Source organism: Actinocorallia sp. API 0066, assembly GCF_020991275.1.
Lineage (GTDB): Bacteria > Actinomycetota > Actinomycetes > Streptosporangiales > Streptosporangiaceae > Actinocorallia.
The window spans coordinates 1-57,385 of the sequence record NZ_JAJLQY010000011.1 but is presented as its reverse complement, the minus strand read 5'-3'; the positions used below and the strand labels follow the sequence as shown (position 1 = coordinate 57,385).

53 protein-coding genes and 2 tRNA genes (1 of these 55 cut by a window edge) are annotated in these 57,385 nt (G+C 70.1%); 18 read left to right on the top strand and 37 right to left on the bottom strand.

Annotation, left to right across the window (positions count from 1 at the left end):
* The 3 genes in view from LO762_RS25280 to LO762_RS25270 are tightly spaced (each overlapping or abutting the next) and all read right to left on the bottom strand, a layout consistent with a single transcriptional unit that may run on beyond the window.
* Positions 1-277 carry the 5' end (the start) of an aminodeoxychorismate/anthranilate synthase component II gene (locus LO762_RS25280; RefSeq protein ID WP_230618511.1) on the bottom strand. 320 nt of this gene lie to the left of the window's left edge, so 277 of the gene's 597 nt are visible here — the first part of the coding sequence; its start codon is at positions 275-277; the stop codon falls past the left edge of the window.
* Entirely contained in the window at positions 274-444 is a 171-nt protein-coding gene (locus LO762_RS25275) for a hypothetical protein (RefSeq protein WP_230618510.1), read from the bottom strand. The genes LO762_RS25280 and LO762_RS25275 overlap by 4 nt, the downstream gene beginning before the upstream one ends.
* Complete coding sequence (locus LO762_RS25270; RefSeq protein ID WP_230618509.1) at positions 444-1,088, bottom strand: class E sortase; 645 nt, start codon at positions 1,086-1,088, stop codon at positions 444-446. The genes LO762_RS25275 and LO762_RS25270 overlap by 1 nt, the downstream gene beginning before the upstream one ends.
* A 120-nt stretch (positions 1,089-1,208) precedes the next feature.
* Between LO762_RS25270 and LO762_RS25265 the strand changes: the two genes are divergently transcribed.
* Complete coding sequence (locus LO762_RS25265) at positions 1,209-1,472, top strand: cell division protein CrgA (RefSeq protein ID WP_230618732.1); 264 nt, start codon at positions 1,209-1,211, stop codon at positions 1,470-1,472.
* Positions 1,473-1,817: 345 nt separating this feature from the next.
* Here the strand turns inward: LO762_RS25265 and LO762_RS33695 are convergent, their stop codons facing one another.
* Both LO762_RS33695 and LO762_RS25255 read right to left on the bottom strand, forming a co-directional pair.
* On the bottom strand, positions 1,818-2,666 hold the full coding sequence (locus LO762_RS33695) for a rhomboid family intramembrane serine protease (protein ID WP_230618508.1): 849 nt from the start codon (positions 2,664-2,666) through the stop codon (positions 1,818-1,820).
* Positions 2,667-2,679: 13 nt separating this feature from the next.
* Positions 2,680-3,207 carry a peptidylprolyl isomerase gene (locus LO762_RS25255; protein ID WP_230618507.1) on the bottom strand — a complete coding sequence of 176 codons (528 nt, stop codon included), beginning with the start codon at positions 3,205-3,207 and terminating at the stop codon, positions 2,680-2,682.
* Between the two features lie 287 nt (positions 3,208-3,494).
* Between LO762_RS25255 and LO762_RS25250 the strand changes: the two genes are divergently transcribed.
* Positions 3,495-3,920 carry a hypothetical protein gene (locus LO762_RS25250; RefSeq protein WP_230618506.1) on the top strand — a complete coding sequence of 142 codons (426 nt, stop codon included), beginning with the start codon at positions 3,495-3,497 and terminating at the stop codon, positions 3,918-3,920.
* A 68-nt stretch (positions 3,921-3,988) separates the two neighbouring features.
* The gene (locus LO762_RS25245) at positions 3,989-4,723 is read left to right on the top strand and encodes an acyltransferase (protein WP_230618505.1); all 735 of its coding nucleotides are present in this window, start codon (positions 3,989-3,991) and stop codon (positions 4,721-4,723) included.
* 23 nt (positions 4,724-4,746) lie between these two features.
* On the opposite strand, the gene LO762_RS25240 is transcribed toward LO762_RS25245, so the two are convergent.
* The 13 genes from LO762_RS25240 to LO762_RS33195 form a co-directional block, all read right to left on the bottom strand.
* On the bottom strand, positions 4,747-7,221 hold the full coding sequence (locus tag LO762_RS25240) for a trypsin-like peptidase domain-containing protein (protein WP_308104532.1): 2,475 nt from the start codon (positions 7,219-7,221) through the stop codon (positions 4,747-4,749).
* A 65-nt stretch (positions 7,222-7,286) separates the two neighbouring features.
* Positions 7,287-7,541: a CU044_2847 family protein gene (locus LO762_RS33970; RefSeq protein WP_374201595.1), complete on the bottom strand. Its 255-nt coding sequence runs from the start codon at positions 7,539-7,541 to the stop codon at positions 7,287-7,289.
* 39 nt (positions 7,542-7,580) lie between these two features.
* Positions 7,581-8,372, bottom strand: a complete 792-nt coding sequence (locus tag LO762_RS25235; protein WP_230618504.1) for a polysaccharide deacetylase family protein — start codon at positions 8,370-8,372, stop codon at positions 7,581-7,583.
* 128 nt (positions 8,373-8,500) lie between these two features.
* The gene (locus tag LO762_RS25230; RefSeq protein ID WP_230618503.1) at positions 8,501-10,039 is read right to left on the bottom strand and encodes a DEAD/DEAH box helicase; all 1,539 of its coding nucleotides are present in this window, start codon (positions 10,037-10,039) and stop codon (positions 8,501-8,503) included.
* A 269-nt stretch (positions 10,040-10,308) separates the two neighbouring features.
* On the bottom strand, positions 10,309-12,063 hold the full coding sequence (locus tag LO762_RS25225) for a choice-of-anchor M domain-containing protein (protein WP_230618502.1): 1,755 nt from the start codon (positions 12,061-12,063) through the stop codon (positions 10,309-10,311).
* Between the two features lie 319 nt (positions 12,064-12,382).
* Positions 12,383-12,455, bottom strand: a tRNA-Ala gene (locus tag LO762_RS25220).
* A 93-nt stretch (positions 12,456-12,548) separates the two neighbouring features.
* Entirely contained in the window at positions 12,549-12,665 is a 117-nt protein-coding gene (locus LO762_RS25215) for a DLW-39 family protein (protein ID WP_230618501.1), read from the bottom strand.
* Positions 12,666-12,835: 170 nt separating this feature from the next.
* Positions 12,836-13,489 (bottom strand): TetR/AcrR family transcriptional regulator, encoded by a 654-nt coding sequence (locus tag LO762_RS25210; RefSeq protein WP_230618500.1) that lies wholly within the window; start codon positions 13,487-13,489, stop codon positions 12,836-12,838.
* 23 nt (positions 13,490-13,512) lie between these two features.
* Positions 13,513-13,962 carry a hypothetical protein gene (locus LO762_RS25205; RefSeq protein WP_230618499.1) on the bottom strand — a complete coding sequence of 150 codons (450 nt, stop codon included), beginning with the start codon at positions 13,960-13,962 and terminating at the stop codon, positions 13,513-13,515.
* 108 nt (positions 13,963-14,070) lie between these two features.
* Complete coding sequence (locus tag LO762_RS25200; protein WP_230618498.1) at positions 14,071-14,757, bottom strand: Crp/Fnr family transcriptional regulator; 687 nt, start codon at positions 14,755-14,757, stop codon at positions 14,071-14,073.
* Entirely contained in the window at positions 14,757-15,398 is a 642-nt protein-coding gene (locus tag LO762_RS25195; protein WP_230618497.1) for a hypothetical protein, read from the bottom strand. Before LO762_RS25195 ends, LO762_RS25200 begins: the two co-directional genes overlap by 1 nt.
* Complete coding sequence (locus LO762_RS25190; RefSeq protein ID WP_230618496.1) at positions 15,395-16,015, bottom strand: hypothetical protein; 621 nt, start codon at positions 16,013-16,015, stop codon at positions 15,395-15,397. The genes LO762_RS25195 and LO762_RS25190 overlap by 4 nt, the downstream gene beginning before the upstream one ends.
* A gap of 28 nt (positions 16,016-16,043) precedes the next feature.
* Positions 16,044-18,722 (bottom strand): CHAT domain-containing protein, encoded by a 2,679-nt coding sequence (locus tag LO762_RS33195; protein WP_304523704.1) that lies wholly within the window; start codon positions 18,720-18,722, stop codon positions 16,044-16,046.
* 126 nt (positions 18,723-18,848) lie between these two features.
* Between LO762_RS33195 and LO762_RS25175 the strand changes: the two genes are divergently transcribed.
* Both LO762_RS25175 and LO762_RS25170 read left to right on the top strand, forming a co-directional pair.
* On the top strand, positions 18,849-19,985 hold the full coding sequence (locus LO762_RS25175; RefSeq protein WP_230618495.1) for a type III PLP-dependent enzyme: 1,137 nt from the start codon (positions 18,849-18,851) through the stop codon (positions 19,983-19,985).
* An 88-nt stretch (positions 19,986-20,073) separates the two neighbouring features.
* The gene (locus LO762_RS25170) at positions 20,074-20,865 is read left to right on the top strand and encodes a hypothetical protein (protein WP_230618494.1); all 792 of its coding nucleotides are present in this window, start codon (positions 20,074-20,076) and stop codon (positions 20,863-20,865) included.
* Here LO762_RS25170 and LO762_RS25165 read toward each other — a convergent pair.
* The 10 genes from LO762_RS25165 to dnaA form a co-directional block, all read right to left on the bottom strand.
* Complete coding sequence (locus tag LO762_RS25165) at positions 20,848-21,468, bottom strand: TetR/AcrR family transcriptional regulator (protein WP_230618493.1); 621 nt, start codon at positions 21,466-21,468, stop codon at positions 20,848-20,850. The genes LO762_RS25170 and LO762_RS25165 overlap by 18 nt on opposite strands.
* 171 nt (positions 21,469-21,639) lie before the next feature.
* A tRNA-Ile gene (locus LO762_RS25160) sits at positions 21,640-21,713 on the bottom strand.
* A 75-nt stretch (positions 21,714-21,788) separates the two neighbouring features.
* Positions 21,789-22,631, bottom strand: a complete 843-nt coding sequence (locus LO762_RS33690) for a DUF3566 domain-containing protein (RefSeq protein WP_230618492.1) — start codon at positions 22,629-22,631, stop codon at positions 21,789-21,791.
* Positions 22,628-25,138, bottom strand: a complete 2,511-nt coding sequence (gyrA, locus tag LO762_RS25150; RefSeq protein WP_308104528.1) for a DNA gyrase subunit A — start codon at positions 25,136-25,138, stop codon at positions 22,628-22,630. Before gyrA ends, LO762_RS33690 begins: the two co-directional genes overlap by 4 nt.
* Positions 25,139-25,188: 50 nt before the next feature.
* A complete protein-coding gene (gene gyrB / locus LO762_RS25145) occupies positions 25,189-27,171 on the bottom strand; it encodes a DNA topoisomerase (ATP-hydrolyzing) subunit B (protein ID WP_230618491.1) in 1,983 nt (660 codons plus the stop codon).
* Between the two features lie 253 nt (positions 27,172-27,424).
* Positions 27,425-27,904 (bottom strand): DUF721 domain-containing protein, encoded by a 480-nt coding sequence (locus LO762_RS33685; RefSeq protein WP_230618490.1) that lies wholly within the window; start codon positions 27,902-27,904, stop codon positions 27,425-27,427.
* On the bottom strand, positions 27,894-29,048 hold the full coding sequence (gene recF, locus LO762_RS25135) for a DNA replication/repair protein RecF (RefSeq protein ID WP_230618489.1): 1,155 nt from the start codon (positions 29,046-29,048) through the stop codon (positions 27,894-27,896). The genes LO762_RS33685 and recF overlap by 11 nt, the downstream gene beginning before the upstream one ends.
* 133 nt (positions 29,049-29,181) lie before the next feature.
* On the bottom strand, positions 29,182-30,057 hold the full coding sequence (gene gnd, locus LO762_RS25130; RefSeq protein ID WP_230618488.1) for a phosphogluconate dehydrogenase (NAD(+)-dependent, decarboxylating): 876 nt from the start codon (positions 30,055-30,057) through the stop codon (positions 29,182-29,184).
* A gap of 202 nt (positions 30,058-30,259) precedes the next feature.
* Positions 30,260-31,390, bottom strand: coding sequence for a DNA polymerase III subunit beta (dnaN, locus tag LO762_RS25125; RefSeq protein ID WP_230618487.1), 1,131 nt, complete (start codon positions 31,388-31,390; stop codon positions 30,260-30,262).
* Positions 31,391-32,214: 824 nt separating this feature from the next.
* Positions 32,215-33,951, bottom strand: a complete 1,737-nt coding sequence (gene dnaA, locus LO762_RS25120; RefSeq protein ID WP_230618486.1) for a chromosomal replication initiator protein DnaA — start codon at positions 33,949-33,951, stop codon at positions 32,215-32,217.
* A gap of 375 nt (positions 33,952-34,326) precedes the next feature.
* Here dnaA and rpmH point away from each other — a divergent pair, with 375 nt between their 5' ends.
* The 8 genes from rpmH (at position 34,327) to LO762_RS25080 (ending at position 39,741) form a co-directional block, all read left to right on the top strand.
* Complete coding sequence (gene rpmH, locus LO762_RS25115) at positions 34,327-34,464, top strand: 50S ribosomal protein L34 (protein ID WP_106396750.1); 138 nt, start codon at positions 34,327-34,329, stop codon at positions 34,462-34,464.
* Between the two features lie 32 nt (positions 34,465-34,496).
* Complete coding sequence (rnpA, locus tag LO762_RS25110) at positions 34,497-34,838, top strand: ribonuclease P protein component (protein WP_374201594.1); 342 nt, start codon at positions 34,497-34,499, stop codon at positions 34,836-34,838.
* Positions 34,839-35,141 carry a membrane protein insertion efficiency factor YidD gene (yidD, locus tag LO762_RS25105; RefSeq protein WP_230618484.1) on the top strand — a complete coding sequence of 101 codons (303 nt, stop codon included), beginning with the start codon at positions 34,839-34,841 and terminating at the stop codon, positions 35,139-35,141.
* Entirely contained in the window at positions 35,138-36,121 is a 984-nt protein-coding gene (yidC, locus tag LO762_RS25100) for a membrane protein insertase YidC (RefSeq protein ID WP_230618483.1), read from the top strand. Before yidD ends, yidC begins: the two co-directional genes overlap by 4 nt.
* 256 nt (positions 36,122-36,377) lie before the next feature.
* On the top strand, positions 36,378-36,860 hold the full coding sequence (locus LO762_RS25095) for a R3H domain-containing nucleic acid-binding protein (RefSeq protein WP_230618482.1): 483 nt from the start codon (positions 36,378-36,380) through the stop codon (positions 36,858-36,860).
* Positions 36,861-36,987: 127 nt separating this feature from the next.
* Entirely contained in the window at positions 36,988-37,683 is a 696-nt protein-coding gene (gene rsmG / locus LO762_RS25090) for a 16S rRNA (guanine(527)-N(7))-methyltransferase RsmG (protein WP_230618481.1), read from the top strand.
* Positions 37,684-37,799: 116 nt separating this feature from the next.
* Positions 37,800-38,708, top strand: a complete 909-nt coding sequence (locus LO762_RS25085; RefSeq protein ID WP_304523703.1) for a ParA family protein — start codon at positions 37,800-37,802, stop codon at positions 38,706-38,708.
* A 31-nt stretch (positions 38,709-38,739) separates the two neighbouring features.
* Positions 38,740-39,741, top strand: coding sequence for a ParB/RepB/Spo0J family partition protein (locus LO762_RS25080; RefSeq protein WP_230618480.1), 1,002 nt, complete (start codon positions 38,740-38,742; stop codon positions 39,739-39,741).
* 236 nt (positions 39,742-39,977) lie between these two features.
* On the opposite strand, the gene LO762_RS25075 is transcribed toward LO762_RS25080, so the two are convergent.
* Entirely contained in the window at positions 39,978-40,898 is a 921-nt protein-coding gene (locus LO762_RS25075; protein WP_230618479.1) for a D-alanine--D-alanine ligase, read from the bottom strand.
* Between the two features lie 1,415 nt (positions 40,899-42,313).
* On the bottom strand, positions 42,314-43,549 hold the full coding sequence (locus tag LO762_RS25070) for a PLP-dependent aminotransferase family protein (RefSeq protein WP_230618478.1): 1,236 nt from the start codon (positions 43,547-43,549) through the stop codon (positions 42,314-42,316).
* Positions 43,550-43,719: 170 nt separating this feature from the next.
* Between LO762_RS25070 and LO762_RS25065 the strand changes: the two genes are divergently transcribed.
* Positions 43,720-44,337, top strand: coding sequence for a GNAT family N-acetyltransferase (locus LO762_RS25065; protein ID WP_230618477.1), 618 nt, complete (start codon positions 43,720-43,722; stop codon positions 44,335-44,337).
* A 135-nt stretch (positions 44,338-44,472) separates the two neighbouring features.
* Positions 44,473-45,588, top strand: a complete 1,116-nt coding sequence (locus LO762_RS25060; protein WP_230618476.1) for a DNRLRE domain-containing protein — start codon at positions 44,473-44,475, stop codon at positions 45,586-45,588.
* 145 nt (positions 45,589-45,733) lie between these two features.
* Here the strand turns inward: LO762_RS25060 and trxA are convergent, their stop codons facing one another.
* Both trxA and trxB read right to left on the bottom strand, forming a co-directional pair.
* Positions 45,734-46,048, bottom strand: coding sequence for a thioredoxin (gene trxA / locus LO762_RS25055; RefSeq protein ID WP_230618475.1), 315 nt, complete (start codon positions 46,046-46,048; stop codon positions 45,734-45,736).
* Positions 46,049-46,051: 3 nt separating this feature from the next.
* Positions 46,052-46,987 (bottom strand): thioredoxin-disulfide reductase, encoded by a 936-nt coding sequence (gene trxB / locus LO762_RS25050; protein WP_230618474.1) that lies wholly within the window; start codon positions 46,985-46,987, stop codon positions 46,052-46,054.
* Between the two features lie 125 nt (positions 46,988-47,112).
* Here trxB and LO762_RS25045 point away from each other — a divergent pair, with 125 nt between their 5' ends.
* A complete protein-coding gene (locus tag LO762_RS25045) occupies positions 47,113-47,673 on the top strand; it encodes a dienelactone hydrolase family protein (RefSeq protein WP_230618473.1) in 561 nt (186 codons plus the stop codon).
* A gap of 116 nt (positions 47,674-47,789) precedes the next feature.
* Here LO762_RS25045 and LO762_RS25040 read toward each other — a convergent pair whose 3' ends face one another.
* The 5 genes from LO762_RS25040 to LO762_RS25020 all read right to left on the bottom strand — a co-directional run bounded on the left by LO762_RS25040 (position 47,790) and on the right by LO762_RS25020 (position 54,596).
* Complete coding sequence (locus LO762_RS25040) at positions 47,790-48,476, bottom strand: hypothetical protein (protein ID WP_230618472.1); 687 nt, start codon at positions 48,474-48,476, stop codon at positions 47,790-47,792.
* Positions 48,473-49,156, bottom strand: coding sequence for an RNA polymerase sigma factor SigM (sigM, locus tag LO762_RS25035; RefSeq protein WP_230618471.1), 684 nt, complete (start codon positions 49,154-49,156; stop codon positions 48,473-48,475). The genes LO762_RS25040 and sigM overlap by 4 nt, the downstream gene beginning before the upstream one ends.
* Positions 49,153-50,691, bottom strand: a complete 1,539-nt coding sequence (locus LO762_RS25030; RefSeq protein ID WP_230618470.1) for a protein kinase family protein — start codon at positions 50,689-50,691, stop codon at positions 49,153-49,155. The genes sigM and LO762_RS25030 overlap by 4 nt, the downstream gene beginning before the upstream one ends.
* A gap of 100 nt (positions 50,692-50,791) precedes the next feature.
* Entirely contained in the window at positions 50,792-52,492 is a 1,701-nt protein-coding gene (gene murJ / locus LO762_RS25025) for a murein biosynthesis integral membrane protein MurJ (protein ID WP_230618469.1), read from the bottom strand.
* A complete protein-coding gene (locus tag LO762_RS25020; protein ID WP_308104520.1) occupies positions 52,467-54,596 on the bottom strand; it encodes a DUF6049 family protein in 2,130 nt (709 codons plus the stop codon). The genes murJ and LO762_RS25020 overlap by 26 nt, the downstream gene beginning before the upstream one ends.
* A gap of 106 nt (positions 54,597-54,702) precedes the next feature.
* Here LO762_RS25020 and LO762_RS25015 point away from each other — a divergent pair, with 106 nt between their 5' ends.
* A complete protein-coding gene (locus tag LO762_RS25015; RefSeq protein ID WP_230618467.1) occupies positions 54,703-56,130 on the top strand; it encodes a CCA tRNA nucleotidyltransferase in 1,428 nt (475 codons plus the stop codon).
* A gap of 85 nt (positions 56,131-56,215) precedes the next feature.
* On the top strand, positions 56,216-57,385 hold a 1,170-nt coding region (locus tag LO762_RS25010; protein ID WP_230618466.1), incomplete at its 3' end, for a serine/threonine-protein kinase.

Sequence of the window (57,385 nt, the reverse complement as noted above, 5' to 3'; positions counted from 1 at the left end):
CATGCGCGAGGGCCTGCATGCCGAGGCAGACCCCGAGGACGGGCCGCCGGGTCGTCTCGGCCGCGCGCAGCAGGTCGAGGCAGACCCCGGTGTCGGCGGGGTGGCCGGGGCCCGGGCTGATGAGGATTCCGTCCACGGTGTCGGCGAGGCCGGGCGGGGTCTCCGCGCGCTCCCGCACCACACAGTCCGCGCCGAGCTCCAGGAGCACCTGGACGAGGTTGTAGACGAAGCTGTCGCGGTTGTCCACAACGAGCACGCGGGGCGGTCCGGCTTTCACGGCGCGCCCTCGTGGAGGGTGCTCTTGTCGAACGCGAGCTGGGTCTCCAGCCAGGGGAAGACCCAGAACCAGAGGGCGGCGACCGCGACCAGCACAAGCCCGAGCGCGACGGCCGCCTTGGCCGCCGGGTGCCGGACGGGCAGGCGCCGCCAGATCCACAGGTACATCAGGCGTCCTTCCGCTGCTCGACGACCCTGGGCAGCTTCTCGGCGAGCTTCCCGAAGACGATGAGCCGCTGCGCCGCCGAGTACTTCGGATGGCACGTCGTCAGCGTGATCAGCCGCTCCCTGGGCTTGCGGCCCGGCTTCATCGGGACGGGCTCGGCGACGTCCACCCGGTCCGGCGTCACGATCTTGAGGCTCGTCACCTCGTAGACGTACTGGGTGTCCCGGGTGTCGATAAGGATCTCGTCACCCTTGCGCAGCTCGCCCACCCGGTTGAACGGCGCCGAGTACGTGGTGCGGTGCCCGGACACGACGAAGTTGCCGAGACCGCCGGGCGGGGCCGTCTCCGGGTAGTGGCCCGGGCCGCGCCGCAGGTCGGCGACGCTGACGCCCTCCACGATGACGAACCGGTACTTCTTCCCGAACTTCGGGATCCGGATCATCGCGACGCCGTCACCCAGCCTCACCTTCTCGGTGGTGACCTTCGGGGGTTCGGCCCACGCCTCGGTGAGTTCGCGGTGCAGGTCGTCCTGCGCGCCCCGGGTGTACTGCCCGGTGCCCCACAGCGTGTAACAGGCGAACAGGATCACCGCGACGCCGAAGGTGAGGAACAGCTCCCCGAGCCCCTTGATCAGACCGCGGATCATGCCCGTCAACCTACCAGCGCCCGAGGCCGGGGCTCGGGCGCTGTATGCACCGTCGGCGGGCGACTAGACTTTGCCGCACTGGATTCTGTGCGGTACGCCGACCGTGTACCGCTGGAGGAGATACCCGTGGCCAAGTCCAAGACCCGTAAGAAGGCCGTCTACACCCCGCCCGTGCGGGCTGAGAAGGCCGCCGTCTCACCCCGGTGGCTCGTGCCCGTGATGCTCGGCGCCTGGCTGATCGGCCTGGGCTGGATCGCCACCTACTACGTGGCGGCGAGCACCGGTTCCACCGTCCCGCTCATCTCCGACCTGGGCAACTGGAACCTGGGCATCGGCTTCGCCCTGATCATCGTGGGCGTCGTCCTCTCCACAAAGTGGCGCTGACCCCTACCCACTCCCCTCCTTCCCCAATCCACGACTTTATCCACACCCCTGTGGATAACCCCCAGTCCTGTGGATAACTTCCGCGAACCCTGTGGATAACCACTCCATAGGGTCTCTTCGCATGCCCACCGGCTGGCCATCGGAAGAGGTCTTCGGCTGGCCCGCGAAGGGAAGCCCGCCTCGGGGGCGGGAGAGCACGGGCCGTCAAAAAGCAGCGCCAGCGGGCACTGCGGGAAAGAAGCGCGCGCGAGGACCGCCGTCGGCGCTCTCGGCCTCCCCGCGACGGGCACCACGGCTTCCCCGCGGACCTGAGCGGCGGTGTCGGCGGCCCGGCCCGGCGAGGGGTCAGGGGAAGGTGTTGGTTCGGGTGAGGATGGCGAGGAGGAAGAAGGCGAGGAGGGCGGCGGTGTAGGTGGCCTGGATGAGGGTTTGGTGGGCTCGGGGGGCGTAGACGAAGACGGCGGCGGTGACGGCGCCCGTGATGAGGCCGCCCAGGTGGCCCTGCCAGCTGATGTTCAGGCCCGGCAGGAACGTGAAGACGAGGTTCAGGACGATGATGAAGGCGATCGGGCGGATGTCGAGGTTCAGCCGCCGCGAGAGGACGAAGATCGCGCCGAACAGGCCGTAGATCGCGCCCGAGGCACCGGCCGTAAGCGAGTTCACCGGCGAGGCCCAGTAGACGAGGACCGCGCCACCCAGCGCGCTCAACCCGTACAGGGCGGCGAACCGCAGCCGCCCCAGCCACAGTTCGAGCGGCGTGCCGACCACCCACAGCGCCCACATGTTCAGCACCAGATGGGCGATGCCGTAGTGCAGGAACGCCGACGTGATCAGCCGGTAGTACTCGCCGTTGACGGCGACGCCCGGCGGCCACATGCCGAACTCGTTCTTGATCCGGCCGCCGTCGTCCGTGCCGTACTCCAGCAGGAACAGCGCGACGTTCACGCCGATCAGGATCATCGTGAGCAGCGGGCGCGTCGCGACCTGGCCGCCGAACCTGCCGGTGGCCTGCCGGACGTCGCGGTTGCCCTCGCGGACACACTCGGGGCACTGGAACCCGACGGCGGCCTCGACCATGCACTCGGGGCAGATCGACCGGTCGCAGCGGGTGCAGCGGACATACGTCTCCCGACCGGGGTGCCGGTAGCAGGTCGGCACCCCGGTGTGGTCGGGAGCGGGAGGAACGTCGGTCACGTCAGGACAACGGTCAGCGGCGCTCGATCGTCACCGACTGCAGCACAACGTCCTGAAGCGGACGGTCGCCGGGGCCGGTGGGGATCTTGCCGAGCTGGTCCACCACGTCCTGGCCCTCGACCACCTCGCCGAACAGGGTGTGGCCGGTGTTCAGCCACGGCGTCGGCACCGTGGTGATGAAGAACTGGGAGCCGTTGGTGCCACGGCCGCCGCGCTTGCCCGCGTTGGCCATCGCCAGCAGGTAGGGGCGGTCGAAGCTGTTCTGCGCGTGGATCTCGTCGTCGAACGTGTAGCCGGGGCCGCCGACGCCCTGGCCCAGCGGGTCGCCGCCCTGGATCATGAAGTTGTCGATGATCCGGTGGAAGACCGTGCCGTTGTACAGCGGGGTCTTGGACTTGACGCCCGTCTCCGGGTGCGTCCACTCGCGGGTGCCCTCGGCCAGCTCCACGAAGTTGGCGACCGTGTTCGGCGCGAGCTCGGGGAACAGCCGGATGACGATCTTGCCCTGGCTGGTGTTGAACGTGGCGAGCGTCTCCGCCATTGGGGTGCCTCCGTTGTCGGTTTTTTGGCTCACTCGTCATCCTGCCACGATCACGCGCCGCTCGCGGACGGGCCTGTGGACAACTCGCGTCCGGGGCGTCACCAGGTGTGATGTCGGATGGGCGGGGAATGCAGGGGTTCAGGACTTCAGTCATCGGGGGAGGAAGCGTGTCCATTCGTTTCTCTGTTCGCAGGATTCCCAAGGAGGTCAGCCGGTCGCATCGCCTCATGGGGTACGGCTCGTCGGCCATGTCGCACGCGCGCCACGGAGTCGGGTGGATGTCTCCCATGTACGGGCGCACCCGGCGTATCACCTCCGGCGGGATGCGGGCCACGCGCGGCTGGACCGCTCCGCAGATCCACAGGTCGGCCGACTTCTTCGACGTCGCGGTGGCGCCGCGGATCAGCTCGGCGCTGCACGGCACGGCGAAGTTCATCGAGCCGCCACGGCGCCGTCGCGGCCGCGGGCTGGTCGTCGGCGGGGTCGCGATCATCGGCCTGTGCTGCGCGGCCGCCGGGATGGCCGTGGCACGCCGCCGCGGCCGGCTGAACGAGCTGCTCGAACCGGAGATCGGCGTGAGCGAGCGCGAGTACGTCGAGGAGCGCACCACCTCGGGCACCTACACGCCCGCGACGGGCTACAGCTCCTCCTACGGCGGCGGCGTCGGACGGGGCAGCGGCACCGGCCACAGCCGCGGCATCGGACACGACTGACCTGAGGTTTCCGGCTACCCGCCCTACCGGCGGGTAGCCACTTTGCCCCATACCGGTACCTTTACCCCATGTTGATGGATGGGGTCCGCAAACTCGCCGCGCGCGCGGTGCACCGCGGCTACGCCTTGGCCCGCCGACTCGGCGAGATCACCCCCGCCACCCCCGGCGGCAAGCGCTTCCACCACCTGGGCGAAGGCGTCTGCATCGCCTTCCCCCAAGGCGCCATCTTCGGCGACCCCTGGATCTCCATAGGCGGCCACACCCTGGTCGGCACCCACGTCTCCATTTCCGCAGGTTTCGTCCCCGGCCTGGACCTAGGCCCCGACGTCATCGTCCAAATCGGCCGAGGCTGCTCCATCGGCCGCGGAAGCCACATAGTCGGCCACCAGTCCATCCAGATCGGCGACGACGTCTTCACCGGCCCCTACGTCTACATCACCGACCAAAACCACACCTACGCCGAGTTGGACGCCCCCATCGGCCGCCAATGGCCCGAAAACTCCCCGGTCGTCATCGGCGACGGCTGCTGGCTGGGCACCCAGTCCGTAATCCTCCCCGGCACCAGGTTGGGCAAGAACGTGGCAGTAGCCGCCGGCGCGGTCGTCCGAGGCGAGTTCCCCGACAACTGCGTAATCGGCGGCATCCCCGCCAAAATCCTCCGCCACCACAACGCCCAGGATGGCTGGATCCCCCCTCTCAAACCCCGCCCGGTCCCCACCGCCAAAGACCTGGCCCTGTTGTCCCTAGCCGGCCTAGACGGCCTCCAAGAACTCCAAAACCAAATGCGAAAAGACCCCGCCTAGCCTCCCGGCCCGGCTCCCAAAGCTCAGGCCAGATCCTCCCGAAGCTTCCGATAAGGCCCACTCACCCCATACCGCCACCACTCCTCAGGCGAGAGGTTGACGACCAACCTCCCCAACGCCTCCCGAACAAGCTCCTCCCGCTCAACCTTCCACACCCGCGCCGTCCGATCGAAGCTGGCCGTCGCCACCCGCGACCCATCCCCACTGAACACCACCGACCGCACCAGACCTTCGTGATCAAGACGCGCCACCTGCTTACCACTTGCCACACCCCACACCCGCGCCGTCCCATCGAAGCTGGCCGTCGCCACCCGCAACCCATCCCCACTGAACACCACCGACCGCACCGAACCGTCGTGGGCGAGGGGCGGGGTCAGGGGGCGGGCCGATCGGCGGAGGGCTTGGCGGAGGGCTTGGTCGCCGTCGAAGGTGGGGAAGCTCTGGAGAGAGAGGATGCCGAGGGCCAGGGAGTGGCGGACGCCATGGGGGCCCGAGGTGAGGGCGTAGCGGCTTTGGTGGGCGAGGCGGAGGGCCTGGGACTGGCGGGTGTAGCGGTCGCGTTCGGCTTTTTCGGTTTCGGCGTGGGTTCGGCTGAGGGTGATGAACTCGGTGAGGCTTTCCAGGTCCTCGGGGTGGGTTTCCAGCATGGTGAGGGCGCGGGTGAGGAGGGGGCCTCGGAGGAGGAGGTCGGGATCGCGGGCGTGGGCGAGCCACTGTTGGCGGGCGGCGACGGTGATGACCTGCCAGGCGCGGAAATCCTTGCCCTTGGTGAGCCAGCCTTGGAGGCGGGGCCAGCCGCGGAGAAGGGCTTCGTGCGCGAGTTCCACGACGAGCACGGGCTCTTGAGGGCTGTGGATGGGGCTCTCGGTGTGCGCGTCGTTCTGGACGGTGACGGACAGGAGGCGCAGGTCGCGGAGGCGTTCGACGGTCGGCCAGTCGGCGGCGCGCAGGTCCTCGCGGCGGACGTGGCGGGCGACGTCGGGCCGGTCCGGCTGGACGAGCCGGGTGAAGATCCGGTGGGCGGCGGCCTGCTGGGCAGACGATAGGGCGTGGTACTGGGCTTCGGCGTAATCCGAGAGCGCTCCGGTGACGCGGCCTAGGGAGTTGTAAGCGGTGAGCGTCAGGGTTTGGCCTCGTTGGAGTTCCCAGAGGCGGGTCAGGGTGAACTCCAGAAGGGGGAGTTCGCCGGGGTGGCCCTGGAACTCCTCACGGATGAGGTCGGCTAGGCCGTCGTCGAAGTGGATGGGGCGGCGGCCGTCGGCGAGGAGGGCGGGTTCGGTGATGGCGCGGGTGATCTCCTCGGGGGTCATCGCGCGGAGGTGGTGCCAGTGCTTCGTGTAGGCGCCGAGGGGGTCTTCGGCGTCGGCGAAGAGGTGGAAGAAGTCGCTGCGGAAGCTCGCGGCGACCCTGACGGCGCCGGAGGGCGAGCGGAGCAGGCCGTTGAGAAGGGCGATCAGTTCGGCGCGCTGGTCGGGGGCGCACTCGGTGAAGAGCTGCTCGAACTGGTCGATGATCACGAGGAGGCGGGCGGTGTCCGTCGCGGTGCAGACGTAGGAGGCCGCCTGGGGAAGGCCGCCTTCGTGTAGGAGGCCGCGCCAGCCGGTCAGCTCGTTCAGCGGGTCGGGGCCGCGCGAACCGGCAGCCTTGGCGAGGGCGCCCGCGAGGCGCGTCATCGGGTCGTCGCCGGGACGGAACGCGGCGACGGCGAGCGGCGCCCGCGCACGCAAGGCCGGGACGAGCCCCGCCGCGACAACCGAGGACTTGCCTACGCCCGAACTACCGCCGACGAGTATCAGCGGCTCGTCATCGACGGCTCCGGCCAGCTCCGCCACGAAGCGTTCCCTACCGAAGAAGTACGGTGCGTCCGCTTCCGTGAACGCGGCGAGCGCCCGGTACGGGTTCGGCGGAGGGCGGTAGAGGACGTCCGACCAGGCCGCGACCAGGGCGTCGGCGCCGATGACGTACACGTCCACCGCCTCGTCGGCCTTCGGGATGGCCTGCACGATGCCGACGACCTGTCCGGTGTCCTGCGCCCAGACGGGGCCGCCGCTGTAGCCGGGGCCGACCCGGAAGACGCCGCGCAGGTCGCCGTCCACCTGGAGGCGGGCGGCGTCGTAGGAGCCCATCAGCGTGCCCGCGATGTTGCCGGGACGGGACGCGCGGCCGTCGGCGTTCGGCCCCCAGGCGCCGACCCTGCGCTCGCCGTCCGGCGTCTCGCCCGTGGACGCGAGGGTGGCGGGCTCGACACCGTCCGGGAGGTCCTCTTCCAGGCGGAGGCCCGCGACGTCACGCGGTTCGAAGGGCGCGCCCTCCTTCGGCGTCCAGACGACGACCTCCGCTGCCCGCGTCACGCGCTGACCCTCCGGCCCCGCGAAGGGGAACTCCACCTGCACCCACTGCCCTACGGGGCTCTCGACCGCCCGCCGGCCTCGTCCCAGGGCGGTGTTCACCACGTGCGCGCAGGTGAGGAGTTCTCTCTCCCCTCCTACGAAGCCCACTCCTACCGGGCGGCGGCGGTCGTCGAGGACGCGGAGGAGGTAGCGGTCAGGACGGGTCGTCGGGCTCAGCGTCGTCTCCCTCCTCCGGTTCCGGCTCGGCCGGGCCGCCGTTCCAGGTGACGGTGGCCTTGAGGGCCGCCTTCGGCCTTGCCCTTAGTGAAGATGACGCCGGTCTCGCCGCCGAACTTCAGGCCGAACTCGACGGTGATGGCGTCGGGGCCCGGGTGGAGCTGCGTAGGCGCGTCACGATCGTGGAGAGGGCGGGCTGGAGGATCGGCGGCAAGGCGGGCTTCCGGGGGGATTGGACCGTGGTGATCCAAAATGGCCCGGCTTGGCGGGGTGTGGCTGGGGGAATGCGGTTAGTCGCCGGTGTACTTGTGGCCGGGTTTGAGGTTGCCGCCGAGGACGTCGGTGACGGTTGCTAGGGTGAGGCCCTTTTTCTTGGCGGCGGCGAGGATCTTGGGGACGGCGTTGACGGTGGTGGGGTGGATGTCGTGCATGAGGATGATGGCGCCCGGGTGGAGGCCGTGGATGGCGCGGCGGGCTACTACGGAGGCGGTGCGGTCGCGCCAGTCGTCGGTGTCGACGCTCCAGATGATCTCGGACATGCCTCGGTCGCGGGCCTCCTTGGCTACGCGCGGGCTTGTGGCGCCGTAAGGGGGACGGAACAAGGTCGGCTTGAACCCTAGGATGCGTTCGATGATCTTGGAGGTGCCGTCGATCTCGCGGCGGAGGCGGGCCGTCGACTGGGTCGTCAACTGGACGTGGTGCATCGTGTGGTTGCCGACCTCGTGCCCGTCCTCGGCGGCCCGCAGCACAAAATGCGGGTATCTGGCCGCTTCCGGGCCGACCACGAAGAACGTCGCCTTCGCCCCGGCGGCGGCGAGCATGTCCAGGAGACGGCCGGTGTCCGGCCCCGGCCCGTCGTCGAAGGTCAGCGCCACACACTTGTGCTTCGTGCAGTCCGTGACGGGCCGGACAAAATCCTCAAGCGGGGGCCGGGAGGGCTCGGCCGTCGGCGGCACCGTGGGCACCGGCGCGACCTCGGCCGACTCGGCGGTGCCGACCGCGCGCGGGATCGACCCCCCGGCGAGCAGGAGCATCGCCACCGCCAGCCCCACGACGGTCGACGGCCTCTCGCCCAGACGCACAGATCCCCCGGAATACCTCCACGGCCACCAAGAACCCTAGGAGTGTAGAACCGCTTCCCCCCAAGCGGGGATACACCCGCAAAAAGGAGTGAAATGGCCGGAATCCCCGCAGGGATTCCGGCCATCTGTCAGGCGTTGGTGGCGCGGCGCGACCTGGGTCCGCCGCCGCCGCCGTGGCGGTTCGCCCGGTACGGACGGTCACCCCTGGGGGCCGCGTCACGCTCCCCGTAAGGGCGGCCGTACTCACGCTGCTCGAAGGAGCGCTGACCGTCCTCACGCCGAGGGCGGCCGTTGCCTTCACCACCGCCCGCGTTGCCCGTGCCGCCGCCTTCGCCGTCACGGTAGCGGCGCGGGCCACCACCGCTCCGCCTCGGACGTCCGCCGCCACCGCCGAACTGGCGGCCGCGCGACGGGCGCTTCTCCTGCTCGGGGATCACCGGCTCGGGAATCGGCACGCCCGAAGGCTGCCGCGCGCCCGTCAGCTTCACCAGGGCCTGGTCCATCGACGTCACCTTGAGGCGCTCGGCATTGATGCCCGCCCTACGCATCATCGACGTCGTCGCACGCACCTGGTGTGAGAGGACCATCGTGACGACGGTGCCCTTCTCCCCCGCGCGGGCCGTCCGCCCGGCGCGGTGCATGTAGTCCTTGTGGTCGGCCGGAGGGTCGACGTGCAGGACGAGGCTCACGTCGTCCACGTGGATGCCGCGCGCAGCCACGTCGGTGGCCACGAGCACGCTGATGCGGCCCTCCCGGAACTCGGCGAGGGTGCGGGTGCGGAGGTTCTGCGACTTGCCGCCGTGCAGGCCCGCCGCCCGGACGCCCACCGCAGCCAACTGCTTGGCTATCCGGTCGACTCCGTGCTTCGTGCGGGCGAACAGGATCGTCTTGCCCTCGCGGTTGGCGATCTCTGCGGTGATCGTGTTCTTCTCCTTCGGCGGCACGAGGAGCAGGTGGTGCTCCATCGTGTCGACCGGCTCGTCGATCTCGCTGAGCGCGTGCGTCACCGGGTCGGAGAGGTACTTGTGGACCAGGACGTCGACCTCGCGGTCGAGCGTCGCGGAGAACAGCATGCGCTGCCCGCCCGGCCGGACCTGGTCGAGGATGTCGGTCACATCGGGCAGGAAGCCCATGTCGGCCATGTGGTCGGCCTCGTCCAGGACGGCGATGCGCACGTCCGACAGGTCGCAGGCGCCCTGCCGCATGAGGTCCTTGAGCCGGCCCGGCGTCGCCACCAGGACCTCGACGCCACGGCGCAGCGCGTCGATCTGGCGGGGCATCGACGTCTGGCCGATGACGGTCTTCATCCGCAGCCCGACGGCCCGGCCGAGCGGCTCCAGGTTCGTCTGGACCTGCTGGGCCAGCTCGCGGGTCGGCACCAGGATCAGGCCAAGCGGCTTCTTCGGGCGGGCCTGCTGGTGCGCCAGGAGCGTCAGCAGGGGCAGGCCGAAGCCGAGGGTCTTGCCGGAGCCCGTCTTGCCCCGGCCGAGGATGTCACGGCCGCCCAGGGCGTCCGGGATCGAGGCGGCCTGGATCGGGAACGGGTGGGTGATGCCGCCGCGAGCCAGCGACTCGACGAGGGCGGAGGGGAGTCCCAGTTCCGCGAAGGAGGGCAGGATCTCCTCCTCCGAGGCAGCGTGGGACAGGGCAGTGGAGACGTCTGACACGTACAGCCTTCCGAGAGGGGGGCACGTCTCGGGAGGCCCTCGGTGCCACCGCGGCACGGCTTAAGGAGAGGGTCGCTGCAAGGACGAGCCCGGCGGCCGAGGCAACGGCGCGCCGACATGGGTGCGGTCTCACGCCACGAAAGTGCGGCCTTATGCCCGTGTTTTCCGTGGCGACAGCCCAGCATACCTGGCCCCGCCGTGGGACCGGACGGCCGGACCCCCCGCGTCGCCGGGGCTGAAAGGGTTTCGCGTTTGGTTCGGACGCTGGGTCAGAAGAGGCCGAACCGGCGGTTTGCCCCCACAAGAAGAACGGCGCCAGAAGTGACCAGCATCACACCCACGCTGGCGTAGAGCAGGACGGGCGCTCCCGTGTCGGCAAGGCTGCCGCCACCCTTCGCCTCACACTTGGGGAGATCGACTGAATCGTAGGCGCCTACCGCGAACGTCAGCACGCCGGTGTCCTTACCGTTGGACGTCGTCTCGTGCGTGAACGTCAACCGGTAGACGCCCTCCTTGGTGAACGCCCAGGTGGCGTGACCATGCTCACCCGAAGACAGGGCCTTGCTATCACCGGCGCCGTCGAGGAGCACTCTCGGCGTCCCGTCTGCGGAGATCTCGAAGAGGGCGGCCTTACCCGGGCCGTCTACCTTGTCGAGCTTCCACGTCCCCGCTGTGCCCTCCGCCAGCCAGCCCACGGACGGGATGCCCGCCTGCGCGGCCTGCGGCAGCTCCCAGACGGGCGTGCCCGCCTCGCCCAGGAACGCCTGGCCCGCCGGAAGCGCCAGCTTCGCGGCCGCGGGCACCTTGACGACGACGGTGCCGAGATCGTGCCACGTCGCCCCCTCCTTCAGGGCGGACTCCGCCTTCCCGTCCTTGAGCCGGACGGCGTAGTCAAGATCGCCCTCGGTGAGGATCCTGCACTCGGTCTCGCCGTCCGTGTCGTCGTCGGTCGGGGTCGGGGTCGGCGTTGGGGTGACGCTCGTGGTGGGCGTCGGAGTAGGGGTCGGGGTGACGCCGCCTCCGGAGCCGACGGGGACGGTGTAAGAGAGCGCGGTCGCCTGCGAGGTCGCGTAGTCGTTGGTGAACTTCGGGTGGAACACGGCGTTCAGGGTGTGCTGCCCCTCGGCCAGCACGTACTCGCCCTTCGCCTGCCCACCTACGACCTCGACGGACGCCAAGGAGGTCGTCCCGTCCAGGAACTCCACCCACCCACGCGGCGACCCCACGGCCGTCACGGTGGCCGTCAGAGCGGTCTGCCCCGCTGTGGCCCCGGCTGCCGCCGCCAGCGTCGTCGTGGTGGTGGTCGCGGTGCCTGCTGGCGCGGTGGAGCCCACATGGAACGTGTGCGTGACCGGCGCCGACTTCACCGCCTTCCCGTCAGCGGTGGTACCGCTCACGGTGAACGTAAGCCGATACCGTCCGGGCGCGCTGAAAGCCCAGTTGAAGTCCTCGTGCCCGGCCACCCCCGCCTGCATCTCGTACTTACGGCCCGCGGGCGCCGGATCGGACGACAACACCCTGTCGGTCGCCTTGGCCGCCTCCGCCTCGGGCGTCGTGGTGGCCGCCCCCTTGAACACCTCGACGCCGCCGCCCTGCGGCAGATCCACATCCGTCAACTCGATCGCCACGGCACCCTGGACGGCCCCGACCTCCGCCACCGAGAACCCCAGCACGGGCGTCCCCGCCGTAGCCCCGGAGGCCGCCACATACCAGTCGCCGACCTTGAGCAACTCCCCGTCCACCTGGTCCACGATCTTGACCGCCACACCACCAACGTGGAAGTCCCTGGCCCCAGGCGCGAACACCGCGCCCCCGGCAGGCACCGAGGCGACCTCAAGGACGTCCCCCACGACCTTGGGCACCAACACGTCAACATGCCCGGCCCCAACAAGCTCCACCGCCACCGGCGCCTGAGGCGGCGCCGCCCCGACCCCACCCCCAGGCAGCCCAACCGCCACCACGAGCGCCACTCCGCCGAGCACCCCGAGTCCCCTGCGCACCGTCCACCCCCACGGCCGTCTCACCACCGAAGCCAAGCCCCACCCTAAGGACCCGGTTCACCCGACTACCGCCCGAACTCTCCCATCCCCCCACCCCGTTTTCCCACCCCCACCCGCCCAACCCCCACCCTTCGTTACCAGACAGAGATTCTCCCCAATCAGACCAACCCCACCACTTGCCCGCAAGGCAAGCGCTGTAAGGCGCAAGGCCCGCGAAGGGCGAGGGGGGATGGGCGGGATCTTCGCGGCGAAAGAGGGGGCCGCTGGGACGGCGTCGGCGCCGGTCAGGCCCTCAGGGATGGATCGGGGGCGCTTCCGGGCTGTGGGAGCGGCCCTTCGAGGGTGGAGCCATGGGGAATCGAACCCCAGACCTCTTGCATGCAAGGCAAGTGCTCTACCAATTGAGCTATGGCCCCTTGGGGGATCAGGGTACCTGGGGTGGGGTGGGGGTGGGAACTTGGTTGTGGGGCGGCGCCGCGGTGTGGCGCGGCGCCGGGGCCCCGGGTGTGTTACTCGGCCGAGGTGGCCTCGGTCCAGAGGTCGAGCTCGGCGCGGTCCTGCTGGAGGCGCTTCCAGATGGCGAAACCACCGAGCGCGAGGACGGCGAGCACGAGAAGCTTCTTCATGGCGAGGACCCCTTCACCTTCGACAGTGGGCAGAACTCAAACCTAGCAACGGCTCGCACGGTAGCGAACCTGTCCTTGGTCACCGGTGGCGTCACCTTTTCGCCGGGACACCGCTCCCTTCACCCTGGGGCGACGGGCCGGAGCTGACGTACGGCTTCCTCCCCCCGATCCTAGATCGTCCCCTCGTCAAGCGCCTTCCCCAGCCTGTGGAAAAGTCGGTCGGCCAGCTCCGCCAGGCGCCCGGCCAGGTCAGCCCCGGTGACGCCCTCCGCGATCAGACGGGCGCCCGCCTCGTGGACGGTCCGCAGGACGCCCGCCGTCGTCACCGCCGCCACACGGACGTCCGGATCACGCGCCCTGAGCCCGGACGCCTCCGCGAACAGGACGGAGAGGAGATCCTCCAACTCCTGCACGAACTCGCGTACCCGTCCCTGCAAGGCGGGGGAGTGGGCTACGACCTCGCGGAACGCCGTCAGGTTCGCGTCACCGAAGCCGGTGAGGGGATCCCCCTCCCCGAGCATGCGTAGGTACTCCGCGCGCAACGCCGCCAGGGGACGGACGCCCTCCGGACGCTCCCGCACGGCAAAGGCGACCCTCTCCAGGAGATCGGGGAACCTGTCAAGGAACAGGTCCTCCTTACGCGGGAAGTAGTTGAACACCGTCTTGGCCGAGACGTTCGCGGCGGCGGCCACCTCGACGACCGTCACCTCGTCGAAGCCGCGCTCCAGGAACAGCCCCGTGGCCACGTCGGAGATCAACTGCCTGGTCTCGCTCTTCTTGCGTTCGCGCAGGCCGGGTTCGCGCGGGCAGGGTTCACGTCGCACGGGATCACCCTAGGAGGCGGGGGTCACGGGACGGTCCACTCCAGCGGGTGCGCGCTCACCGCCCCGATCCCCCGCACCTGGAGCGGGCGGAACCGGGCGACGGGCAGGACGGGCCGCTCCAGGGCGCTCAGATCCTCGAAGAGCCGCTGGGAGATCACGACCGAGTACGGGCTCTCGAACCGGGCCCCGCCGAGCGTCCGGACGGTCCTGAGCGCCGGGCCGTCGAACCTGCCCTCGGTGAGCGCCGCGAGGCCCTCGTGCAGGGCGAGGACGAGCGGCGGCAGCGGTTCGGCGGCCATCGCCGCGCACACGGTCGCGACCATCTCGCCGAGGATGCCCGGCTCGTCGACGCCGGGTGGGAGGACGCCGGTGCGTAGGCCCGGCTCCTCAGGGTCGTTCCACAGGGCACGGTCGAAGGGCGGCCGGTCGAGCAGCCCGTGCAGGGGGCCGTCAGCCGCGAGTGCCAGGGTCATCCGTCTTATCCCGCCCACCGGTTGGCTCATCCGACGATCGTGCCGCCCACGCGCCGCGCGGAATCCCTCGTGGCAGGGGTTTCCCCGGTCACTCACGCCAGATGGCGGTCACTCCCGCCAGACGGCGGCGAGCCCGTCCATGTCGACTACGACGACCTTGTGCCAGCGGGTCCTGATCAGCCCGGCGATCCTGAACTCGCGTAGGTGGCGTTCGGTGGTGGCCTCCCGGGCGCCCGCGAGGCTGCCTATCTCCGATTGGGTGAACAGCTCGATCATGCGCCCTTCGTCGGTGGGGACGCCGTGTTCGTCGGCGAGTTCCCACAGCATGTTGGCGAGGCGCTTGCGTGCGTCCCAGGTACGCAACTCGGCTCTGCGGGCGACATTGCTGCGCGTCTTGGCCAGCACGCTGACGACGAGCGGCTCGTAGACGCTCGTGTTCTCGGTGACGAACCCCTTGAAGGCCGTCCTACCGATGCGCAGGGCGACGACCGTGGTGACCGCCGTGACGGTCGCCGTCCTCGGGGAGTCGTCCAGGACGGCGAACTCGCCGATGAGGTCGCCGCGCGAGCGTGTCGTCAGCGTGGTCTCCTCCCCTTCCGCGTTGTTCACGGTGACGAGGACGACGCCGTCCAGCAGGACGTACAGCTCGTCGTTCTTAGTGTCGCCCTGGGTGACGAGGTTGGTCCGGTGCGGGAACTCGATCTCCGTGCCGAGTCTCAGCAGGGCGGTCCGCTCCTCGTCGGTAAGGGCGGCCATGAGGCTTTTGGGCGGCCAGGAGCCGGTGCGGCGCGTCATCAGAGGAGTCCTCCCGGCTTCTGCACGTCGCCTCCGGGAGGCCGCTTACGGGGAGGCTCGGGCTCACCGGAGGAGCCGGACGGAAGGCTGAGCCATCCCCATCCGCGGAACTCCTTGAGCGTGACGGCGACGCTCCTGAACGACCAGGAGGGATCGCCTTCGAAGGCGGGGCCCAGGACGTCGCTGTAGAACTGGGCGGCCACGATGACGACGTAAGGCTCGTCGGAGTCATCGAGCGCCTTGCGTGCGGCGTCGGAGTCGCGCAGGCGGCAGGCGTTGACGGGGCTGTTCCCGGTGAAGCCGCCGGGGCCCGTTCCCACGGCGCCCGCGTCGACGCCGATCCGGACCCGCACCCGGTGCTCGTCCCTGAGGGGCGCGTTCGCGCGGCGCAGGGCGGCGGTCAGCTCGTTCAGCAGGACGCGTAGGACGGCGCCCTCATCGATGCCCGGAGGCAGCACGGTGAGTTCGGCGTCGCCCTGGGGCTGGCGTCCGCACTCCGCCGCGCGGTCGCCCAGCGTCGCGCCGAGGGCGGTGTCGATGGCCTCGAAGAGAAGCCGTTGAACGCGGAGGTGCCCGTCTGGCCCGGCCTTCCCAAAACCCTTGATGTCGGTGGCGACGCTGACCCGGTGGATTCTGCTCATTGCGCGGCGGGTCCGACGATGAAGCGCCCGGCCTTCAGGTCGAGGGCGAAGGGGAGCGGCTCGGGCTGGTGGATCTTCAGGGGGTGTCCGGGGACGCCGAGGTCGTCGAGCAGCGCGGCGACGTTGATCTCTCCGCGCAGTTCGCCGAGGTCGGGCGGGGTCTGGATGACGGCGCGGGCGACCCTGCTGCCCTCGGTCAGCTTGCCTTGTTCCGACGCCCGGAGCAGCCACTTGAAGCGCGCCTGACCGAGTCCGAAAAGGAGGAGTTTCTCCCCTTCTGGAATTGCCGGCTCCGGTTCATTCATCGGGAGGACGCCGAGCTGGAGCGCGGTGACCTCAAGTTCTGTCAGTGCCACCTCATATCGTGCTTCGAGGTAGCGGAACCCCCGCGACGCCTCTTCGAGGTCGAACGGGAAACGCACGGACACGTAGTTCCAGGCGTCGAGATCGACCTTGGCGAGGAAGGAAGGGGGCAGGTCGGTATGAGCGAGCGGGGCGATCATGGGTTTGCCGATGGCCACGCCCGCCGCACGGGCGAAACGGGTTCCGGCATGGTTCAGGAGGGGTTCGCGGTGCCCGAGGGGAAGGCGGGCCACGACCTCAAAGGCGGGAGCCATACGTCCATGGTGTCACGATTGACACCATTCAGTCAGGCAATCCAAAAAGGACAAAAGACGACCAGCCGCGCGGATCTCCGTGATCTAGTTCGAGCTGTGCGGCGCGCAGTGCCGCCGCGGGCGTCTTACCGTTTGCGAGGTGTGTTGTGAATTGTCGGAGAACACGGAGTGTGTCCCGTTCGCCGATGCGCCAGAGCGTCATGAGCACGCAGCCCGCGCCCGCCAACAGGAACGAACGCGCCAGCCCGACAACGCCGTCCGCGCCGATCCGGCCCGTGCCCGTCTTACAGGCCGCGAGCACAACGACGTCAGCGGGCAGCTCCATGCCCATCACCTCGCCCGCGGTCAGCCGCTCCCCGGCCAACGCGAGAAAGGAGTCCATCGGCCGCTCGCCGTCCACCTTGGCGTGCGTGGCGAAGCACAGCACGCGCGGCGGCCGCTCGGCGACCCCGGCGAGCGCCTCCCGCGTCGCCTCGGCCCCCACGGCCAGCACCGCCCCACCCGGAAACCCGTCGGCCACGCTCGTGGAGAACGCCTTCCTGAGCAACGGCAACGCCGGAAGCCCCTCCGGCATCGGCTCCGGCGCCACCAACCCCCACAACCCCACCCCGACCCGCCCGACATCCGGCCCCGGCCCGGAGACGCCGGGCACCCGCGCCAGGGCAGCAGGCTCGTCGCCCTGGCTGGGCGCCTGGTCGGGGGCGGGGGCGCGGCGGGTGAGGTCGGCGACGAGGGCGGCCGCGGGGAGCACCGAGGTCGGATGGCGCTCGACGACGCGTTCGCCGTCGGACGTCAGCAGGGCGGCGAAGGGGACACGCAGGAGGGCGCCGTGCGGGACGACGAGCAGGGGCTCGCCCTCGGGCGGCAGCCAGGGCACCGGGTCCCAGAACGTCTCGGCCAGGGTGCGCAGCAGCGCCTGGAGTTCGGGAACCTGGTCGGGGCCCAGGTCGTCGGGGTCCATCAGCGCGTCGAGCCGGGCCAGGTCGGCGGCGAGCCGGTCCTGGTCCAGGGGGCGTTCGGCCGCGCGGATCTCGCCGTCGGGCAGCACGGTGAAGACGAGCAGCCGGTCGCCGTGCAGGAAGTACTCGACCACGGTCCTGCCGCGCAGCGTCCGGCGCAGCCGCAGCGGCGAGAGCAGCCGGGCGGCGCGGCGGTCGTCGGCGAACAGGTCGGCGAGCGCCCGCGCCCGGCCCGACTCGACCGCCGCGTACGCCTCGTCCGTCGCGCCCGCGTCGTGCAGCGCGAGCGCGAGGGCGGCGTGCGCGGGCACCAGGTGGTCGAGCGAGGCGACGCGCTCCCAGTCCCGCTCCAGCCTCGCCCGCCACCACTCCATGTGCCGGGTGAACGCCAGCAGCGCCTCGGCCGAAGCCTCCCGCCGCCGCCGCGTGTACCCGTCGAGGTCGAGCCGTGCCATCCGCTCCCGCAGCACCCGCATCCGCTCCGCCGCCCCCACCAGCGTCACCGCCACCTCGGCGACGGCCCGCGCCAACCCCGCCACGTCCTCCCCCACCCCCGCGAGCCCCGCCACCCACTCCCGCTCCCGCCCCTCAACCCCCTCGTCCAACACCAACAGCCCCAGTCTCCCCTCACACACCCACTCCGGCACCACCCCCTCATCCACCTTCAACACCTCAACCACCACCCCCCGCAAAACCCCTTCAACCCACCCGAACACTGCCACCCCCTCCCGGTCCCCACCAAAGGGAAGGCGCGAAGAGCCGACCAGCCAGGGAGAGTCGTGCTGGTTTCCAGGTGGTGGGGGGGTTTGGGGGGTTGGGGGGTGGGGGGAGTTGGGTTGGGTGAGGAGGGTGGTGGCGGATTTGAGGGTGTCGAGGGCGGGGGTGAGGAGGGGGCGGAGGGGTGGGGCGGATTCGGCGAGGGTGGAGAGGAGGGTGAGGTCGAAGGAGAGGAGGTTGAGGGCTTCGGTTCGGGTTCGGGTCCAGGGGGTGGCCAGGGTGGTGGGGGAGGTGAGGCGGCGGTGGATCTCGGCGGCGTTCCGCAGGTAGCGGACGAGGGTGGGGTTGGCGACGCCGGGCGGGTGGGCCAGGGCGCAGGCCGCCTGGACACCGACGATCGTGGCCAGTGAGACGAGGGCGGAGCTCGGGTCCTCGGCGTCCTCGGCGGCGCGCCAGTACAGGGACGCGGCCTCGTCCAGCAGGGTGAGCGCCTCGTCCCAGCGGCGGGCGAGAGCCAGGCGCTCGCCGCGCCAGCGCAGGTCCAGGCGGTACTTCTCCTCGGCCGAGATCGGCATGTCGTCAACGGTGGCGGCGGAGACGTACGGCCCCGCGCCCGAGAACGCCTCGGGCAGGACGAGCGCCGTGTAGGTCCCCGGGTTGCCTTCCGCATCGGTGCCGCGCAGCCGGAGCGTGCCCTCCACAAGGCCCCCGTGGACCCGCAGCTCGGCGCGGCCCTCGACCCCCCGCACCGCGACGTGCACCCGCTCGCCCAGGACGTCCAGCCACCGCCACCAGTGCGGGGGCTGGACCGGGACGTGCCAGGCGTCGAGCCGCAGCGTCACCCCGCCGTCCAGCCCGTGCTCGACCGTCGCGCACTCGTCGCCCGCCGCCGTCCACACCAGCCCGGTGCCGTCGGCCCCCGCCGCGTGCACCCCGAACCGCCCGTCCTCCGCCACCCACACCTCCACCGGCAGCGGCTCCCCCTCGGCCCCGTCCTCCACCAACACCCCGGACCCCTCAAGCAGCCACATTCCGGCCCCTTCCTCTTCTCTCTCCTCCTATCGCCCCCACCCCCGGCCCGTTTCCCTTCGATGAGGGAATCACCGCCCTCCGGCGCCGTGGGGGATGATCGGGGGAGTCGGCAGGGAGGGGCGGGCATGCGGGTGGACGCGGTGGTGGGGGAGCTGGCGGAAAGGGAGCTTCCGGCGTATGTGTACGACGTGTCGGGCATGGGGAAGTATGCGGCGCGCGTGGTCGGGGTGTTGGGGGGCGCCGTCGAGGTGTTCTACGCGGCGAAGGCGAATCCGGACAGCGCCGTCGTCAGGGCGGTGGGGGAGCGCGTCGCCGGTGTTGAGGTGGCCAGCGGGGGCGAGCTGCGGCACGTGCGCGACGCCCTGCCCGAGGCGCGGATCGCGTTCGGCGGCCCCGGCAAGACCGACGCGGAGCTGCGGCTCGCGCTGGCGCTCGGCGTCGAGCGGCTGCACGTGGAAAGCCCGCACGAGCTGCGCCGCCTCGCCGCCATCACCGAGGCGGAAGAGCGGACGGCCGACGTCCTCCTCCGCGTCAACCTGGCGGGCGAGCGGCAGGGCGCGGCCCTGGCCATGAGCGGCCCGTTCGGTATGGACCCCGACCTCATCACCACCTGCCTACCGATCCTCGCGGACGCACCCCGCCTACGCCTGCGCGGAGTACACGCCCATCTGGCGTCCGGCCTGGACGCGCACACGATCACCGCCCAGCAGAAGGAGATCCTGGACTGGGCCCGCCCCTGGCTTGCCGCCGCGCGCGTGCCACGTCCGGAGATCAACCTCGGCGGAGGCATGTCCGTCAACTACGCCGACCCGGAAGACCGCTTCGACTGGACGTCCTACGGCGCCGCCGTCTCGGCCCTCGCCCTCCCCGACGAGACGCTCCGGATCGAGCCGGGCCGCGCGATGACCGTCCACCACGGCTGGTACGTCACCGACGTCCTGGACGTCAAGCGCGCGCACGGCAGGGCCTACGCCGTCCTGCGCGGCGGCACCCACCACTTCCGCACGCCCGTCACCAAGAACCACGACCAGCCTTTCCACGTCGTCCCGGGCCCCCGCCCGCACGAGCCTTCCGTCACAGCGGAGCCCGTCACCCTTGTCGGCCAGCTGTGCACTCCCAAGGACGTCTTCGCAAGGCACGTCCCGGTAGACCACATCGCCGTAGGGGACCGCGTCGTCTTCGCCATGGCGGGCGCCTACGCCTGGAACATCTCCCACCATTCCTTCCTCATGCACCCCGAACCGACCTTCCACTACCTCTAGCCAACAAACGCGCACGGCGCCCATGATCGGACGATCATGGCAGGATCGAGGCACACGGAACCGGTACGTACTGGGCGAGGTGGTTGTGATGGGGCGGTGGCGGCAGTGGCTGGGGCGGTGCGCGGTGGTGTGCGTCGCCGGATTCGCGCTGATGCTGGTCCTCGGGCGGCTCGCGGAGCCCGACGACGCGCCCGCCGCCGTCAAGGTGCTGTCCCTGGTCGTGGGCTGGGTGTGGGCCCTGAGCGTGCTCGCTCTGCCGGTGCTGGCGTACCTCGGCTACCGCGAGGGCAAGCAGGAGCAGCGGCACAACGAGGGGCAGTTGACCGTGGCGCACCAGCACGGCCTCTCCGAGGGACGGAAGCTGACGGCGACCCTGCTCGCGGGCGGCCAACCCGTCCCGCTGACGGTCTGGGGCCTCGTCCTGGAGCCCGGTGAGGTCGCCCATCTCGACCTCAAGGCCAACTACGCCCGCTACTACAGCCAGAACACGACTTATCAGCATGTGGTGGGCCTGTTCGTCGGCCATCCGGGGTTCGTCGCGGCGGGCGTCGCGCTGACGGAGTTCGGCAACTCGGCGCGCCGCAGGCAGGCCGAGTTCGAGGCGATGGAGCGCTGGCGCGACCAGCAGTTCACCCGCGTCATCGCCACCGACCGCCGCCTCATCTGCCAGGTCTTCGGCAAGTGGCTCAGCTTCTACTACAGCGCCGCGACGGCCTTCTACCCCGAGCCCGCAGGCGCGTCCCTCGTCTTCGAGTTCTCCGACACCAGCCCCATGGTCCTCTTCGGCCCCGAGGTCCCCCTCCTCGTCGCCTACACCACGGCCCGGGTCCACGGCCCTGAGTCCCTCCGCACCCACCCCGCGCTAGCGCCCCTCCGCTGACGGTTCCGGCGCGGCCCACGTCGTCAGCTCCAGGTACTGGTGCACATGCCTGCGGGCGCGCCGCACCGAGGCCGGCGACCGGGCCGACATGACCTCGCCGTCCGGGCCGACGACGCCGCCCACGACAAAACAGTCGATGAACCAGGCGATCATCCAGTTGGTGAGTTCCACGTCCACTCCCGGCCTGAACGCGGGAGCCGTCAGGTCGTTGGTCCGCGCCAGGAACGGAGCCATGATCTGCTCCACCTCCCCGACGTCCGCCGCGTCCGACATCGAACGCTGCATCCAGATGGAGGCGGCCCCGGGGTTCTCCAACGAGCTTTCGAAATACCTGTCGTAGAGGGCCGTCATTCCTCGGACATCGGGGGTGAACCCAGCGGCGAACGATTCGAGTTCCGCGAGGGCACGGTCGATCTCCGCCCGGAATATGCGCAGGTACAGCGCCCGCTTTCCCCCGGTCACCGACTGGACGACCGACTCGCTGATCCCCGTCGCCTCGGCGATCATCCGAAGATCGGTGCTGTCGTAACCGAGTTCGGCGAAGAGCCGGAGCGCGACGGCCCCGATCCGCTGCTCCGCTGCCTCGTCTGGCCCCGTGGACATGCCGCCACCCCGAACCTGATCCGGACCCCTCTCACCACTTCATACTCTCCGCTTCCGGCGCCGCGCCAAGCCATGGAAACGGCATGAATGGGCGATGGTTCCCCTGCGGAAAGCGGAAGAGGCCGTGTTCCCGTGACGGGGACACAGCCTCTGACCTGCGAATGAACCGGGTGGGCGTACCAGGACTTGAACCTGGGGCCTCGTCCTTATCAGGGACGCGCTCTAACCGACTGAGCTATACGCCCGTGGCGTTGCCTTGAGGGGTTCTCTCGGCGACGAGAAGTGAGATTACCCCATCGTGGCGGGCAACGCGAACTGGGTTACTCGGCCTCCTTGAGGGTGACCTCGACCCCGCCGACGAAGTCCGCGGCGAGGTTGTAGATGACCGAGCCGACCGTGGCGAGGGCCGTGATGAGCAGCACGTTCAGCGCGCCGATGAGCGCCGTGTAGCCCAGGATGCGGCCCGCCGAGAACCAACTGCCGGCGTCCGTGCCGCCGGTGCCGGGGCTGCGCGTCGTCTCGTTGATCGCCTCGGTGATCGAGTCGAACACGCCGAGCCCCGCGAGGATCATGTACAGCACGGTGACCGCGACAAAAAGAACAACGAAGCACACGAGCGACATGACGAAGCTGAACTTCATCACCGACCACGGCTCGAACCGCGAGACCTGCAGGTGGGCCCGGCGCGGGTTCTTGCCGCCCTCGCCGCCCTCCCCGCCACCACCGCCGTGCGACGACTGCGCGGCGCTCCGCAGCCGGGCGCTGAGGGCCTGCGCGGCCGAGGCGGCGGCCGACGCCACCGGACGGTCCGTCGCGGGCTGTCCGGCCGGAACCGAGGGCGGCGCGGCGGGCGGGGCGGGCGGCGCGGCCGGGCTGAACGAGGGCGCGGCGGGCCGGTCGGCGAACACCGAGTTCGACGGCTCGGCCGCGGCCGCCCACGGCGGGTCCACGACGGTCTCGCCGGCGTCCACCTCGCCGTTGGCCGTCGCCTTGTCGGGCCTGCCGGCCGCCGCTTCGGCGACCGTGGCCCTGGCGTCGTCCTTGACGAGGTCCACCTGCGTGTCGTTGGCGGAGGACTTCACGGGGTCCGCCGGTGACGCCCCCGCCGAGCCGCCATCGGGCGGCCCCGCGGCCTTGTTCTCGTTCTTAGAGGTCGTGCTCACGGGCTCTCATTTCCCTCGTCCCCCGGCTCGGCTTCCGTGGAGTCCACGATCGACTCTACGTTCCTCGCGATGGCGACCACGACATCGCCCTCGGCGAGGTTGACCAGCCGGACCCCCATCGTCTGGCGGCCGGACTGCTTGATCTCCCCCGCGCTGGTGCGGATCACACCACCACTGGAGGTCATAGCAAATACCTCGTCTTCCGGCCGGACCATGAGGGCCCCGACCAGCCTGCCGCGAGTTTGCACGATCTTAGCGGTCAGCACACCCTTGCCTCCGCGCCCCTGGACGGGGTACTGGTCGGACGGGGTCCGCTTGGCGTAGCCGCCCTCGGTGGCGACGAGCACCTCTTCGTCGCCGCCCTCCCGGATGACGTGGAGGTCGAGCACCTCCGTCTCCTCCTCGAAGCGCATCCCGATGACGCCCCGGGTGTCGCGGCCCATCGGCCGCAACTGGTCGTCGTCGGCCTTGAAGCGGATGGCCTGCGCGGCGGTGGAGACCATGAGGAGGTCGTCCTCGGGGGAGGCGAGACGGGCCGCGATGACCTCGTCGTCGTCCTTGAGGTCGATGGCGATGAGCCCGGCCGCGCGCGGAGAGTCGTAGGCCGACAGCGCGGTCTTCTTCACCATGCCGCCCTTGGTGGCGATGACGAGGTAGGGGGCCACCTCGTAGTCGCGCAGGTCCATCACCTGGGCGATGGACTCGTCGGGCTGGAAGGCCAGGAGGTTGGCGACGTGCTGGCCGCGCGCGTCACGGCCGCTGTCGGGCAGCTCGTAAGCCTTCGCCCGGTAGACGCGCCCCTTGTTGGTGAAGAACAGGATCCAGTTGTGGGTGGACGTCACGAAGAAGTGCTCGACGATGTCGTCCTGCTTGAGCTGGGCGCCGCGCACGCCCTTGCCGCCGCGCCGCTGCGCCCGGTAGTGGTCGGTCTTCGTCCGCTTGGCGTAGCCCGCGCGGGTGATGGTGACGACGACGTCCTCCTCGGCGATGAGGTCCTCGATGGACACGTCGCCGTCGAACGGGATGAGGGCGGTGCGCCGCTCGTCGCCGAACTTCTCGACGATGGCGGCGAGCTCGTCGGCGACGATCGAGCGCTGCCGCTCGGGCGAGGCGAGGATGTCGTTGTGATCGGCGATCTCCGCCATCAGCGACTCGTACTCGTCGATGATGGCCTGCCGCTCCAGGGCGGCGAGCTTGCGTAGCTGCATGTCCAGGATGGCGCGGGCCTGGAGCTGGTCGATCTCCAGCAGCGCCATCAGGCCCTGCTCGGCGGCGGACGCGGACGCGGACCCCCGGATGAGCGCGATGACCTCGTCGATCCGGTCGAGCGCCTTGAGCAGGCCGCGCAGGATGTGGGCGCGCTCCTCGGCCTTGCGCAGCAGGAAGCGGGTGCGCCGGACGATGACCTCGATCTGGTGCGCCACCCAGGAGCGCACGAACTGGTCGAGGCGGAGCGTGCGCGGCACCCCGTCGACCAGGGCGAGCATGTTCGCGCCGAAGGTCTCCTGGAGCTGCGTGTGCTTGTACAGGTTGTTGAGGACGACCTTGGCGACGGCGTCGCGCTTCAGCACGATGACGAGGCGCTGGCCGGTGCGGCCGGACGTCTCGTCCTTGACGTCGGCGATGCCGGTCAGCTTGCCCTCGCGGACGAGCTCGGCGATCTTCAGCGCCAGGTTGTCCGGGTTGACCTGGTACGGCAGTGACGTGACGACGAGGCACGTCCGGCCCTGGATCTCCTCGACCTCGACCTCGGCCCGCATCGTGATGGAGCCGCGCCCAGTCCGGTAGGCGTCCTCGATGCCGCGACGGCCGACGATCAGCGCGCCGGTGGGGAAGTCCGGGCCCTTGATCCGCTCGATCAGCGCCTCAAGGAGTTCCTCGTCGGAGGCGCCGTAGTTCTCCAGGTACCACTTGACGCCGTCGGACACCTCGCGCAGGTTGTGCGGCGGGATGTTCGTCGCCATGCCGACCGCGATGCCCGCCGACCCGTTGACGAGCAGGTTCGGGAACCGGGACGGCAGCACGTCCGGCTCCTGCTGCTTGCCGTCGTAGTTCGGAGAGAAGTCGACGGTCTCCTTGTCGATGTCGCGCAGCAGCTCCATCGCCAGGGAGGCCATCCGGCACTCGGTGTACCGCATGGCGGCGGCCGGGTCGTTGCCGGGGGAGCCGAAGTTGCCCTGCCCGTCGACCATCGGGTAGCGCATCGACCAGGTCTGCGCGAGCCGCACGAGCGCGTCGTAGATGGAGGCGTCGCCGTGCGGGTGGTAGGAGCCCATGACGTCGCCGACGACGCGGGCGCACTTGAAGTAGCCGCGGTCGGGGCGGTAGCCGCCGTCGTACATGGCGTACAGGACGCGCCGGTGCACCGGCTTGAGGCCGTCGCGGACATCGGGCAGCGCCCGGCCGACGATGACCGACATCGCGTAGTCGAGATAGCTGCGGGCCATCTCGTCCTGGATGTCGACAGGCGCGATCCTGTCGTGGCCCTCGCTGGTCACCTCGGTCACTGAAGAACCTCTTCTACTGCGTCGTGAAGATAAGGAAGGGCGGGCAGGGCTCAGATGTCCAGGAAGCGGACGTCCTTGGCGTTCCGCTGGATGAACGACCTGCGCGCCTCGACGTCCTCGCCCATGAGGACCGAGAACAGGTCGTCGGCCTGGGCGGCGTCGTCCAGGGTGACCTGGAGGAGGAGGCGCCGGGCGGGGTCCATGGTGGTGGACCACAGCTCGTCGGCGTTCATCTCGCCGAGGCCCTTGAAGCGCTGGACGCCGTCGTGCGAGCGCGGGTCCCGGCGCCCGGCGGCGATGCCCTGCTCGATGGCCTGGTCCCGCTCGCGGTCGGAGTAGACGTAGTCGTACTCCGTGCCGGTCCTGTTCCACTTGAGCTTGTACAGCGGGGGCTGCGCCAGGTAGACGTGCCCGGCCTCCACGAGGGGCTTCATGAAGCGGAACAGCAGGGTGAGCAGGAGGGTCCTGATGTGCTGGCCGTCGACGTCGGCGTCGGCCATGATGATGATCTTGTGATACCGGAGCTTGGTGATGTCGAACTCGTCGTGGATGCCGGAGCCCAGCGCCGTGATCATGGCCTGGACCTCGGCGTTCTTCAGGACCTTGTCGATCCGCGCCTTCTCCACGTTGAGGATCTTGCCCCGGATCGGGAGGATCGCCTGGAAGCGCGGGTCGCGGCCGCCCTTGGCGGAGCCGCCCGCCGAGTCGCCCTCGACGATGTAGATCTCGGACTCCGCCGGGTCGGCCGACTGGCAGTCGCTCAGCTTGCCCGGCAGGGACGTCGTCTCCAGGAGGCTCTTGCGCCGGGTGAGGTCGCGGGCCTGCCTTGCGGCGATCCGGGCGCGCGCTGCCTGCGACGCCTTGTTGATGATCTCCTTGGCCTCGCCGGGGTTGGCGTCGAACCAGTCCTTCAGGAAGTCGTTGCAGGTCTTCTGGACGAACGACTTGGCTTCGGTGTTGCCGAGCTTGGTCTTGGTCTGCCCCTCGAACTGCGGGTCCGCCAGCTTGATCGAGATGATCGCGGTGAGGCCCTCGCGGACGTCCTCGCCGGTGAGGTTGTCGTCCTTGTCCTTGAGCAGCTTCTGGTCGCGCGCGTAGCGGTTGACGATGCTCGTCAGCGCGGCCCGGAAGCCCTCCTCGTGGGTGCCGCCCTCGGCCGTGTTGATCGTGTTGGCGAAGCTGTAGATCGACTCGGTGTAGGCGCCGTTCCACTGCATCGCGACCTCGACGGCGATGCCTTCGCCCTCGGCCTCGAAGTCGATGATGGTGTTGTGGACGGCGTCCTTCTTGGCGTTGATGTGCCGGACGAAGTCGGAGATGCCGCCCTCGTAGTGATACGTCACATGGAAGGGGTCGCCGGCGTCCGTCTCGTGGCCCTCGCGCTCGTCGATCAGGGTGATCGACAGGCCCTTGTTCAGGAACGCCATCTCCTGGAAACGGCGGCTGAGGGTCTCGAAGCTGTACTCGGTGGTCTCGAAGATCGACTCGTCGGCCCAGAAGGTGACGGTCGTGCCCGTCTCCTCTGTCTCCTCGTCCTTGCTGAGGGGTGCCAGCGGCGCGCCCAGCTCGTACTGCTGGCGCCAGTGGTAGCCCTCGCGCTGGACGTCCACCTCAAGGCGGGTCGAGAGCGCGTTCACCACGGCCGCGCCGACGCCGTGCAGACCGCCGGACACCGCGTAGGACTGGCTGTCGAACTTGCCGCCCGCGTGCAGCGTGGTCAGCACCAGCTGCACCGCGGGGACCTGCTCGACCGGGTGCAGCCCGACCGGGATGCCACGGCCCCGGTCCCGAACGCTGACGCCCCCGTCAGCGCGCAGGGTGACGACGATGGTGTCGTTGTGCCCCGCGAGCGCCTCGTCCACCGCGTTGTCCACGATCTCGGAGACAAGGTGGTGCAGGCCCCGTTCACCGGTGGACCCGATGTACATGCCGGGCCTCTTGCGTACCGCTTCCAGACCTTCGAGGACCGTGATGGAACTAGCGTCGTACGACAAAGGGAAGCCTCCTGCCGGGGACACCCACCGCTTGCGCATGCCCCGTAACACGCGGTTTTGGATGAATCACAGATGGCGCTGCCGTCCTGTCCGATACGGAGCGCCATGCTCACGGTGCAGTGTCCTGAACCCGCAGTAAGTCTACAGGGTCAGGGCCGCAAAAGTGGCCTTGACGGTGGCTGAGGTCGAGTCTGGGGCACGAACGGGCCCGAACTGACATCCCCCTACGCACCCCCGGCCGTACTGGCGCGTATGAGCCGCTTGACAAACGCGCCGTCGCCGTCCAGCGGACTTATCGGACACGCCACTGGCCGGCGGGGCGCTGCGTCTGTGGACCGACCACACGGACCCGGGTGACGGTCCCGTCGCCCAGTTCCTCGTTGAGCCGCCGCACCAACTGCGCCGCAAGCAGCCGGACCTGCTGGGCCCACGCGGGCGAGTCGCACGCGACCGTCAGCTCGCCGTTCTCGAACGCCTCGGGGCGGGTGTGCTCGGCCAGCCGGGGGCCGACGACGCGCGGCCAGTTGCCGAAGACCCCTCCGACGGCCGCCTTCTCCTCCCAGCCACGCTCCGAAAGCAGCTTCTTGATCCCCGCGCCGAAAGGCTGCGGGCCGCCTCCACGGCTCGGATCCCGGACGGGCTTGGCCCCGCCCGTCTTACGGCGGCGCTGGCCCGGCACCGACTGCCGCTTGGCGGCGTCCGCGCGGGCCTGGGCGAGGGCCTCGCGGGCGAGTTCGATGCCGGTCTTCGGCTTCGGCTCCTCACCGGACACGGGTGACCTCCCCTGACGCGACGGAGTAGGTGGCGCCTGTCAGCTCCACAGGCACGTCCTCTTGTACGGCCGCGGTGATGAGGACCTGCTCTGCGGGCGCGACCATCTCGGCGAGCCTTCGACGGCGTCCGGAGTCCAGTTCGGCGAAGACGTCGTCGAGGATGAGGACGGGGTCGTCCCCGTCGGCGCGGAGCAGCTCGTAGGCGGCCAGGCGCAGGGCGAGCGCGAACGACCACGACTCGCCGTGGCTGGCGTACCCGCGCGCGGGGAAGTCGCCGAGCTTGAGCAGCAGCTCGTCCCTGTGCGGCCCGACCAGCGTTGTCCCCCGGTACAGCTCCTGGCGCCGCACCTCTTCCAGGCCCGCCAGCAGATACGTCACGAGTTCTCCACGGCCTGTGGAGAACTCCGGCGCGCCGGCCTCGGCCAGCTCCGCGGGCGTGTCGCGGGAGAAGCGGTACTCCAGGCCCGCCACCCCGCCACCCGGCGCGAGCTCCCCGTACGCCTTGGCGACGAGCGGGGTGAGCCCGGCGACGAGGTCGAGCCGGCCCGCGAGCAACTCCGCCCCGGCCTGCGCCAGATGGGTGTCCCAGACCTCCAGCGTCGCCGCGAGGTCGGGGGTGAGGCCGCGGCGCTGCTGGGCCGCCGTCTTCAGGAGGGCGTTGCGTTGCTTCAGGACCCTGTCGTAGTCGGCGCGGACACCCGCGAAGCGCGGGGCGCGCGCGACGAGCAGGTCGTCGAGGAAGCGGCGGCGCTCGGCCGGGTCGCCCTTCACCAGGGAGAGGTCCTCGGGCGCGAACAGGACGGTGCGCAGCATCCCCAGGATCTCGCGCGGCCTGGGGACGGGCGCGCGGTTCAGCCGGGCCCGGTTGGCGCGGCCCGGGTTGATCTCCAGCTCGATGAACGCCTCGCGCACGTCCCGGACCACCCGCGCGCGCACGATGGCGCGGGCCGCTCCCTGCCGGATGAGCGGCGCGTCGGTGGCGACGCGGTGGCTGCCGTGCGTGGCGACGTACCCGACGGCCTCCACGAGGTTCGTCTTGCCCTGCCCGTTCGGGCCGACGAACGCGCTGACGCCCGCGTCGAGAGGTACCTCCGCGACGGCGTAGGACCTGAAGTCCGCGAGGGTCAGATGGGCGACGTGCACAGCCAAGAGTCTAGGGCGACCTGGACATGCTCACCCTGGGGACGACAAGGCCGGTCTGTCCACAGGGCTGTGGATGAAGCGCGCGCGCTGTCGGGGCCGGGAGGGCGGCCCCGTCCACAGGGCTGTGGAGAACCTAGTCCTTGACGATCGCGTGCCCGCCGAACTGGTTGCGCAACGCGGCGACGACCTTCATCGCGGGGGAGTCGTCCTGCCGGGACGCGAACCGCGCGTACAGCGACGCGGTGATCGCCGGGAGCGGGACGGCGTGGTCCACCGCCGCCTGGATGGTCCAGCGGCCCTCGCCGGAGTCGGCGGCGTAGCCCCTGATGTGCTCCAGGTTCGGGTCCTCCTCCAGCGCCCGGTTCAACAGGTCGAGCAGCCAGGACCGGATGACGGTCCCCTCCTGCCAGCTCTTGAACGTCGCGGGCACGTCGGTGACGATCCCGGACGCCTTGATCAGCTCGTAGCCCTCGGCGAAGGACTGCATCATGCCGTACTCGATGCCGTTGTGGACCATCTTGACGAAGTGGCCCGCTCCGACGCCGCCGCTGTGCACGAACCCGTAGTCGCCCTCGGGCTTCAACGTGTCGAAGACCGGCTGCGCCTTGGCCACGTCCTCGTCGGTGCCCCCGACCATGAGCGCGTAGCCGTTCTCCAGCCCCCAGACGCCGCCGGAGACGCCGCAGTCGACAAAGCCGATGCCCTTCTCCTTCAGCTCGGCCGCGTGCCGCTGGTCGTCGACGTAGTGGGAGTTGCCACCGTCCACCACGAGGTCGCCGGGGGAGAGCAGGTCGGCGAGCAGCTCGATCGTCGTCTGGGTCGGGCCGCCGGCCGGGACCATCACCCAGACCACGCGCGGCGCCGGGAGCCGTCCGACGAGTTCCGCCAGCGAGCCGACGTCGCTCAGCGCGGGGTCGCGGTCGTAGCCGACGACGGTGTGGCCGCCGCGGCGCAACCGCTCGGCCATGTTGCCGCCCATCTTGCCCAGACCGATGAGTCCGAGTTCCATGCCACTCCTTAGGACAGAGCCCTCACCGTGGAGAACCTGAAAGCCGTCCCCCTCGTGAGGGAACGTGTGGAAACAGTCGCCAAGGCTAGTGCTCAGCTTCCCCCACAACCCGGTCCTTACCCGGAGAAACCGAACACCCACTTGTCCACAGGTTTCTCCACAGGTTCGAGCTGCCTGTGGACAAGTGGGTTTTCCACAGGCGTCAGCCGGACAGCCGGACCGGCATGATCAGGTAGCGATAAGTGGGGATCTCGTCGCCCGTCGGCTTGCCTGTGAGGACGGCCGGCTTGGTCGGCGTGGTGAACGACAGGCGGGCCGTGTCCGACCCGATGTGCGACAGGCCGTCCAGGACGTACTGGTGGTTGAACGCGATGTTGATGTCCTCGCCCTCCAGAACGGCCTCCAGGGCCTCGACGGCCTGGGCCTCATCCCCGGTCCCGGCCTCCAGGACGACCTCTCCCTGGCTGAACTGGAGCCGCACAGGGGTGTTCCGCTCGGCCACCAGGGACACGCGCTTGAGCGCGTCGACGAACTGGGAGGTCTGAACCTCCGCATATCCGGCATATTCGGCGGGGAACAGCGAGCGGTACTTCACGAAGTCGCCGTCGAGCAGGCGGGACGTGGTCTTGCGGCCACCGCCCTCGAAGCCGATCATGCCCTCGCCCTGGCCGTCGGCGCCCGTCCCGAGGGAGATCTTGACCTCCGCGCCCGAGGTCAGCGACTTGGCGGTGTCCGCCAGCGTCTTCGCCGGGATGAGCGCGAGGCCGGTGCGGTCGGGGGTGTCCGGGGTCCACTTGAACTCGCGGACGGCCAGCCGGTAGCGGTCGGTGGACGCCAGCGTCACGGTGTCGCCGTCGATCTCGACCCGCACGCCGGTGAGCATCGGGATCGTGTCGTCACGGCCCGCGGCGACCGCGACCTGGGCGACGGCGGCGGCGAACTCGTCGCTGCCGACCACGCCCGCGACGGGCGGGAGCTGCGGCAGCGAGGGGTAGTCCTCCACCGGCATCGTCTGGAGGGTGAATTTCGCCGACCCGCAGTGCAGCATCACCTTCGCGCCGTCGGTGGTGACGTCCACAGGGTGGGGAGGGAGCGCGCGGCAGATGTCGGCGAGCAGCTTGCCGCTCACGAGGGCCGTGCCGGGCTCCTGGCCGCCGATGGAGACCGAGACCTCGGCGGAGGTCTCGTAGTCGAACGCGGAGAGCGTCAGGCTCTCCTCGGTGGCCTCCAGGCGCATCCCGGCGAGCACCGGCACGGGGGGCCGGGCCGGGAGCGTCCGGGCCGTCCAGGCGACGGCTTCGGCGAGGGCGTCACGGTCGATGCGGAACCTCACGGGGACCCGCCTCCTTGATCGTTGAGGGTTTGACGCGGAGCGCTCGGGGCACAAGATCCCCAAGGCACCAGACTCTTGCTTTTCCAGGTTCTGTGTGGAGAGACAAAGTGTCGCAGTAGTAGTAGGGCCTGTGGATACTGGGGATAACCCATCCCGCCCCAGCTCAGCGCCGCTTTTTTGTCCACAGTCGGCTGTGGACGCAGCCTGTGGACAACTCGGCCCCCTGTGGACGACGAAAAGTTGTCCACACTCCGTCCACAGGCACACCCCCACTTCTCCACAGGTTCTCCACAGGTTCGTCCACAGGGCTTAATGCGAGTCACGGCAAATCGTGACATACGCGTATGACATTGTGCGGTCGGCGGCTGTGGATAACCGGGCTGGAACATCGGTAATTCACAGGGGCCGTCGTCTTTTCCACAGGTTATCCACGGCTCCGTCCACAGGCTTCGTGAATGCTCATACGGGTTGTCCACAGGCCGTCCACAGGTATGACAGGTTATCCACACCTCATCCACAGCGTCGTCCACAGGTTCATCCACAGATCGTTGCTCATGCACAGAGTCGCGGCGGGCCTGAAACCGTTCTTGATCACTCCGCCCCGACGCGACCCGGCGCCCCGGCCGTCGGGACGCGCGCGGACGCCCGGCCACGGGGAGCGGTGTGTGTTCTGTCGGTGGCCCGGTGTTCACTCAACGGTGGGGCCCGCGTCGCCGGGGCGTGCTTGCCTGGGGCCCGGAGCGTGCCCTGGCCGGGCGGGCTTCGTCGAGAGCGCCCCGCGGGGCGTGTTCGCTCGGGCCAGGGAGGCGTGCTTGCGGTGCGGGTTAGTGGGAGCCGCGGTTGTGCTGCTTGATGCGGGAGGTGAGCTCGTCCACCTGGTTGTAGATCGAGCGGCGCTCGGCCATCAGCGAGCGGATCTTGCGGTCGGCGTGCATCACCGTCGTGTGGTCGCGGCCGCCGAACTGCAGGCCGATCTTCGGCAGGCTCATGTCGGTGAGCTCACGGCACAGGTACATCGCGATCTGCCGGGCCGTCACCAGCACCCGGGAGCGGGACGCGCCGCACAGGTCGTCGATCTCGATCCCGAAGTACGTCGCGGTCTGCGCCATGATCAGCGAGATGGTGATCTCGGGGTTGTCGCTGTTCGGGATGAGGTCCTTCAGCACGATCTCGGCCAGCCGCAGATCGACCGACTGGCGGTTCAGGCTGGCGAAGGCCGTCACCCGGATGAGCGCGCCCTCCAGCTCCCGGATGTTGGTCGAGATCTTGGTGGCGATGAACTCCAGCACGTCCGGCGGCGCCGCGAGACCCTCCTGGACGGCCTTCTTGCGCAGGATCGCGATCCGCGTCTCCAGCTCGGGGGGCTGCACGTCGGTGATCAGACCCCACTCGAACCGGTTGCGCAGGCGGTCCTCCAGCGTGACGAGCTGGCGCGGCGTCCGGTCGGAGGAGATCACGATCTGCTTGTTGGCGTTGTGGAGGGTGTTGAACGTGTGGAAGAACTCCTCCTGCGTCTGCTCCTTGCCCTCCAGGAACTGGATGTCGTCGACGAGCAGGATGTCCACCTCGCGGTAGCGGCGGCGGAAGCCCTCGGCCTTGCCGTCGCGGATCGCGTTGATGAAGTTGTTGGTGAACTCCTCCGACGACACGTACAGCACCCGCGCGCCCTCGAACAGGCTCCGCGCGTAGTGGCCGATGGCGTGCAGCAGGTGGGTCTTGCCGAGCCCGGAGCCGCCGTAGATGAACAGCGGGTTGTACGCCTTGGCCGGAGACTCGGCGACGGCCACGGCGGCGGCCTGGGCGAACCGGTTGCTCGCGCCCGTCACGAACGTCTCGAAGGTGTACTTCGGGTTGAGCCGGGCCGCCTCGATCGTCCCCTTGACGGGTGTCGCCGACCCGCCCTGCTGCCAGGGCGCGGGCGTCGGCGTGGAGTCGGAGGCGGGCTCGACGGGCGGCGGCGCGAAGTTCGGCGTGGTGAACGGCTCGGGCTGCGCCCCGCCGAAGGTGTGCCCGGAGAGATGGGATGGCGGCACCGGCGGCGCGGGCGGCTCCTGTGGATAACTCACGGAAGCCGTGCTGAAGAGGCCCTCGGCCTGTGGATAACCTTGTGGATCTTCGACCGGGGGAGCGGACCGCTCCGGCTCGGGCCTCGGCTCGTCGTACCTGGGCGGCTCGGCGGGTAGCGGCTGCGCGAACGCGGGGGGCTGATGCTGCGGCGGCGTCGGGGCGGGCGGCGCGGGGAGCGGCTGCTGCGGCGGCGCGGCGGCGTAGCCGGGCGGGCGGGCCGCGGACGGCGCGGGCTGCCGGGAGATGTCGGGCTGGACGGTCAACACGACCCGGATCGGCTGGCCGAGCTCCTGCGACAGGGTGGTCTCGATGAGGGAGGTGACGCGCTGTTCGAGCGTTTTTTTGGCGAAGTCGTTCGGGACGGCGAGCAGCGCCATCCCGTCGAAGATCCCGATCGGCCGGGTGACGCCCAGCCAGGCCCGCTGGTGGGCGGGGACCTCGGGGAGCGCGTCCACGGAACGGTTCCACAGGGCTTCGAGGTCCTGTCCGTCCATGGCGTCGCCTCCCCCCGGAATCCCTACGCTTGGCTCCCCGTGACCGGCGTCCGCACGCGGGCTCTTCGCTGAGCTCAGGGGGACCTTCTCGGAACGGGCGCCCCTACTCTCTCACGATTCATCCACAGGTTTGTCCACATGCTGTGTATAACTTGCCTCGGCCCAGGTCAGCGGCGGTGTGGCGGCCCTTCCGTGACGTTCCGTTTGACCGGGCGGGGCGGCAGAAAGTAACGTTCTAAGGTCGAGTCGCATCGATGGTGGTGACGCGTGCCCGATCGCCAGGCCGGGCCCCCGCTGCGAGGGACCAGACGTGCCCGCGATGCGACCCCGCCGAACGTCACTGCGACGTCCACGTCAGAGCAGCAGGAGCCAGTTGTGAGCAAGCGTACTTTCCAGCCGAACAACCGTCGTCGCCACAAGAAGCACGGCTTCCGGCTCCGCATGCGCACCCGCGCCGGGCAGGCGATCCTCGCCGCGCGGCGGCGCAAGGGCCGTGCCCGCGTCGCGGTCTGACGCGAGTCCCCGTGCTGCCGTCCGGTCACCGGATGCGGCGGCGCCACGAGTTCACGCTGGCCGTCCGGCGCGGTAACCGCGCCGGGCGGCCGCATCTCGTTGCGCACCTTCTCCCCGGCCCCGTCGCGGACGGGGAGGGGAACTCCCGGGTGGGCTTCATCGTCTCCAAAGCGGTGGGCAACTCGGTCGTGCGCAACCGGGTGGAGCGGCGGCTCCGGCACCTCGTCCGCGACCGCCTCTACCTCCTGCCTCCGGGTAGCCTGCTTGTGGTGCGGGCGAACCCGAAGGCGGCGTCCGCGCCCTCCACGGACCTGGCCAGGGATCTGGACCAGGCCCTGGACAGGTTGCTGAGACAGTCGGCCAAGGGGCGGTGAATGAGCGAGAGACCGGGTCCGGTCGCGTGGGTGCTCATCGCGCTCGTCCGCGGCTACCGCAAGGTGATCAGTCCCCTGCTTCCCCCGACCTGCCGGTTCGCGCCGTCCTGTAGCGCGTACGGGCTTGAGGCGCTCCAGGTGCACGGGGCGCTGCACGGGACATGGCTGATCGTCAGACGGATCGGCCGTTGCCATCCGTTTCATCCCGGCGGGTACGATCCGGTCCCTGCACCCCGCGCGGGCCGTGGCACCACCGCCGACCCGCCCCCAGAGCCGTCAGATTCGCTAGGAGCAGACCGGTGACGCTTGATCCGCTGTACCGGGCCGTGGCGTGGATCCTCGTCCAGATCCACTCCGGCCTGAGCCACATCGTCGACCCGCACAGCGGGTGGGCGTGGGGTGGCTCGATCGTGCTGCTCACCGTGTTGATGCGGATCCTCATCTTCCCGTTGTTCGTCAAGCAGATCCAGTCGTCCCGCAAGATGCAGGCGCTGAACCCGCAGATGACGGCGCTGCGCAAGAAGTACAAGAACGACAAGCAGCGGCTCAACCAGGAGATGATGAAGCTCTACCAGGAGAACGGGGCCAACCCGATCTCCGGGTGTCTGCCGCTGCTGGTGCAGTTCCCGATCTTCATCTCGCTGTTCCAGGTGCTGAACAAGATCGCGAACGCCAAGGAGGGCCAGGGCAGCCACGGCATCTCGCCCGAGCTCGTCAAGAGCGCCAAGGAAGCCAACATCTTTGGCGCGCACATCTCCGACAGCTTCATCGGCGCGTGGGGGGCGGACCCCAAGTCGATCACCGCGCTGGTCGTGTGCGCGCTGTTCGTCATCGTCTCCTCGACGACGACATTCCTGACCATGCGGTCGTCCATGAAGCGGCAGCCCGCGATGGACCCGGACAACCCGATGGCCACCGCGCAGAAGATGATGGTCTGGCTCGCGCCGGTCTTCGGCCTCTTCGGCCTCGGCTTCCCGCTCGGTGTGCTGATCTACTGGGTCACGTCCAACACCTGGACCCTCGCCCAGTCGCACTACATCTACAGCAGGTACCCGATGCCGCTCGGCGACGCCGACGGCAAGAACGGCTCGGGCTCGGGCTCCGGCACCGGCGGCAAGGACGGCGACTCCGGCACCGCGAAGAAGAAGGACGCGCCCGGCGGCCTGCTGAAGAAGCGCAGGGCCGAGGAGGCGGCGGCCGCCGCCGAGATCCGCAAGGAGCCGGGGGTGCGTAAGCAGCCGGTCCGGCAATCACGCAGCAAACGCTCGGGATCCAAGCGTTAGGGCTCTGATCATAGGGAGGCCGGGTGGTGGCGACCACCCGGCCTTTTGTTGTCTTAGGTGCTGGATGCCCCGGTTCGTCAAGGTGGGTCTTGGGGTGCGGCGGCAGCGGGGCGGTCGCAGGCGGTGCGCGGCAACCTGTATCGTCTCTGGGAGGTTGTAGGCACGCGCAGGCTTCGGGGTGGAAACGGCACGGGCTGGAAAGCACGGGTCGGACGGCGCCGAACGTGCGCGCATCGAGCAGGTGAGGAGGCAGCGGGTGGCGGAGACCGCGGCAGCGCCCGATATCGAGGCGCTGGAGCAGGAGGGCGACATCGCGGCCGACTACATCGAGGGCCTGCTCGACATCGCCGACTACGACGGCGACATCGACCTCGACGTCGAGGGCGAGCGCGCCCTGGTGTCGGTCGTCGGCAGCGACCTCGACGAGCTCGTCGGCAAACGCGGTGAGGTGCTGGAGGCGCTGCAGGAGCTCACCCGGCTCGCGGTGCACCGGCAGACCGGCAACCGCACCCGCCTCATGCTCGACGTCGGCGGCTACCGCGAACGCCGCCGCGCCGAACTGACCAAGCTCGGCCAGGAGGTCTCCGAGGAGGTCAAGCGCACGGGCAAGCCCAAGCCGCTGGCCCCGATGACCCCGTTCGAACGCAAGATCGTGCACGACGCGATCGCCGCCGCGGGCCTGCGCAGCGAGTCCGAGGGCGAGGAGCCGGAACGCTACGTGGTGGCCTACGCCTCCTGAGCGCGGCACATCGGTGAGGACCTCGAACCGTCGCACGGTTCGGGGTCCTTCTTGCATCTCGCGCCGGGGCTGTGGTGGCGCGGCGGTGCCGCGCATGTGGAACCATCGTGGACTGTGGGGAAGAACGATGACTGACCAGCCGCCCGAGCCCGTCCCGCCCGTCGCGCACGAGGTGTTCGGCGCCGCCCTTCCCCTCGCCGAACGCTACGTCGAACTGCTCGCCACGGCCGGTGTCGAACGCGGGCTGATCGGGCCGCGCGAGGTCGGCCGACTGTGGGAACGGCACGTGATCAACTGCGCGGTGCTCGGCGAGGCGGTGCCGCCGGGCGCGTCCGTGGTGGACATCGGCTCCGGCGCGGGGCTGCCCGGCCTGGTCCTCGCGATCGTCCGGCCCGACCTTGACGTCACCCTGCTGGAACCCCTGCTGCGCCGGACGACGTTCCTCAACGAGGCGGTCGCCGAGCTCGGGCTGAAGAACGTGGCCGTCCGGCGGGGGAGGGCCGAGGAGGTCGTCCGGGAGTTCGCCGTGGACGTCGTGACGGCCCGCGCCGTCGCCCCGCTCGACCGGCTCGCCCGCTGGGGGCTGCCCCTGCTGCGGCCCGGCGGCGAGCTGCTCGCCCTCAAGGGAGAGCGCGCGGGGCAGGAATTGGCAGAGGCTGAGGCGGTTTTGGGCAAGATGGGTGTGCGGACGGCTGAACTCCTGCTGGTCGGTCAAGGTAAGGTCGATCCGCCGACCACGCTCGTTCGGCTCGTCGCCGAACGGCCTCCCGAGCGCGGAGGCAGGAAGAGCAAGCAGCGGAAGGGTCACCGGTCCCGCCCATGACTGAGCCCTCTTCGACGAAGGAGACCGCGGTGGAGCCGTCATCAGGTCACGCGTTCAGCATGCAGGGGACGGCCGAGACGGCTTCCGTCGAGCCGCGTTTGGAGACCGAGGCACCCATGGATTCACGTGAAACATTCGTGCCGGCGCCGAGCCCTCCCGGAGACACGCCCGTCGCGCGCGCCGCCGCGGTGGCCCGCGAGGTGATGGCCAAGCGCGGCGACCGCGAGTGGCCCCGGCCCGCCAAGACACGGGTGATCACCGTGGCGAACCAGAAGGGCGGCGTCGGCAAGACCACCACGTCCGTCAACCTGGCCGCGGCGCTCGCGATGCACGGGGCCCGCGTCCTCGTCGTCGACCTGGACCCGCAGGGCAACGCGTCCACCGCGCTCGGCGTCGACCACCACGCGGACGTCCCGTCGATGTACCACGTGCTCATCGAGGACCTCCCGCTCGACGACATCGTCGTGGCGTCGCCGGAGCTGCCGAACCTGTTCTGCGCGCCCGCGACCCTGCACCTGGCGGGCGCGGAGATCGAACTGGTGTCCAAGGTCGCGCGTGAGTCCCGGCTGCGCCGCTCGCTCGACTCCTACGACAAGTCCAAGTTCGACTACGTGCTCATCGACTGCCCGCCGTCGCTGGGGCTGCTCACCGTGAACGCCCTCGTCGGCGGCGAGGAGCTGCTCATCCCGATCCAGTGCGAGTACTACGCGCTGGAGGGGCTCAGCCAGCTCATCGGCACCGTCGAGCTCGTCACCTCCCACCTGAACCAGACGCTGAACGTCTCCACGATCCTGCTGACGATGTACGACGCGCGGACGAGGCTGGCCTCCCAGGTCGCCGAGGAGGTGCGCTCGCACTTCGGGGAGACGGTCCTCAAGACGGTCATTCCCCGGAGCGTCCGGGTGTCCGAAGCGCCCAGCTATGGGCAGTCCGTCATGACCTACGACCCGGGCTCGACCGGGGCGCTCGCCTACAGCGAGGCGGCGTCCGAGATCGCGCACCGCTGGGCCGAGGTCGCGTCGTGATCAGCATCGAGTACGTCTACGGGGGATGGTCATGAGCGCTTCACGTCAGCCGCGCGGCCTGGGCAAGGGCCTCGGTGCGCTGATCCCGACGGCCCCGGTCGTCACCACCCCCGCGCCGGTGCCCTCGTCGGCGCCGCCCGCCGCCGCGTCCGCCGTGCCCGGTTCGTCGGTGCTGCCCGAGCTCGTCCCGGTGGCCGGTGCCCGGTTCGCGGAGCTGCCGGTCGCGTCGATCTCGCCGAACCCGCGCCAGCCGCGCACCCACTTCGACGAGGAGGCGCTGGAGGAGCTGGCCACGTCGATCTCGCTGGTGGGGCTGCTGCAGCCGGTCGTGGTCCGGGAGCTGTCGCCGGACACGCCGTTCGAGCCGGCCCGGTACGAGCTGATCATGGGGGAGCGGCGGTGGCGCGCGTCACAGCGGGCCGACCTGCCCAAGATCCCGGCGATCATCCGGGAGACGTCCGATGACGACCTGCTCCGTGACGCGCTCCTGGAGAACCTGCACCGCCAGCAGCTGAACCCGCTGGAGGAGGCCGCCGCCTACCGCCAGCTCCTGGACGACTTCGGCGCGACGCACGAGCAGCTCGCCGCCCGTATCGGCCGCTCCCGCCCGCACATCACGAACACCCTGCGTCTGCTGAACCTGCCGCCCGCCGTCCAGCGCCGCGTGGCCGCGGGCGTCCTGAGCGCCGGTCACGCCCGCGCCCTCCTGGGCCTCTCCTCCCAGGAGTCCATGGAGTCCCTGGCCACCCGCATCGTCGCCGAGGGCCTCTCCGTCCGCGCCGTGGAGGAGATCATCGCCCTCCGCGACGCCGACACCCCGGCCCCGGCCCCCACCCGCGCCTCCCCCCGCAAGCCCACCGCGCCCGGCCTGGAGGCCATCGCCGACCGCCTGAGCGAACGCTACGAAACCAAGGTCCGCGTAGACCTGGGCTCCCGCAAGGGCAAGATCGTCGTCGAGTTCGCCACCCTAGAGGACCTAAGCCGAATCCTCTCCACCATGGCCCCAGACACCGACCCCCCCACCACCCCCTGAACCTCCCCCCTCCCTCCCCCACAAAAGGGCCTCCCACCAGGGAGGCCCTTTCCCTTTCCCCGGCCCCTGTTTCACGTGAAACGACGAACGCTGGCGGCGCGCGGCAGACGCACTGTTTCACGTGAAACGGGCGCTGCGGCGACGTCGGCGGGTGCTGCTCGGAGGAAGGCTCGGCGCGGTGGTCGCGGCCGGGTCGTCGGCGTGTTTCACGTGAAACGGTGGGGCTTGGGGGTGGGTTAGGGGGTGGGGGGGAGGAGTTGGGGGATGGTGAGGTGGGCGGCGTGGAGGGCCAGGGGGAGGAGGCTGGTTTCGGTCATGCCGGGGGCTACGTTGACTTCGAGGAGGTGGGGGGTGTCGTGGGGGGAGATGATGAGGTCGGTGCGGGAGAGGTGGCGGAGGCCGAGGGCCTGGTGGGCGGTGAGGGCGGCTTCGCGGGCTCGGGTGGCGGCGGTGGGGGAGAGGCGGGCCGGGGTGACGAACTCGGTCTGGCCGGCGGTGTAGCGGGCCGTGTAGTCGTAGCGCTCGTTCAGGGGGATGATCTCGACGGCGGGGAGGGCGGTGGGGACGCCGTCGACCTCGACGACGCTGACGGCGACCTCGGTGCCGGTGATGAAGCGTTCGATGAGGGCGACGTCGCCGTAGGAGAAGCAGCCGACCATGGCGGCCGGGAGCTCGGCGGCCTCGCGGACGACGGAGGCGCCGAGGGCGGAGCCGCCCCGCGTCGGCTTCACAAAGAGCGGCAGGCCGAGCCGCGCGACGATCGCGGCCAGCACGGCGGACGCGCCCAGGTCGTGGAAGATCTCCTTCGGCAGCGTCACCGACTCGGGCGTCGCCAGGCCCGCGGCCCGCACGATCGCCTTCGCCGTCGGCTTGTCCCAGGCGAGACGGCAGGCGTCCGGCCGGGAACCCACATAGGGGATGTCGAGGAGTTCGAGGACCTCACGGATCGAGCCGTCCTCCCCCTCAGCTCCATGCAGGACGGGAAAGACAAGGTCCGGCGGGTCCTCCGCGAGCAGCGGAAGCAGCGCCGAGTCCGCCTCCCGGATCTCCACCTGGAATCCCGCGCCCTTGAGCGCGTCCGCCACCCGCCGTCCCGAACTCAGCGACACCTCCCGCTCATAGGACATGCCACCGGCCAACACGATCACCCGTTCCATACCCAGGACCCTAATGCTCCCCACCCCACCCGAGACCCCCACCCCACCCCCATCCCCACCCCACCGTCCCCCAACCCCACCCCCGACCCCCCACCCCCAATCAGCCCCCGTTCCACGTGAAACAACCGCACCACACCCACCACCCCGCCCAGCGCGACACCCCCCACCCACCCAACCCCGTTTCACGTGAAACAGCCGCGCCACACCCACCGCCCCGCCCAGCGACACCGCCCGACCCAGCCCCGTTTCACGTGAAACACCAGCCATGCACCGCGCTACCGCCTCGCGCAGCACTACCGACGGGCGCTGACACCGCTCCACGTGAGACAGCCGTGCCGCGCACACCGCCCGCCCCACACAGCGACACCACCCAGCCGCCTACCGCCGTTTCACGTGAAACATCAGCCATCACCGCTCTGCTACCTCGCGCAGCGCTGTCCACGGTGACCGCCGACACCGTTTCACGTGAAACATCAGCCAGCACCGCGCTGCTGCGCCGCGCAGCGCTGCCGACGGGGCCAGCCCCGTTTCACGTGAAACAGGACGGTGGAGCACCGGACTCGGGATGTCGCAGTGAGGGCAGCGTGCCCCGCCTCACCACGGGCGTACGTGAGCGACTGGGCCTTAGGCGCTGATCCGCCTGCTGGGCGGCACACGACGGTGCCGACCTGACGTGGCGTGGGCACTGTGCTTGGCAAGGCCGACGACGCCCCATGGCGTCGGCCGTGAACGCCGCCCGTGCGCTGGGCCGAAGGGCGGCGTGGCGCGCGATGAGTGACGCCGTGCTGTCCTCGGCGAGGCGGGCGGCACAGCTGGGTCGGTGGATGAGCGGCATCGTGCGCTGGGCCCGGGTGGCGGTGTCGTGCGGGATCGCCGTAGGGCGTCCGCCGGTGTCGGCGACGGGTGATGCTGAGCGCTGGCCGGGTCACGGCGTCTCTCAGGAGGGGGCAGGGTAGTCGCCGTTGTTTCACGTGAAACGCTGTGGTGTTTGGCTCCAGGGCGCCTTGCTGTGGTGGCGTCGTGGCCCGGAGGGCTACTGCGGCGGTGTGCCGGAAGCGGGCACTGTGGGGGCGGGCGGGTGAGCTGGCGCCGATGTGCTCGCCGGGTGGTGCGGGACTGGCGGGGTCGAGGGGGGTTGTGTTTCACGTGAAACGGGGGCGTGGGGAGTGCGATGTTTCACGTGAAACGCGAAGCGGGCGCTGGTGGGCGTCGCAGGGGGTGCGGGTGGTGTTGGGCTTCGCTGTCGGGAGTGGGAGTGGGAGTGGGAGTGGGAGCGGCCGGGGGAGGTGTGTTTCACGTGAAACGGGGGTGTGGCTTGCTGGGTGTGGGGTGGGGATGAGGGAGTGGGTGGGGGAAAGGGGAAGCCGCCCGGTCCCCTGGGGGGAGGGCGGCTTCTGGAGGGGGGAGGGGTGGGGTTAGTGGAAGGTGTTGCGGAGGTCTTGTTCTTGGTGGATGACGGTGGCTAGGCGGGTGATGCCTTCGCGGATTCTGGTGGGTTCGGGGTAGCAGAAGGAGATGCGGAGGTGGCGGTGGCCGGTGCCGTCGGAGTAGAAGCCGGTGCCGGGGACGTAGGCGACTCGGTTGGCTAGGGCGAGGGGGGCCATGGTTTTGGAGTCGAGGCCCTCGGGGAGGGTGAGCCAGACGAAGAAGCCGCCGCCGGGGCGGGTCCAGGTGGTGCCGGGAGGCATGGACTCCTCCAGGGCGGACAGCATGGTGTCGCGGCGTTCGCGGTAGAGCTCGACGAACGACTTCACCTGGTCGCGCCACGGGTGGGTGGCGAGGAACTCGCGGACGGCGAGCTGGGTCAGGTTGCTGTGCGAGAGGATCGCGGACTCGGCGGCCAGCACGAGTTTCGCGCGGACGGCGTGCGGGGCCAGCGCCCAGCCGACACGCATGCCGCTGGAGAACGTCTTGGAGAACGAACCCAGGTAGATGACACGCTCGGACTCGTCGGCGCGCAGCGGCCTGGGCGGGGGAGCGTCGAACGACAGCAGCCCGTACGGGTTGTCCTCGATGATGAGGAGGTCGAACTCCTCGGCCAGGGCCAGGACCTCGGCGCGGCGCCGCACCGACAGCGTCACACCCGCCGGGTTCTGGAACGTCGGGATCGTGTACAGGAACTTCACCCGGCGACGTTCGGCGCGCAGCCGGACGAGGGTCTCGCGCAGCGCCTCGGGAATGAGCCCGTACGCGTCCATCGGCACGTGTACGACGTCGGCCTGGTAGGCGGCGAACGTGCCGAGCGCCCCCACGTAGGACGGCGACTCGGCGAGCACCACGTCACCCGGATCAACAAAGATCTTCGTCAGGAGGTCGAGCGCCTGCTGGGACCCGACGGTGACGGTGACGTCCTCGGGCGAGGCGGTGATGCCCTCCAGCGCCATCACGTCGCAGATGCGCTCGCGGAGTTCCGGGTCGCCCTGCGCGGAGCCGTACTGGAGGGCCTCGGCGCCCCGGCTGGTGACGAGGTGCTGGAGCATCGCGCCGACCGCGTCGAGCGGGAGCGCGTTGACGAACGGCATGCCCCCGGCGAGGGAGACGATCTCGGGGCGGGAGGCCACGGCGAACAGAGCTCGGATCTCCGAAGCCACCATGCCACGGGCACGGGCGGCGTAACGGTCGAGATGCGAGTCGCTGCGTGTGGTCTCCATGTCTCTGCCTCCTGATGGGCGCGATGGCCGATACCCCACCGTACGGCACGGGCTGGGGGTCCCGCCGGGCGGTATTGGATACGATGCCGGATGGGCTATTCCGGTTGGCCTTCGGGGGGCCGAGGGGTGGCTCCTTCGAACCAGTCACCGACGGGAGAAGGTGCGCGCCGGTGTCACGTCGCGTTGTGAACATCACGCTCGACAACCTCGACGACCTGCCGCGACGCTGCCGCACGTGCGTCTTCTGGGAGCTCGATCCGGTGAGCCGGGGGCGGGCCGTCGACGTCGGCGACCCGGGCCTGGAGAAGGAGGCGTGGGTCTCCGCGACGCTCCTGGAGTGGGGGAGCTGCGGCAAGCTCGTGTACGTCGACGACGTCCCGGCGGGGTTTGTGCTGTACGCCCCGCCGCTTTATGTACCGCGTTCGGTGGCGTTTCCGACCAGTCCGGTTTCCGCGGACGCGGTGCTGCTGATGAACGCGCACATCGTGCCGGACTTCGCGGGCGGCGGCCTGGGCCGGATGCTGGTGCAGGGCGTCGCGAAGGATCTGACGCGGCGCGGGGTGAAGGCGATCGAGGCGTTCGGCGACCTGAAGGGTGAGGAGGGCGCGTGTTTGGTGCCCGCCGACTACCTGCTCGCCGTCGGATTTAAGACGATTCGTCCGCATCACCGGTTTCCGCGGCTGCGGCTCGATCTGCGATCGGCCCTGTCGTGGCGTGAGGACGTCGAGGTGGCCCTGGAGCGTCTTCTTGGGTCCATGACCCTGGACGGAGCCTTGCGGCCCGTCTGAGGCGATCTCAGAGCCTCGGGTAAATAGGGCGATTTCCGGCAAGGGTGACGGAACGGATACGACCGTGGCGCGCGCCGAGCCGGGGCGCTAGGCTCCGGCTCCGTCCCCCCACCGTGCCGGAGAGGCCCCCGTTTCGTGAAAGCACGTCTCCTCGCCGTCGCCGTTTCGGCGGCGGTGGCCGCGTCCGCCTTCCAGGTCCCCGCGCTCGCGCAGCCGGGCGGCGCCGACTCGCGCGCCGCGGCGTCGGCCCGCGCCGCGAACGGCAACAAGCTCGCCTGGGCGCGGGTGTCGAGCAAGCAGCCGAAGAAGTCGTTCTACAACAAGAAGACGACGGTGCCCGTCGGCAGGCAGAACGGCTCGGTGCACCGCGCGTACTTCCGGATGACGCTCGCGGACGCCTACTACGAGGACCGGATCACCTCGGTGAAGCTCGTGGTGCCGGTGTCGTCGCCGAACCCGTGCCGCAAGGGCGGCGCGCCCGCGGTGACGGTGCACCTGACGGGCGGCTTCACCAAGAAGACGACGTGGAAGAAGCAGCCGAAGGTCGTCAAGAAACTCGGCACGGTCAAGCCGAAGTGCGCGTCGAAGTCGCTTGAGCTGACCCTCACCAAGACGGCCGTCGGCGTCATCAACAAGGGCGGCAGCACGCTGACGCTGCGGCTGTCGGCGGCCAACGAGAAGAAGCCGAAGGGCTTTGTGCGGTTCACGAACAAGGCGCGGCTGGTGATCCGGGCGTCGAGCGACACCGTCGGCGGGCCCGGCGGCGACCCGGGCGCGAACCCGCCGGCGCCGGTCGAGGGCGGCACGTTCACCCCGGCGGGCGCGGCCGCGCCGATCCCGTGCGGCTCGGGCGCGACCCGGCCGAAGATCGCGGTGACGACGGGCACGTTCGGCGGCACCACGTCCGACCCGGACGGCATGTTCGTCGGCCTGCGCGCGCAGTGGAAGGGCGGCCCGGCGACGGCCCCCGACGCGGGCGCCCAGGTCGCGCTGTCGGCGATGCAGTTCTCCGACCCGAACGAGAAGCGCACGTTCGCGTTCGCCGCGGGCGCCGGTGTGTTCGCCACCGAGGGCGTCTACAGCTGGCGGCTCCAGGCCCGCGACGACGTCCGCGCGAGCGGCTGGACCGGCTGGTGCGAGTTCGAGGTCGACCTCCCCGGCGTCCCGGCCCCGCCGGTGCCGCCCGCCCCGCCCGCCCCGCCTGCGCCCCCGGCGCCCCCGCCCGCCGGTGAGGACGGCGACGACGCCTAACCCCCAAACACCCTTTGACGGCCCGTGCCCCAAGATCGAGAACCGGCACCCCCGTCCAGCGCCCTTCCTAAGAGCGCCGCACAACAAGCAAAAGGCCCGGAATCAGCCTTCCGATTCCGGGCCTTCGCGTGTCTCAGGGCACGTGTTACAGGAACTCGGCAAGCTCCCGCAGCAGGGCCGCCTTCGGCTTCGCCCCCATGATCTGCTTGACGACCTCGCCGTCCTTGTACACGAACAGCGTCGGGATCTGCATGACCCCGTAGTCGCGCGTGGTGTTGGGGTTCTGGTCGATGTTGAGCTTGACGATCGAGATCTTGTCGGCGTGCTCGGCGGAGATCTCCTCAAGGATGGGGGCGACCATCCGGCACGGGCCGCACCATTCGGCCCAGAAGTCCACGAGGACGGGCTTGTCGCTCTTGAGTACGTCGGTTTCGAAGCTCTGGTCGGTCACTGCCTGCATGGTTCAGCCCTCCTGAAGGTCCTGAAGGTAGCGCTCGGCGTCGATCGCCGCCGAGCAGCCGCTGGCCGCGGCCGTGATGGCCTGCCGGTAGATGTGGTCGACCACGTCGCCGCAGGCGAAGACGCCGGGCTGCCTGGTCTTGGTGGTCGGGTGCTGGACGGTGAGGTAGCCGTCGGCGTCGGCGTCGAGCTGGCCTTTGAAGAGTTCGCTGCGCGGGTCGTGGCCGATGGCGATGAACAGCCCGGTGACGTCGAGTTGGCCTTCCTCGCCGTTCTTGAGGTTGCGGACCCGCACGCCGGACACCTTGTTCTCGCCGAGGACGTCGATGACCTCGCTGTCCCACAGGAACGTGATGCGCTCGTTGGCCAGCGCCCGCTCCTGCATGATCTTGCTGGCGCGCAGGGTGTCGCGCCGGTGGATGACGGTGACGTTGGCGAACTTGGTGAGGAAGATCGCTTCTTCCATCGCGGTGTCGCCGCCGCCGACGACGGCGATGTTCTGGTCGCGGAAGAAGAATCCGTCGCAGGTGGCGCACCAGGAGACGCCCCGGCCGGAGAGTCGCTTCTCGTTGGGCAGGCCGAGTTCGCGGTAGCCGGAGCCGGTCGCGACGATCACGGCGTGCGCGTAGTGGTATTCGTCGCCGACCTTGACGACCTTGGGGTTCCCGGTGAGGTCTACTTCGGTGACGTCGTCGGTGACGAGTTCGGCGCCGAACCTTTCGGCCTGCTTGCGCAGGTTGTCCATGAGGTCGGGGCCCATGATCCCGTCGGGGAAGCCGGGGAAGTTCTCCACGTCCGTGGTGTTCATCAGCGCACCGCCCGCACTGATGGAACCTTCGAAGACCAGCGGCTTGAGGTCCGCCCGTGCCGCGTAGATCGCCGCCGTGTATCCGGCTGGACCGGACCCGATGATGATCACGTTGCGGATGTCGGTGCTCACTGCTGTTCCCTCTTCTCTCGCGCCCGCTGGCGGTTCTTCGGGGGCGACAACGAATCCTAAGGCCCGCTCATTCCCTGCTGGGTGAGGGGCCCGCCGCCCCTTAGGGTAGGGATGTGGCCGCCATCATGTTGTTTCACTCCGTCTACGGATTGCGTCCGGCTGTGGAAGAGGCAGCGGAACGTCTACGCGAAGCGGGACATGTGGTGCATGTGCCGGATCTGTACGGGGGTCGCACCGCGACGACGGCGGAGCAGGGCAGGCAGATCCTTGACGAGATCGGCAGGGACGAGCTGCTGGTCCGCGCGGCGAGGGCGGCGGCCCCGCACTCGGAGGAGGGCCTGGTGTACGCGGGGTTCTCGCTGGGCGCGGCGATCGCGCAGACCCTCGCGCTGGCGGACGAGAACGCCAAGGGCGTCCTGCTGGTGCACGGCACGTCGGATCTGGCGGAGGACGCCCAGACGGAGCTTCCGGTCCAGCTCCACGTCGCCGATCCGGACCCGTTCGAGTCGGCGGACTGGTTGAACTCCTGGTACCTGGAGATGCGCAGGGCGGGCGCGGACGTGGAGATCTTCCGTTACCAGGGCGCCGGGCACCTGTTCACCGACGCCGGGCTTCCCGACTTCGACGCCCACTACGCCGACCAGGCATGGGCGATCGCGCTGGACTTCCTCGCCGAGGTCGGCTGACCCCGCGCTGTTTCACGTGAAACAACGCGCCTGCCCCCGGCCGAATCAACGCTGTTTCACGTGAAACAACGAGGGCGCCCCCGTCAGACGGAAGCGCCCCAAAGCCGTCGAATCGCCTAGCGCCGGATCTCCGCGAGCGGCGCGCACCCGGCCCCGGCGACGTGGATCGTCACCCCGTCCCCGCCCGACCCCACGACGACGATCAGCGCCTCCACGCCCTCGTACCGCGCCACGTCCACGAACGAGACACGTCCGGCCGACACCAGGGACGCCACACAGGCCGCCTGTGCGGCCGTCAGGGCCACCGCGTCCTCCGCGCGCCGCTGGGGCGCGGTGAACGTCCGCAGGGCCGCCTCGGTGTAATCCGTGCCGCTGGCGGCCACCGGGTAGGACGGCCCCTCGGCGGCGGGCGGCGTGATCGTCAGCGGCCCGCTCTGGTCGGCCGCGGTGAGCGACCCGTTGGTGAGCGCGAACAGCCCGCCGCCCGAGACGACGACAGCGGCGGCGGCCACCGTGGCGAACCGGACAATCCGGGCGCGACGCCGCGAGGCGAGGTCGACGACGGGGGCGCCGCGCGTCGCCTCGGCGAGCAGCGCCGCGTCAAGGCGGGCGGCGAGGCTCGCGGGCAGGACGGGCGGTGGCGCCTCGGCCAGCAGCCGGGTCACCTCGCCCAGGTCCGCGTTGTCGGCGGCGCACCGCTGGCAGCGGGCGAGATGGCCGCGCACGGCCTTCGTGGTCTCGTCGTCGAGCAGTCCTTCGGCGAGATCCGCGAGCACGTCGAGGTCGTAGTGCCGACCGGTCATGACGCGCCCCCTCCTTCTTCGAGCACTGGTGAGCCACCCTGCCGGGGAACGGCGGGAACGTCAGTACCAACGTTCGAGGGTTCGACGCGGTTGCCGATCCGGCGGTTCCGTAGATGCCGGAGATGTGGCGCGAGCCTCGCCCGGCCCCGCGCGCACCTGCTCTTGACGGTGCCGGGTGGCACGTCCAGCACCCGGGCGGCGTCTTCGACGGAGTAGCCCATCATGTCGACGAGCACGAGGGCGGCGCGCTGCTCGAACGGCAGCCTGGCCAGCGCCTCGGTGACGTCGAGGGTGACCTCGTGCGCGGCGGTCGGGTCGCCGGTCCTGGGCGCGACGGCGTCCAGTGTGTCGGTGTCGGGGAGGTTGACGGTCGGTCGTACCGCTTTGCGGCGGATCCGGTCGAGGCAGGCGTTGACCACGATCCGGTGCAGCCAGGTGGTGACGGCCGAGTCGCCCCGGAACCTTCCGGCGGCCCGGTAGGCGGACAGGAAGGCGTCCTGGAGGGCGTCGGCGGCCTCCTCGGGGTCGCCGAGGGTGCGCAGCGCGACGGCCCACATCCGGTCGCGGTGCCGGGTGACGATCTCGGCGAAGGCGTGCGGATCGCCCTGGGCGTGTCGCTGGAGGAGTTCCTTGTCGGGGACCGCCTCGCCGACCCTGCCGCGTCCGAAGAGCACCATCATCCGGTCCCGAAGACGGTGGCCTCGCCGACCTGGAGTTTGCCGGACGGCGGCCCCTTGGGGAACCACAGGATGACGTAGCGGCCGGTGACGCCCGGCACGGCGATCTCGTTCTTCCCGGCGGTGAGCGTGCCGGAGATCGGGTCGCTGAGGGCGGCGCGGTCGGCGGCGTCGCCGATGTACAGCAGGTAGGGGGCGCCCGCGCCGGTGGCGGGCACGTTCAGGGTGACCCTGCCGATGGCGGCCGAGTCCGACAGCGTCAGCCGGACGCCGACGCCGTTGAGGTAGTTGCCGAAGATCGTGTCGGAGTACTTCTGGGTCTCCCAGAAGGTGCTGTTCTTCCCGTCCTTGATCTTGCCGGCCGTCGGGCCGACGGCGTTGTCGTCGTGGCCCGGGTGCTCGGGTTTGACCTCCTGGAGGCCCTCGGCGGCGGCGATCGGCAGCTTGGGCCCGACGCCGGGCCCGGCCGGGGCGGCGGGCTCGGTGGCCGTCGCGGACGGTTGCGGCGTGGGGGAGTCGTCGCCGCCGAGCGCCCAGGCGGCGACCCCGATGACGATGGCGGCGCCGAGCGCGGCGGCCCCGACGAGCGGCCCGTTGACCTTGCGGCCGGTGCTCTCGGCGGGCTCGGCGACGGGCGGCTCGGGCAGCCGCGCGGTGCGGGTGGGCGAGGCGGGGCGCGGCGCGGGCACCGTCCTGGCCTCGGCGGGGGCGGGGCGCGGCCGGTTGATCACCGACGGCGGCGGCCCGGACTGGAGCCCGGCGAACAGCGGCAGCGGGGTGCGCGGCACCTCGGTGAGCGCGGCGGCGACCTCGCCCGGCGTGGTGAGCGGCTCGGTGGCCCCGGCGAGCTCCATCGCCCGGCACACGATCGCGTCGACGGCGGCCGGGACGTCGCCGCGCAGCTCGCGCGGCGGCGTGAACTCGCCGTCGGTGTCGGGCGCGACGGGCAGCGACGATTCGGCGGCGCCGCCGGGCCAGTGCCCGGTGAGCGCGGCGTAGAGCATCTGGCCGAGCCCGAGCGCGTCGAGGCGGGCCGGGTCGGCGGTGGTGACGCCGCCGAGCACCGCGTCCACGCCGAGCCCGGTGAGTTTGACGGTGCCGCCGGTGGTCCACACGAGATCACGGGCGGTCAGGCACAGATGGGACATTCCGGCGGTGTGCGCGGACGCCAGCGCCTCGGCCGCCTCGGAGACGAACCGGGCGGCCCGGCCGGGCGCGAGCGGCCCGTCCTTCAGGATCATCTGCTCCAGCGTCTCACCGCTGACCCACTCGCTGACGACGTAGGCCAGCTCGCCGGTGTCGTCGGCGTCGAAGACCTGGGTGAGCCGCGGGTCGGTCAGCCGGGAGGCGGTGCGGGCCGCGGTGACGACCTCGGCGGCACGCGGGAAGTCGGGGGCGAAGGTGCGGACGGCGACGGCCCTGGCGAGGATCTCGTCGATGGCCTTCCACAGGGTGGAACCGCCCGATTCGCTGACCTGCTCTTCCAGCCGGTAGCGTCCGGCGAGGCGGGTTCCGGGCTCAATGACGGACGTGCTCATGACCAACCCCGGCAACTCCGGCAGGCGGTCGCGCCGGAGGTGACGCTGCGCCGCACATCTCGAATCCCATGGTGCCTGACATCGTAGTAGGGGCGAGGGGTTAGCGCAGTCCCGGAATCCGGGCGCCGAGCGTCCTGGTCATCGTCTCGACCTCGGAGATCCGGAGGATCCGCGCGGCCACGAGGTAAAGGATGCCACCACCGAGGCCGCCGACGACCAGGGTGGTCAGTGAAGCGAACAGTCCGGTTCCGGCCCATTTTTCGATGAGCAGGTGGCAGGCCACCGCGAACGCGGCGAGCGGACCGGCGGCGGCGAGCATCTTGACGTGGGCGGCGATGATCCGGCCGCCGTCGATCCGGCCGAGCAGGCGGCGCAGCAGCAGCGCGCACACGAGCACGCCGACGCAGTTGGTGACGACGAACGCTCCGGCGATGCCGACCACGATGTCCTCGGTCGGGAGGAGTTGGAAGGCCAGGAGCGCGGTGGCGATGTTGACGGCGACCGTCACCACGGCGACGAGCGCGGGCGTCCTGGTGTCCCGGTGGGCGTAGAAGACGCGCAGCATCAGCTGGTAGACCGAGAACGGGATCAGCGCGATCGCGAGGGCCTGCATGATCCGGCCGATGACGGCGGCGTCGGCGGCGCTGGTGTTGCCGTGCGCGAACAGGGCGTTCACGATGTCGGGGGCGAGCGCCAGCATGTAGGCGGCGCCGGGCACGATCAGCACCGAGGAGAGCCGCAGGCCGGAGGAGAAGTCGTCGCGGACGGCGGCGACGTCGCCCTCGGCGGCGTGCCCGCTCATCCGGGGCAGCAGCGCGGTGATCACCGAGACGGCGACGATCGCGTACGGAAGCTGGAAGAACTGGTAGGCCGTCGCGTAGGACGCGTACCCGTACGCCTCACCCAAGCCTTCTTGCGCGCCGCGTAGGCCCGCGGTGTTGCTCAGCCGGGTGACGACGAGGAACCCGATCTGGGTCAGCACCACGTAGCCGAGTGTCCAGCCCGCGGCCTTGCCGACTTGGCCCAGTTCGCCCTTCTGGAAGTCCAGGCGGGGCCGCCAGCGGAACCCGGTGCGGCGCAGCGCGGGCCACAGCACCGCGGTCTGGAGCACGATGCCGCCGGTCGTGCCGACCGCCAGCAGCAGGAACTCGGCCTGGGTGAGGTTGGCCGCGCTGGGCGGGCCGCCCTTCTGGACCACCAGGAACGCGATGCCGACGCCGATGACGACGAGGTTGTTGAGCACCGGCGCCCACATCGGGGCGGCGAAGGAGTTGCGGGTGTTGAGCACGGCCCCGGCGAACGCGCCGACCCCGTAGAAGAAGATCTGCGGCAGGAAGAACATCGCGAACAGGACGGCGAGCCGGAGGTCCTCGCCCCGCAGATCGGATCCGCCGTAGGCGCGCATGATCAGCGGCGCGGCGAGTACGGCGATGAGCGTGATCACCGCGAGGGCGATGAGCGCGATGGTGAAGAACCGCTGCTCGTACCTCTCGCCGTACTCCTTGTCCCGCTTCTTCGCCTGGACGATCAGCGGCACGATGACGGAGCTGAGGATGCCGCCCAGCAGCAGGTCGTAGACGATGTTGGGGATCGTGTTCGACAGGTTGTAGATCGAGCCGAGGATGCCGTTGCCGAGCGCGATGATGATCACCGCGCTGCGCACGAACCCGGTGACGCGCGAGGCGATCGTGCCCAGCGCCATGAGGGCGCCCGACCGCATCAGGCTGGAGGCGGCGCCACCCGCGGGCCGTTCCTCCTGCCGCTCAGCTGGCCGCTCAGCCGGCTGCTGCTCCGTGGTCACGGGCTTCCTCCTCCTTGCGCCGCCGCCGCGCGCGCATCCCCCGGAAGCCTACGCCGACCACCAGCACCGCGAGGGCACCAATGGTGATGAAGAGGCCAACGGCGGAGACTCCGGTCGTATTCACGTCGACGGTACTGGAGTTGATCTCCTGCCCCGCCTCGTTGAGGATCTGCACCTTCACCGGGATCTTGTTGTTGAAGGAGCTTCCGGTCGGCAGCTTCACCGCGACCAGGAAAGTGTCCTTCTGCCCCGCCTCGATGGGCCTGGTGGAGACGAACACGTCGGGGTCGCGGGCCTCCGGGAACACGAGCCTGCCCGGCGGCGTCGAGGCGATCCTGATCTGGATCCGCACCTGGCCCTCGGTCAGCTCGTTCACCGCCGTGAACTTCAGCACACCCGACGATCCGGCGAGCTGCTTGACCTCCTCGCTCGCCAGGTTGATCTTGCTTACGGACTGCGTCACCGCGCGTTCGGCCTTCGCCTTGAACGAGTACGCCGCCTTGAGCCGCTTGCCTCCGCCGCGCCAATAGATGGACGACGTCCTCATGGGCGCGCGCAGCAACCGGTAGTCGGGCTCCTTGGGGAACAGCCCGGCGAACGCGTTCGCCTTGTTCACCATGCCCTTGACGCCGTCCACGTACGTCCGGCTGAACTCGTTGGCGGCGTCCGGATAGGTGACGAGCTGGCGTTCGTTCGTCCGGTTCTTCGGGGCGCCGACCTGGCCCAGCGTCGTCGGCTGGAGCCAGGCCGAGCGGGCGTCCCTGTGCGCGAGGAGGAACTCGGCGAAGTCCGCGGACGGGTTCCAGCGGCGCTCCGGGGCGACGATCAGCGTCCGGGACGTGCCGGGCGCCTCGGCCGTCATCAGGGCCGTCTCGGCGAGATAGCGCTGGCGGGCGGCCAGCGCGCCGGACACGCTCCTGGTGTCGGCGCTGATCACCTGCTGGATCGTCTCGTCGAAGGCGAGGGCCGGCTTGCGCTTGCCCGAGGACGTCTCGACCAGGTGGGCGGCGCTCGGGGTGTGGCTGAGGCCGCCAGCGGGCTGGAGCTGGTCGCTGCTGAGCAGGAAGGTGCTGCTGCCCTGGGAGCCGTTCCGGACGAGCCGGTCGAGCGTCGCCTGGTTGATCGTGCCGTTCGCGGGCCACGCCAGCCTCGGGTACTTCTCGGCCGCGCCGAGCACCTCCGTGCCGAGCTTCTTGTCGGCGTAGGCGGCCTTGACCAGGCCGGACAGCTTCCGGTTGACCAGGGAGACGCTGTCCACGTCCGCGTAAGGCGTCAGGAAGAACTGGTTGCCGTCCTGCTTCACGTAGGTACGGAGGCGTTCCAGCCACTTGCCCGCGTCCTGGTTGGCGGGCCGCTCCTCGCCCTCCACCTGGTAGGGCGACTTCATGGCGTCGACATCGGTGACGAGAGCGGGGTCGATGGCCAGCGTCACTGCGGGGGAGCCGGAGCCGAGCGCGTCCACGAGGGTGTGGAGGCGGTTGCCCCTGGCGTCCGGGTCGAGGGAGAGGGCTAGGGAGTCGTCGACGAAGGACTCGTCGGTGGTGCGGTGCTGGGCGTCGATCAGCGGCCAGACAAAAGCGACGCGGGTCGGCTTGATCGTCTTCTTGGCGTCCTTGGGGACGTAGTTCACGAACGTCCTGGCCGAGCCGAGGCCGCCGCCCGCGTTCGTCGCCCGGACGGCGATCGGGTAGACGGACAGGTCGTTCGAGGCCAGGCGGACGGCGTCGCCGCTCAGGGTGAAGGACTGGGAGCCGCCCGCAGGCAGGTCGAAGGCCCTGGAGGTGTTGAGGGGCGTCGTGGCGGTGCCCTCGCCCGTCCCGGCCGCGAACTCCGCGAGCTGGCTGCGGGTGGTGAAACGGGCGCCGGAGAAGGCGGTGAGCTGGACGCCGCTGACGTCGGCGGGCCCGGTGTTGGTGACCTTGCCCTTGATCGTCACCTTTTTGTGCTTGGGGCCGAGCACCGAGGGCGTCACCGACTCCAGGACGACCGAAACCGCGTCTTTCCTGACCTTCTGGGCATGGGCGGGGGCGGCGGCCACGGGAGCAAAACCCGCGCCCACGATGAGCATGACTGCACCGAGCGCAGCCGTAAGCCGTTCCCTCACTGAGGCTTCGTTCCCCGCGGTGTCACGGCTCGATGGTAGTGGCCGCGCGGAGGGCTCGGGTTAACAGGTTTGGAGCCGATCGCGTTCCGGCCTAGGCTTCTCCGTTGTGTCGAACGAGGAACAGCGCAAGGCCCTGGCCACCCTGCTCGGCCGGGTGATCCCGGCCGAGGCCGAGGAGCTCGGCCGGATCTTCGCCGCGGCGGGGCACGAACTGGCGCTGGTCGGCGGGCCCGTCCGGGACGCGCTGCTGCGCCGACCCGTCAAGGACCTCGACTTCACCACCGACGCCCACCCGACCCGCGTGCTGGAGATCGTCGAGGGCTGGGCGGACGCCGTCTGGACCATCGGCATCGAGTTCGGCACGGTCGGGCTGCGCAAGGGCGAGCACCTCCTTGAAGTGACGACCTACCGGAGCGAGACGTACGACCCGAAGTCGCGGAAGCCGGACGTCTCGTATGGGACGTCGCTCGTGGCGGACCTCCGGCGGCGCGACTTCGCCGTCAACGCGATGGCGGCCCGGCTGCCCGGACGTGAGTTCGTCGACCCGTTCGGCGGGCTGGACGACCTTCGGGCGCAGCGGCTCCGGACACCCGGCCGTCCCGAGGACTCCTTCAGCGACGACCCCCTCCGGATGCTGCGCGCCGCCCGGTTCGTCGCCCAGCTCGGGTTCACCGTCGATCCGGCCGTCATGGCGGCGATGAAGGAGATGGCCGGGCGGATCGAGATCGTCTCGGCCGAGCGGGTGCAGGCCGAGCTGTCCAAGCTGATCTGCGGATCGCACCCGCGCGCGGGCCTCGCCGTCCTGGACGCCTCCGGCCTTGCCGCTTACGTCCTCCCCGAACTGCCCGCCCTACGCCTGGAGATAGACGAGCACCACAGGCACAAGGACGTCTACGAGCACTCCCTGATCGTCCTGGACCAGGCCATCGCCCAGGAGGAGGACGGCCCCGACCTCGTCCTGCGCCTGGCGGCCCTCCTCCACGACATCGGCAAGCCCCGCACCCGCGCCCACCTGCCGGGCGGCCGAGTCTCGTTCCACCACCACGAGGTCGTCGGCGCCAAGATGACCAAAAAACGCCTGACCGCCCTGAAGTACCCCAAAGAAGTCATCACCGACGTCTCCCGCCTCGTCGAACTCCACCTCCGCTTCCACGGCTACGGCGACGGCGAATGGACCGACTCCGCCGTCCGCCGCTACGTCCGAGACGCAGGCCACCTCCTCCCGCGCCTCCACAAACTCACCCGAGCCGACTGCACCACCCGAAACCGCCGCAAAGCCGACCGCCTAGCCCGAACCTACGACGCCCTGGAAGAACGCATCGCCCACCTAGCCGAACAAGAAGAACTAGGCAAAATCCGCCCCGACCTAGACGGCACCGAAATCCAACAAATCCTGGGCATCCCCCCAGGCCCCCTGGTCGGCAAAGCCTACAAATTCCTCCTCGACCTCCGCCTGGACCAAGGCCCCCAACCCAAGGAAACCGCCAAAACCGCCCTCCTCACCTGGGCCAAATCCGAAGGCGTCATCGACTAACCCCCAGCTCGACGGGTCGTCGGATCGGTCACGATTTTGGTAGTTGGGATGTTGGGCGGCCCGGTGGGTGTGGTTATGTGCCACTGTGACGCGGGATGGGGCACGGGTTGTCGTCGGCCGGTATCGGTTGGTCAAGGTGCTGGGCGAAGGCGGCATGGGCGCGGCCTGGCGCGCGTGGGACGAGCGGATGCGCCGCGACGTCGTCCTCAAGCAGCTGAAGGCGCCCGCGACGCTGGGCGCCAGTGCGCGTGACCAGTTGGTGGCGCGGATGGAACGCGAGGCACGGGCGGCCGGGATGCTGAAGCACCCGAGCATCGTCACCGTCTACGACCAGTTCCACGACGAGGACGGTCTGCCGTGGATCGTGATGGAACTCGTGCGCGGCCCGTCCCTCGCCGAGGTCATCCAGCGTGACGGCCCGTTGCCGGAGCCCGAGGCGGCCCGGATCGGCGCGCAGATCGCCGCCGCCCTCGCCGCCGCCCATGAGGCGGGAATCATCCACCGCGACATCAAACCCGCCAACGTGCTGTTGGAAGGCGCACGGGTCGTCGTCACCGACTTCGGTATCGCCGCCGTCGATGGGGAGGTCACGCTCACCGCCGTGGGCGCGCTTCTGGGCACCCCCTCCTACATGGCCCCCGAACAGGTCAACGACCGAGAAGCCACCCCCGCCTCAGACATGTGGTCTCTGGGGGCGACCTTGTACGCCGCCGTAGAAGGCCGCCCGGCCTTCACCGCGACGAACACCGCGGCCCTCCTCCTGGCCGTCTCCCGCGGCATCCCAGCCCCCACCACCCGCGCCGCTCTCCTCAAGCCCGTCATCAATCACCTACTGCGCCCGGACCCCGCCGACCGTCCCACCGCCAGCCAAGCCGCCACTGCCCTGCACCAAGCCACCTTCCCCCCTCCCGCTCCCTTCCCCCCTCCTGCTCCCGTCCCTCCGCCCGTCACTCCCAGCCGACCCGGCACGCCTCGTCCACCCGAGACCACCCACCGTTCCACTCCACACCCTCAGCCGCAGGGGCTCTTGACCCGCCGCCGCCTGATCACACTCCTGGGCGCCACCGGCCTGACCGCCGCCCTCCCCACCGCCTACCACACCCTCAACCAGGAGAACTCGCCCGAGAAAATCATCCCCACCCCTGCCCCGAAGACCACCCCCCGCTATGACCGAGCCCTCACCGGCCACACCAGAGGGGTCTTGTCGGTGGTGTTCAGTCCGGATGGGAAGGTCCTGGCCTCCGGCAGCGCCGAT

Bases quoted from the DNA above. Each gene is read 5' to 3' on its own strand.
- LO762_RS25275 (WP_230618510.1), bottom strand. From the start codon at position 444: ATGTACCTGTGGATCTGGCGGCGCCTGCCCGTCCGGCACCCGGCGGCC.
- LO762_RS25270 (WP_230618509.1), bottom strand. From the start codon at position 1,088: ATGATCCGCGGTCTGATCAAGGGGCTCGGGGAGCTGTTCCTCACCTTC.
- LO762_RS25255 (WP_230618507.1), bottom strand. From the start codon at position 3,207: ATGGCGGAGACGCTCGCCACGTTCAACACCAGCCAGGGCAAGATCGTC.
- LO762_RS25250 (WP_230618506.1), top strand. From the start codon at position 3,495: ATGTACGGGCGCACCCGGCGTATCACCTCCGGCGGGATGCGGGCCACG.
- LO762_RS25245 (WP_230618505.1), top strand. From the start codon at position 3,989: ATGTTGATGGATGGGGTCCGCAAACTCGCCGCGCGCGCGGTGCACCGC.
- LO762_RS25215 (WP_230618501.1), bottom strand. From the start codon at position 12,665: ATGAAGAAGCTTCTCGTGCTCGCCGTCCTCGCGCTCGGTGGTTTCGCC.
- LO762_RS25205 (WP_230618499.1), bottom strand. From the start codon at position 13,962: ATGACCCTGGCACTCGCGGCTGACGGCCCCCTGCACGGGCTGCTCGAC.
- LO762_RS25200 (WP_230618498.1), bottom strand. From the start codon at position 14,757: ATGACGCGCCGCACCGGCTCCTGGCCGCCCAAAAGCCTCATGGCCGCC.
- LO762_RS25195 (WP_230618497.1), bottom strand. From the start codon at position 15,398: ATGAGCAGAATCCACCGGGTCAGCGTCGCCACCGACATCAAGGGTTTT.
- LO762_RS25190 (WP_230618496.1), bottom strand. From the start codon at position 16,015: ATGGCTCCCGCCTTTGAGGTCGTGGCCCGCCTTCCCCTCGGGCACCGC.
- LO762_RS33195 (WP_304523704.1), bottom strand. From the start codon at position 18,722: ATGTGGCTGCTTGAGGGGTCCGGGGTGTTGGTGGAGGACGGGGCCGAG.
- LO762_RS25175 (WP_230618495.1), top strand. From the start codon at position 18,849: ATGCGGGTGGACGCGGTGGTGGGGGAGCTGGCGGAAAGGGAGCTTCCG.
- LO762_RS25170 (WP_230618494.1), top strand. From the start codon at position 20,074: ATGGGGCGGTGGCGGCAGTGGCTGGGGCGGTGCGCGGTGGTGTGCGTC.
- LO762_RS25165 (WP_230618493.1), bottom strand. From the start codon at position 21,468: ATGTCCACGGGGCCAGACGAGGCAGCGGAGCAGCGGATCGGGGCCGTC.
- gyrB (WP_230618491.1), bottom strand. From the start codon at position 27,171: ATGCGCAAGCGGTGGGTGTCCCCGGCAGGAGGCTTCCCTTTGTCGTAC.
- gnd (WP_230618488.1), bottom strand. From the start codon at position 30,057: ATGGAACTCGGACTCATCGGTCTGGGCAAGATGGGCGGCAACATGGCC.
- dnaA (WP_230618486.1), bottom strand. From the start codon at position 33,951: ATGGACGGACAGGACCTCGAAGCCCTGTGGAACCGTTCCGTGGACGCG.
- rnpA (WP_374201594.1), top strand. From the start codon at position 34,497: ATGCGGCGGCGCCACGAGTTCACGCTGGCCGTCCGGCGCGGTAACCGC.
- yidD (WP_230618484.1), top strand. From the start codon at position 34,839: ATGAGCGAGAGACCGGGTCCGGTCGCGTGGGTGCTCATCGCGCTCGTC.
- rsmG (WP_230618481.1), top strand. From the start codon at position 36,988: ATGACTGACCAGCCGCCCGAGCCCGTCCCGCCCGTCGCGCACGAGGTG.
- LO762_RS25085 (WP_304523703.1), top strand. From the start codon at position 37,800: ATGGATTCACGTGAAACATTCGTGCCGGCGCCGAGCCCTCCCGGAGAC.
- LO762_RS25080 (WP_230618480.1), top strand. From the start codon at position 38,740: ATGAGCGCTTCACGTCAGCCGCGCGGCCTGGGCAAGGGCCTCGGTGCG.
- LO762_RS25075 (WP_230618479.1), bottom strand. From the start codon at position 40,898: ATGGAACGGGTGATCGTGTTGGCCGGTGGCATGTCCTATGAGCGGGAG.
- LO762_RS25070 (WP_230618478.1), bottom strand. From the start codon at position 43,549: ATGGAGACCACACGCAGCGACTCGCATCTCGACCGTTACGCCGCCCGT.
- trxA (WP_230618475.1), bottom strand. From the start codon at position 46,048: ATGCAGGCAGTGACCGACCAGAGCTTCGAAACCGACGTACTCAAGAGC.
- LO762_RS25045 (WP_230618473.1), top strand. From the start codon at position 47,113: ATGTTGTTTCACTCCGTCTACGGATTGCGTCCGGCTGTGGAAGAGGCA.
- LO762_RS25040 (WP_230618472.1), bottom strand. From the start codon at position 48,476: ATGACCGGTCGGCACTACGACCTCGACGTGCTCGCGGATCTCGCCGAA.
- sigM (WP_230618471.1), bottom strand. From the start codon at position 49,156: ATGATGGTGCTCTTCGGACGCGGCAGGGTCGGCGAGGCGGTCCCCGAC.
- LO762_RS25030 (WP_230618470.1), bottom strand. From the start codon at position 50,691: ATGAGCACGTCCGTCATTGAGCCCGGAACCCGCCTCGCCGGACGCTAC.